General features: G+C 44.7%; 51 protein-coding genes and 1 rRNA gene (1 of these 52 running past the window's edge). 26 read left to right on the top strand and 26 right to left on the bottom strand.

Annotated features, from left to right (window positions below; genetic code table 11):
* The 6 genes from FHS57_RS15265 to FHS57_RS15240 all read left to right on the top strand — a co-directional run.
* Positions 1-2,787 carry the 3' portion of a TonB-dependent receptor gene (locus FHS57_RS15265; RefSeq protein ID WP_229601360.1) on the top strand. The gene continues 558 nt to the left of window position 1, outside the view, so the window shows 2,787 of its 3,345 coding nt (coding positions 559-3,345); its start codon lies off the left edge, out of view; its stop codon occupies positions 2,785-2,787.
* A gap of 44 nt (positions 2,788-2,831) precedes the next feature.
* Positions 2,832-4,298 (top strand): RagB/SusD family nutrient uptake outer membrane protein, encoded by a 1,467-nt coding sequence (locus FHS57_RS15260; RefSeq protein ID WP_183975099.1) that lies wholly within the window; start codon positions 2,832-2,834, stop codon positions 4,296-4,298.
* 39 nt (positions 4,299-4,337) lie between these two features.
* Positions 4,338-5,792, top strand: coding sequence for an FAD-dependent oxidoreductase (locus FHS57_RS15255; protein WP_229601359.1), 1,455 nt, complete (start codon positions 4,338-4,340; stop codon positions 5,790-5,792).
* A 135-nt stretch (positions 5,793-5,927) separates the two neighbouring features.
* Entirely contained in the window at positions 5,928-7,313 is a 1,386-nt protein-coding gene (locus FHS57_RS15250) for a sulfatase family protein (RefSeq protein WP_183975097.1), read from the top strand.
* An 87-nt stretch (positions 7,314-7,400) separates the two neighbouring features.
* A complete protein-coding gene (locus tag FHS57_RS15245; protein WP_183975095.1) occupies positions 7,401-10,244 on the top strand; it encodes a family 78 glycoside hydrolase catalytic domain in 2,844 nt (947 codons plus the stop codon).
* Positions 10,245-10,256: 12 nt separating this feature from the next.
* Positions 10,257-11,030: a glycoside hydrolase family 16 protein gene (locus FHS57_RS15240; RefSeq protein WP_183975093.1), complete on the top strand. Its 774-nt coding sequence runs from the start codon at positions 10,257-10,259 to the stop codon at positions 11,028-11,030.
* 12 nt (positions 11,031-11,042) lie between these two features.
* Here FHS57_RS15240 and FHS57_RS15235 read toward each other — a convergent pair whose 3' ends face one another.
* Positions 11,043-11,396 (bottom strand): hypothetical protein, encoded by a 354-nt coding sequence (locus FHS57_RS15235; RefSeq protein ID WP_183975091.1) that lies wholly within the window; start codon positions 11,394-11,396, stop codon positions 11,043-11,045.
* 40 nt (positions 11,397-11,436) lie between these two features.
* On the opposite strand from FHS57_RS15235, the gene FHS57_RS15230 reads away from it, so the two are divergent.
* The 5 genes from FHS57_RS15230 to FHS57_RS15210 all read left to right on the top strand — a co-directional run bounded on the left by FHS57_RS15230 (position 11,437) and on the right by FHS57_RS15210 (position 14,015).
* Positions 11,437-11,910, top strand: coding sequence for a hypothetical protein (locus FHS57_RS15230; RefSeq protein ID WP_183975089.1), 474 nt, complete (start codon positions 11,437-11,439; stop codon positions 11,908-11,910).
* Positions 11,907-12,599, top strand: coding sequence for a hypothetical protein (locus tag FHS57_RS15225; protein WP_183975087.1), 693 nt, complete (start codon positions 11,907-11,909; stop codon positions 12,597-12,599). Before FHS57_RS15230 ends, FHS57_RS15225 begins: the two co-directional genes overlap by 4 nt.
* An 80-nt stretch (positions 12,600-12,679) precedes the next feature.
* Positions 12,680-12,868 (top strand): hypothetical protein, encoded by a 189-nt coding sequence (locus tag FHS57_RS15220; protein ID WP_183975085.1) that lies wholly within the window; start codon positions 12,680-12,682, stop codon positions 12,866-12,868.
* Positions 12,868-13,638: a TIGR02757 family protein gene (locus tag FHS57_RS15215; RefSeq protein ID WP_183975083.1), complete on the top strand. Its 771-nt coding sequence runs from the start codon at positions 12,868-12,870 to the stop codon at positions 13,636-13,638. The genes FHS57_RS15220 and FHS57_RS15215 overlap by 1 nt, the downstream gene beginning before the upstream one ends.
* A gap of 170 nt (positions 13,639-13,808) precedes the next feature.
* Complete coding sequence (locus FHS57_RS15210) at positions 13,809-14,015, top strand: hypothetical protein (protein WP_122933961.1); 207 nt, start codon at positions 13,809-13,811, stop codon at positions 14,013-14,015.
* Between the two features lie 5 nt (positions 14,016-14,020).
* On the opposite strand, the gene FHS57_RS15205 is transcribed toward FHS57_RS15210, so the two are convergent.
* On the bottom strand, positions 14,021-14,521 hold the full coding sequence (locus FHS57_RS15205; protein WP_183975082.1) for a GNAT family N-acetyltransferase: 501 nt from the start codon (positions 14,519-14,521) through the stop codon (positions 14,021-14,023).
* A 363-nt stretch (positions 14,522-14,884) separates the two neighbouring features.
* On the opposite strand from FHS57_RS15205, the gene FHS57_RS15200 reads away from it, so the two are divergent.
* Positions 14,885-15,952 carry a hypothetical protein gene (locus FHS57_RS15200; protein WP_183975080.1) on the top strand — a complete coding sequence of 356 codons (1,068 nt, stop codon included), beginning with the start codon at positions 14,885-14,887 and terminating at the stop codon, positions 15,950-15,952.
* Positions 15,953-15,971: 19 nt separating this feature from the next.
* On the opposite strand, the gene FHS57_RS15195 is transcribed toward FHS57_RS15200, so the two are convergent.
* Complete coding sequence (locus FHS57_RS15195; RefSeq protein ID WP_183975078.1) at positions 15,972-16,901, bottom strand: AraC family transcriptional regulator; 930 nt, start codon at positions 16,899-16,901, stop codon at positions 15,972-15,974.
* A 216-nt stretch (positions 16,902-17,117) separates the two neighbouring features.
* Between FHS57_RS15195 and FHS57_RS15190 the strand changes: the two genes are divergently transcribed.
* Positions 17,118-18,641, top strand: coding sequence for an aldehyde dehydrogenase family protein (locus FHS57_RS15190; protein WP_183975076.1), 1,524 nt, complete (start codon positions 17,118-17,120; stop codon positions 18,639-18,641).
* A 2-nt stretch (positions 18,642-18,643) separates the two neighbouring features.
* Positions 18,644-18,988 carry a DUF779 domain-containing protein gene (locus FHS57_RS15185; RefSeq protein ID WP_183975074.1) on the top strand — a complete coding sequence of 115 codons (345 nt, stop codon included), beginning with the start codon at positions 18,644-18,646 and terminating at the stop codon, positions 18,986-18,988.
* 92 nt (positions 18,989-19,080) lie between these two features.
* Here FHS57_RS15185 and FHS57_RS15180 read toward each other — a convergent pair whose 3' ends face one another.
* The 19 genes from FHS57_RS15180 to ilvD form a co-directional block, all read right to left on the bottom strand.
* Entirely contained in the window at positions 19,081-19,443 is a 363-nt protein-coding gene (locus FHS57_RS15180; protein WP_183975072.1) for a VanZ family protein, read from the bottom strand.
* 5 nt (positions 19,444-19,448) lie between these two features.
* Positions 19,449-20,522: a 3-isopropylmalate dehydrogenase gene (gene leuB, locus FHS57_RS15175; protein WP_028522076.1), complete on the bottom strand. Its 1,074-nt coding sequence runs from the start codon at positions 20,520-20,522 to the stop codon at positions 19,449-19,451.
* Between the two features lie 53 nt (positions 20,523-20,575).
* Positions 20,576-20,962, bottom strand: coding sequence for a GxxExxY protein (locus tag FHS57_RS15170; protein WP_183975070.1), 387 nt, complete (start codon positions 20,960-20,962; stop codon positions 20,576-20,578).
* 32 nt (positions 20,963-20,994) lie between these two features.
* Positions 20,995-22,494: a hydroxymethylglutaryl-CoA lyase-like TIM-barrel protein gene (locus FHS57_RS15165; RefSeq protein WP_229601358.1), complete on the bottom strand. Its 1,500-nt coding sequence runs from the start codon at positions 22,492-22,494 to the stop codon at positions 20,995-20,997.
* Positions 22,495-22,517: 23 nt separating this feature from the next.
* The gene (gene leuD, locus FHS57_RS15160; RefSeq protein WP_183975068.1) at positions 22,518-23,114 is read right to left on the bottom strand and encodes a 3-isopropylmalate dehydratase small subunit; all 597 of its coding nucleotides are present in this window, start codon (positions 23,112-23,114) and stop codon (positions 22,518-22,520) included.
* 65 nt (positions 23,115-23,179) lie between these two features.
* Positions 23,180-24,583 (bottom strand): 3-isopropylmalate dehydratase large subunit, encoded by a 1,404-nt coding sequence (gene leuC / locus FHS57_RS15155; protein ID WP_183975066.1) that lies wholly within the window; start codon positions 24,581-24,583, stop codon positions 23,180-23,182.
* Between the two features lie 104 nt (positions 24,584-24,687).
* Positions 24,688-25,530 carry a helix-turn-helix transcriptional regulator gene (locus FHS57_RS15150; RefSeq protein ID WP_183975064.1) on the bottom strand — a complete coding sequence of 281 codons (843 nt, stop codon included), beginning with the start codon at positions 25,528-25,530 and terminating at the stop codon, positions 24,688-24,690.
* A 27-nt stretch (positions 25,531-25,557) separates the two neighbouring features.
* Positions 25,558-25,785 (bottom strand): hypothetical protein, encoded by a 228-nt coding sequence (locus FHS57_RS15145; RefSeq protein ID WP_183975062.1) that lies wholly within the window; start codon positions 25,783-25,785, stop codon positions 25,558-25,560.
* 120 nt (positions 25,786-25,905) lie between these two features.
* Positions 25,906-27,189: a threonine ammonia-lyase gene (gene ilvA, locus FHS57_RS15140; RefSeq protein WP_183975060.1), complete on the bottom strand. Its 1,284-nt coding sequence runs from the start codon at positions 27,187-27,189 to the stop codon at positions 25,906-25,908.
* Positions 27,190-27,274: 85 nt separating this feature from the next.
* The gene (locus FHS57_RS15135; RefSeq protein ID WP_183975058.1) at positions 27,275-27,520 is read right to left on the bottom strand and encodes a DUF4926 domain-containing protein; all 246 of its coding nucleotides are present in this window, start codon (positions 27,518-27,520) and stop codon (positions 27,275-27,277) included.
* The gene (locus FHS57_RS15130; RefSeq protein WP_183975057.1) at positions 27,517-27,858 is read right to left on the bottom strand and encodes a DUF6883 domain-containing protein; all 342 of its coding nucleotides are present in this window, start codon (positions 27,856-27,858) and stop codon (positions 27,517-27,519) included. Before FHS57_RS15130 ends, FHS57_RS15135 begins: the two co-directional genes overlap by 4 nt.
* 76 nt (positions 27,859-27,934) lie before the next feature.
* On the bottom strand, positions 27,935-28,978 hold the full coding sequence (gene ilvC / locus FHS57_RS15125) for a ketol-acid reductoisomerase (protein WP_183975055.1): 1,044 nt from the start codon (positions 28,976-28,978) through the stop codon (positions 27,935-27,937).
* A 41-nt stretch (positions 28,979-29,019) separates the two neighbouring features.
* Positions 29,020-29,772 (bottom strand): class I SAM-dependent methyltransferase, encoded by a 753-nt coding sequence (locus FHS57_RS15120; protein WP_183975053.1) that lies wholly within the window; start codon positions 29,770-29,772, stop codon positions 29,020-29,022.
* Positions 29,773-29,779: 7 nt separating this feature from the next.
* Positions 29,780-30,919 carry a hypothetical protein gene (locus tag FHS57_RS15115; protein WP_183975051.1) on the bottom strand — a complete coding sequence of 380 codons (1,140 nt, stop codon included), beginning with the start codon at positions 30,917-30,919 and terminating at the stop codon, positions 29,780-29,782.
* A gap of 35 nt (positions 30,920-30,954) precedes the next feature.
* The gene (gene ilvN, locus FHS57_RS15110) at positions 30,955-31,491 is read right to left on the bottom strand and encodes an acetolactate synthase small subunit (RefSeq protein WP_183975049.1); all 537 of its coding nucleotides are present in this window, start codon (positions 31,489-31,491) and stop codon (positions 30,955-30,957) included.
* A gap of 9 nt (positions 31,492-31,500) precedes the next feature.
* Entirely contained in the window at positions 31,501-33,273 is a 1,773-nt protein-coding gene (gene ilvB, locus FHS57_RS15105) for a biosynthetic-type acetolactate synthase large subunit (RefSeq protein ID WP_183975047.1), read from the bottom strand.
* 13 nt (positions 33,274-33,286) lie between these two features.
* On the bottom strand, positions 33,287-33,670 hold the full coding sequence (locus FHS57_RS15100) for a PIN domain-containing protein (RefSeq protein ID WP_183975045.1): 384 nt from the start codon (positions 33,668-33,670) through the stop codon (positions 33,287-33,289).
* Positions 33,652-33,897, bottom strand: a complete 246-nt coding sequence (locus tag FHS57_RS15095; RefSeq protein WP_183975036.1) for a hypothetical protein — start codon at positions 33,895-33,897, stop codon at positions 33,652-33,654. The genes FHS57_RS15100 and FHS57_RS15095 overlap by 19 nt, the downstream gene beginning before the upstream one ends.
* A gap of 127 nt (positions 33,898-34,024) precedes the next feature.
* Positions 34,025-35,710: a dihydroxy-acid dehydratase gene (ilvD, locus tag FHS57_RS15090; protein WP_183975034.1), complete on the bottom strand. Its 1,686-nt coding sequence runs from the start codon at positions 35,708-35,710 to the stop codon at positions 34,025-34,027.
* A 466-nt stretch (positions 35,711-36,176) separates the two neighbouring features.
* Here ilvD and FHS57_RS15085 point away from each other — a divergent pair, with 466 nt between their 5' ends.
* Positions 36,177-36,440: an SWEET family sugar transporter gene (locus FHS57_RS15085; RefSeq protein ID WP_028522059.1), complete on the top strand. Its 264-nt coding sequence runs from the start codon at positions 36,177-36,179 to the stop codon at positions 36,438-36,440.
* 72 nt (positions 36,441-36,512) lie between these two features.
* Here FHS57_RS15085 and pyk read toward each other — a convergent pair whose 3' ends face one another.
* Positions 36,513-37,970, bottom strand: coding sequence for a pyruvate kinase (gene pyk / locus FHS57_RS15080; RefSeq protein ID WP_183975032.1), 1,458 nt, complete (start codon positions 37,968-37,970; stop codon positions 36,513-36,515).
* A 24-nt stretch (positions 37,971-37,994) separates the two neighbouring features.
* A complete protein-coding gene (gene priA, locus FHS57_RS15075; protein WP_183975030.1) occupies positions 37,995-40,511 on the bottom strand; it encodes a replication restart helicase PriA in 2,517 nt (838 codons plus the stop codon).
* 119 nt (positions 40,512-40,630) lie between these two features.
* Here priA and FHS57_RS15070 point away from each other — a divergent pair, with 119 nt between their 5' ends.
* Entirely contained in the window at positions 40,631-41,044 is a 414-nt protein-coding gene (locus FHS57_RS15070; protein ID WP_183975028.1) for a helix-turn-helix domain-containing protein, read from the top strand.
* 512 nt (positions 41,045-41,556) lie between these two features.
* Positions 41,557-45,789: an SdrD B-like domain-containing protein gene (locus tag FHS57_RS15065; RefSeq protein WP_183975026.1), complete on the top strand. Its 4,233-nt coding sequence runs from the start codon at positions 41,557-41,559 to the stop codon at positions 45,787-45,789.
* 7 nt (positions 45,790-45,796) lie between these two features.
* Here FHS57_RS15065 and FHS57_RS15060 read toward each other — a convergent pair whose 3' ends face one another.
* Both FHS57_RS15060 and FHS57_RS15055 read right to left on the bottom strand, forming a co-directional pair.
* The gene (locus FHS57_RS15060) at positions 45,797-46,393 is read right to left on the bottom strand and encodes an aminotransferase class IV (RefSeq protein WP_183975024.1); all 597 of its coding nucleotides are present in this window, start codon (positions 46,391-46,393) and stop codon (positions 45,797-45,799) included.
* Positions 46,344-47,378: an aminodeoxychorismate synthase component I gene (locus tag FHS57_RS15055; protein ID WP_183975022.1), complete on the bottom strand. Its 1,035-nt coding sequence runs from the start codon at positions 47,376-47,378 to the stop codon at positions 46,344-46,346. Before FHS57_RS15055 ends, FHS57_RS15060 begins: the two co-directional genes overlap by 50 nt.
* Positions 47,379-47,521: 143 nt before the next feature.
* On the opposite strand from FHS57_RS15055, the gene FHS57_RS15050 reads away from it, so the two are divergent.
* The 9 genes from FHS57_RS15050 to FHS57_RS15010 form a co-directional block, all read left to right on the top strand.
* Positions 47,522-48,226, top strand: coding sequence for a TIGR04283 family arsenosugar biosynthesis glycosyltransferase (locus tag FHS57_RS15050; RefSeq protein WP_183975020.1), 705 nt, complete (start codon positions 47,522-47,524; stop codon positions 48,224-48,226).
* A gap of 134 nt (positions 48,227-48,360) precedes the next feature.
* A complete protein-coding gene (locus tag FHS57_RS15045) occupies positions 48,361-49,368 on the top strand; it encodes a transaldolase family protein (RefSeq protein WP_183975019.1) in 1,008 nt (335 codons plus the stop codon).
* Between the two features lie 93 nt (positions 49,369-49,461).
* On the top strand, positions 49,462-50,073 hold the full coding sequence (locus FHS57_RS15040; RefSeq protein WP_229601357.1) for a 7-carboxy-7-deazaguanine synthase QueE: 612 nt from the start codon (positions 49,462-49,464) through the stop codon (positions 50,071-50,073).
* A complete protein-coding gene (locus tag FHS57_RS15035) occupies positions 50,028-52,016 on the top strand; it encodes an OmpA family protein (RefSeq protein WP_183975011.1) in 1,989 nt (662 codons plus the stop codon). Before FHS57_RS15040 ends, FHS57_RS15035 begins: the two co-directional genes overlap by 46 nt.
* Positions 52,017-52,053: 37 nt before the next feature.
* Entirely contained in the window at positions 52,054-54,015 is a 1,962-nt protein-coding gene (locus FHS57_RS15030) for an OmpA family protein (protein ID WP_183975009.1), read from the top strand.
* Between the two features lie 201 nt (positions 54,016-54,216).
* The gene (gene trxB / locus FHS57_RS15025) at positions 54,217-55,158 is read left to right on the top strand and encodes a thioredoxin-disulfide reductase (RefSeq protein ID WP_028522050.1); all 942 of its coding nucleotides are present in this window, start codon (positions 54,217-54,219) and stop codon (positions 55,156-55,158) included.
* 145 nt (positions 55,159-55,303) lie between these two features.
* On the top strand, positions 55,304-56,374 hold the full coding sequence (locus tag FHS57_RS15020; RefSeq protein WP_229601356.1) for a M23 family metallopeptidase: 1,071 nt from the start codon (positions 55,304-55,306) through the stop codon (positions 56,372-56,374).
* A gap of 10 nt (positions 56,375-56,384) precedes the next feature.
* Complete coding sequence (gene bshB1 / locus FHS57_RS15015) at positions 56,385-57,104, top strand: bacillithiol biosynthesis deacetylase BshB1 (RefSeq protein WP_183975005.1); 720 nt, start codon at positions 56,385-56,387, stop codon at positions 57,102-57,104.
* A 476-nt stretch (positions 57,105-57,580) separates the two neighbouring features.
* Positions 57,581-57,671 (top strand): 16S ribosomal RNA (locus tag FHS57_RS15010); the annotation flags it as partial.

Below are 57,671 nucleotides of genomic sequence, written 5' to 3'. Positions count from 1 at the left end.
GGCGATGCCGTATTGGTATTTAGTTTTGTTGGATACGAGCCACAAGAGCAGGTAGTGGGCAACCGTACCCAAATCAACATCAAACTCAAAGTAGATACCAAAGCACTTGAGGAAGTGGTGGTAGTGGGGTATGGTGTGGTGAAAAAAAGCGATTTGACGGGGTCGGTAGCCCAGGTCAAATCCAAAGAATTAAATTCATTTCCGACGGCCAACGTATTGCAAGCGTTGTCGGGGCGGGCAGCGGGTGTGCAAGTAACCCAAAACACAGGAGCGCCAGGAGGGGGCGTCAGTGTACGGATTCGGGGGACAAATTCTATTCAAGGAAGCAATGAACCACTTTATGTGGTGGACGGCTTTCCGATTGCGGGAAGCAATCCTACGGTACTCAACAACGCTGATATCGAAAACATCGAAATCCTAAAAGATGCTTCTGCAACGGCTATTTATGGTTCGAGAGGTGCCAATGGCGTCGTCATTATTACCACCAAACGTGGCAAATCTGGACAAACCAACGTGGATTTTGAAACAAGTTTTAGTGCACAAACACTCCGAAAAAAACTAGACTTGATGAATGCTCGCGAGTATGCAACGTTTTATAACGAGCAAGCTACCAACGACGGGATTCGACCCTATTTCACACAGGCACAAATTGATGCTTTTGGTGAAGGTTTTGATTGGCAAGACTTTGTGTTTCAGAAGGCTCCTATGAAAACTATGTCACTCAACATCAATGGGGGAAATGAAAAAACACAATTTGCGGTGTCAGGAAGTGCTTTTGGACAGGAGGGTATTATTCGAGGCAGTGATTATAACCGTTATTCGCTGCGGACTAATATCAATCATATCATCAGTAAAAAATTTACTTTTAATCTAGCCAGTACCCTAACTCGGATTATGACCCAAGCCCAAAATAGTCAGGGTGGTAATCGTGGGGGATCGTTGATTTCGGCAGCGGTGTCTTCTCCACCTATTCTTTCGCCTTACAATGATGATGGTACGTATCGCGTTTTTGGTACTGCTTATTCCTTTATTAGTGCTCTGCTCATAAATCCTATGAACCCTCTTAATGAGCAAAGTAATCAAACCAAAGGAAACAGGATATTGACCAACGCAGCTTTTATTTATAATCCTATTCCCGAATTGACCATTAAGGTTTCGGGTGGAATTGAAAATATGGACGATCGTACCGATTCTTACACGACCAATAACTACATTAATTCGCAGGGGAGTGCAGGAATTAGCACGAGTCAGTTTACCAGTCTTTTGAGCGAAAATACCGTCAGTTATCTCAAAACTATCGGCCAAAAACACAGTATCTCGGCCGTAGCGGGTGTTACGTATCAGGATTTTTTGAGTACATCATTGGGAGGAAATGGAGTAGGGTTTTTAAGTAATACAAGTCAAACGTACGACTTGGCCGCCGCCAATACCCCTGGTATTCCTACTTCTAGTTATTCTAAATCCACGCTTTTGTCTTATTTGGGGCGATTCAATTATTCGTACGATAGCAAGTACTTAGCCACCTTGAGCTTTCGGGTAGATGGCTCTTCCAAATACAGCGAAGGTAACAAATGGGGATATTTTCCGTCAGCAGCTTTGGCGTGGCGTATTTCGAACGAAGAATTCTTGAAAAATAATAACTTTATCTCTGATCTAAAACTTCGTGCAAGTTGGGGCCTAACGGGTAGCCAAGCCATTGGCCCTTATGCCACACTCAATCAACTTTTCTCGGGAAAAACCGTTTTTGATGATGCCCTATTCACTACCTATGCCCCTGGCACAGTCCTTCCAGGCAATTTGAAATGGGAAACTACCGAACAAAAAGATCTTGGTTTAGACATTGGTCTCTTCAACAATCGCTTCCTAATTACGGCAGATTATTACATCAAAAATACCCGCGATTTACTCAATACTGTTCAGTTACCTTCTTCTTTGGGTTTTACAAGTACGATTCAAAATATTGGAGAAATACAAAATAAGGGGCTTGAGCTAGGACTGAACGCTAATGTTTTGACAGGCGCATTGAAGTGGAATATTAATACCAACATTGCGTTTAATCGCAACAAAATCATCAAACTCTACGGCGGTCAGGATATTTTAGGGGGATTTGTAGATATTTCGGCTATCACTGACAATCGCAACATCCTTCGTGAAGGCCAACCTTTAGGGCGTTTTTGGGGGTATATTGAAGATGGTTATGACGATAAAGGCAAAATCAAATACAAGGATATCAACGGTGATGGCACGGTCACTGTGTTAGATAAAACCTACATTGGTAATCCTAACCCTAATTTTATTTATGGTTTCAATTCCAATTGGTCGTTTAAGAATATTGAATTGAGTATCTTTTTACAAGGTATCCAAGGGAATGATATTTTTAATACCAGTTCTATCAACAACACGGTTGATTTTGGATATGGCCTCAACATGCCACGTGAAGTATATCTCAATCATTGGACAACTGCTACTCCCAATGCTAAGTATCCTATTGTGAGCAATACCACCCGTACTAATGTCTCCAATCGGTTTGTAGAAGATGGCTCTTACCTACGCCTGAAAAATATCCAAATTTCCTATAACCTTCCTCTCAAAAATTGGGGAATAAAATGGATGCGGTCGGCGCAGATTTATGCCAGCGCTCAAAACTTCCTTACCCTTACCAACTACTCATGGTGGGATCCTGAAGTAAACTCAAATGGGGGGGCTAATTCCACCGCCCAAGGTTTTGATCACAATAGTTATCCCACCTCCAAAGCCACGACGGTAGGGGTGAGGGTTGGTTTTTGAGTGAAGTCGTCTAGTTGATGTTGCATCCTAAAAAGATATTCAAAATGAAAAAAAGATACTTTGTTTTTTCGAAAATAGCCACCTTTTTGCTTGTACTGGTGTGCGTGCTATCTTCTTGTGAAAGTATTCTAAAAGAAGAACCGAAATCCCTCGCTGTCGAAACTTTCTACAACACAGCAGCCGAAGTAGAAGCCGCTGTCAATGCTATTTATACTCCGCTTCGTAGTAGTAATACCAGTGGTATGGGAGTTTATATCGCTGTTTTAGAAGCCCACAATGACTATGCTTACGGACGTGGTAGTTATGCAGTTTTGAACAATTTTCAAGGGCTCGATAACGTGAACATTAGCCGTACAGCAGGGGCATGGGAGGGCTTTTATTTGAGTATTCGCAATGCTAATTTAGTCATCAAAAACGCTCCTAACGGCAAGTCTATTTCCAAAGCTAATAGTGACAAATACCTAGCCGAAGCAAAGTTCTTGCGGGCTTTTAACTATTTTCACTTAGTCAGAAACTGGGGAGGCGTACCTATCAGAACTGAGGCTAACATGACAGATATCAACGCTAAACGTAATTCCGTAGCCGAAGTGTATGATCTTATTTTGGCGGACTTGAAAGTAGCAGAAGCAGGTCTCCCCGAACAACTATCTCAGTCAGGCCGCCCCTCTAAATGGGCGGCCAAAACGCTACTCGCCGACGTATATTTGGAACTCAAACGCTACAATGAAGCCCGCGATAAAGCAGAAGAAGTAATGCTTTCTAAGAAATTTTCGCTGGTGCCTGTCCAAGTACCTGAAGACTTCCAAAAGATTTTTGGCCCGACTGTCGTTACGACTGCCGAAGAAGTATTTTACCTCAAGTATTCGCGTCAATCAGGTCAGGGAAATCTTTGGCCTTGGCTCACTAATCATCCTGGTACGCGGCTTCATGGCGGAGGGGGTGTCTATGGACATCACAGCGACATTACCAATCCTGTTTATAAAAACTGGGACGACAAAGACCTCCGAAAAGGACTTTGGTATGTTTGGAACATTGGTCTGGGGGCTACGTCGATTTTGTCAAAAAAATTCATCGACCCTGACGCAATTGGTGGCTCAGGTGCGGGCAACGACGCGCCTTGGTACCGCTATGCCGATGTATTGCTCATTTATGCAGAAGCTGCCAGTCAAGCCGCCAACGGGCCTACTGCGGCTGCCTTGGAAGCGCTCAACCAAGTGCATCGTCGCGCTTACGGCTTGGTTCCTACCACTACTTCAGCGATTGACTTCAAGCTGGCTGACTACAATGCCAACTCCTTTTTGGACTTAGTGATCAAAGAACGCGGCTATGAGTTTCAATACGAAGGCAAACGTTGGCTAGAACTCAAGCGTACGGGCAAAGCACAACAAATCATCATGGCCACTAAAAGCAAAACCATTGCTGATAAAACTTATTTATGGCCTATTGCGGTATCCGAACTGGGTTATAACACGGCCATCGATCCCGTAAAAGACCAAAATCCAGGTTATTAGGTCATAAATTTAATCCCTCACACTCAAAGCATTGAAATCATGAATTCCAACGATAATTTTGAATCATTATCCTCCATGTTTAATCTCAATCGCCGTAAGTTTTTACGATCGGCTATTGTCAGTACAAGTGCCGCTACTTTACTTTCGCAGGAAACAGAGGCAGCATCCCCAGAAGCTAATACATTTAAAGAACCCGCACAAAACTTACCTATCAAAGATGAAGTAGATGTGATGGTTTGTGGGGCGGGGCCTGCGGGCGTATCAGCGGCTATCACTGCTGCAAGGGCGGGTGCCAAAACCCAGCTTATCGAAATTCACGGTTGTTTAGGCGGTGTATGGACGGCAGGGCTTCTTACTTATATCTTTGATTTTAATAAACCTGGCTTGACCAAAGAAATCAAGGCTAAACTCGACGAAAGAGATGCTCGCCGTAACAAAATCGCCGATCAGTTTGTGTATCATCCCGACGAAATGAAGCTGCTTTTGGAAGAAATGTGTCAAGAAGCGGGGGTGAAGTTTTTATTGCATACGCGAGTAGCGGCCGCTTATCGAGATAAAAAACGCCTCACCACCGCCATTACAGAATCAAAGTCGGGACGAGAGGCATGGAAGGCCAAAGTGTTTATTGATGCGACTGGAGACGGTGATCTTGGTGCGCAAGCGGGTAACGCTTGGGAAATTGGAAAAGGCGGTGATACTTGTCCCTGTCAGCCTCTGACTCTCAATGTCTTGGCAGTAGTAAAAGACCCCGCTGCACTCAAACAATACATTTCATTTTATACCAACGAAGGAGAACGGGCTAATTGGCACGTGCCTGCTGTCAATGCTTTCGCGAAAGAAATCAAACGGGCTGGTATCACACCTTCTTATGGAATGCCTACGTTGTTTCTGATTCGTGAAAATTTGGTAATGATTATGGTCAATCATGAGTATAATATCAAAGCATTTGACGCTACCGAAATCACCGACGCTACTGTACGCGCCCGCGCTGAGGTATATAATATCGTAAGAGGACTCAACAAACTAGGTGGCCCTTGGGAAGGAATGCAAATTGTGGCTACGCCCGAGCAAATAGGTATCCGTGACGGGCGTCGGATTCAGGGGCGTTATACTGTTACGAAAGAAGATTTGGTAGTGGGGGCTCGTCATACCGACGCTGTCACACGCCCTACTTTTGGGGTGGATATTCATGCTACTGATCGAAAAACCAATGAAGTAGAAACCATTTCGCGCGGAGGTATCAAGATGATTCCTTATGATATTCCATTACGAGCGCTCATTGCCAAAGATGTCGATGGGCTTATGATGGCGGGGCGCTGTATCAGCGGCGATTTTACCGCCCATGCCAGTTACCGTGTTACGGGCAATGCCGTTGCAATGGGTGAGGCAGCTGGGGCAGTAGCTGCCTTAGCTGCTAAAAGCAATAAGCTCCCCCACGAAATTGACTGGAGTGATGCGGCTCAGTTGCTGCATCAACTTGGAATGCGTAGTTAAGTAAAGGGCTAAAAAAAGTAAATGGTCTTTTAATCAATGACGCGTATGTTGAACAACAGTTAGTTGTCTTTGAAACCAAGCGAAAGTAAAATTCGGCATCTGCCTACTTCTAATGGAAAGTTACCTCGCGCTGCTATGAAATTATTCAATCGTTGGTTTATTCCTTTGGTAGTGAGCGTATTTGCTTTCTTTTCGTTTAAGCAGGGTTCTTCTACATCGCGACCCAACATCATCTTTCTCCTCACCGACGACCACCGATGGAACGCCTTGGGGGCGATGGGAAATCGAATGATTAAAACACCTCACTTAGATCAACTTGCCGCGCGCGGCGTTCTTTTCAAAAAGGCGTATGTGACGACGTCCATTTGCTGCGTGAGTCGGGCGAGTATTTTGAGTGGGCAATACATGTCGAGGCACAAAATTGAGGATTTTAATACCAGTTTTAAGCCCGCAGCCTTTGCCAATACTTACCCAATGTTGTTGAAAAAAGCAGGGTATCAAATCGGTTTTATTGGCAAATACGGCGTTGGAGAACCCAAAGCGCAGCCGAGCAATGTCTTCGATTTTTGGGCGGGTTCGGAAAAACCACAACCCGATTACGAAATGAAGGACGCGCAAGGCAATTTTATTCACCATACCGATAAAGTCAACAACGACATCCAGCAGTTTTTGGCACAAACCCAATCAGATGCGCCGTTTTGTTTGTCGGTGAGTTTTAAAGCGCCGCACATTCAAGACGGCGACCCGCGCCCGTTTATCGTTCAAGAACGTTATAAGCCGATGTACGCCAACGATTCGATTCCTGAACCCGAAAAAGCCGACCCGAAGTACTGGCAATCGTTCCCCGATTTTTTCCGAACCGATAAGAACATCGCCCGCGAGCGCTGGTATTTTCAGTTTGACGGCAACCGAATGTACCAAGAAAGCGTGCGGCAGTATTATCGTTTGATTAGCGGCGTGGACGAAGTCGTTGGAGATATGATGAAAACCTTGCAAGACAAAGGTTTGGCTTCTAATACCGTCATTATTTTTATGGGTGATAATGGCTATTATTTGGGTGAATACGGGATGTCGGGAAAATGGTTTGGCCACGAAGAGTCGATTCGGGTGCCGCTCATTATGTACGACCCGCGTACTCCTCAGCTTCGTAAAAAGACCTCCAACCAATTGGCGCTTAATATCGACATTGCCCCAACGATTTTACAATTGGCGGGAGTGAAGGTGCCTGCGGAAATGCAAGGTGTGAACTTGGCGGAACTTGTGAAAAAGCCAAAACAACTCGCCAGAAACGCATTTTTCTACGAGCACACGTTTCTGGGTTCGCCTCGTTTGCCCAAGGTGGAAGGCGTGGTACGCAACGACCTGAAATACATGAAGTACATTGAGCACAATTACGAAGAACTCTACGACCTCCGCAACGACCCCGACGAGAAAATCAATCGGGCCAAGGATGCCAACTACCTTTCTCAACTCGAAACCATGCGCACTCAGTACCAAACGTGGAAACAAAAAGTGCGTTGATAATCGATGGGTAGGGTAGTGAAGGATAGTTGTGGGTAGTATTTCTTTCAACTTTGCCCGTAGTAGTAGTGAAAACCCTTAACTGATATGTTTCAACGATTTCTTTCCTTGGCAGTTGCCCTGCTGTTGGGCGTTAGTGTGTATGCACAAAGCGACCTCAAGGCCGTTTATTTACGGTGTGAATACAAAATCAACCCCGTGACGGACGTCACTCAGCCTCGTTTGAGCTGGGAACTGACCTCGGCCGTCACTAGTCAATACCAAACGGGGTATCAAATTTTGGTGGCGACTTCGGTGGCGCTGTTGGAAGAAGGGAAAGCAGACTTGTGGGATAGTAAAAAAGTGACAGGAGAGACCACTTCCCAAATTGAATACGCGGGTAAACCGCTGGAATCGCGCCAAATCTGCTATTGGAAAGTAAGGAGTTGGGATAAAAAAAATGTACCCGGGTCGTGGAGCGAACCCGCTAGGTGGGAAATGGGTTTGCTGCAAAAAAACGACTGGAAAGCCAGTTTTATCGGGCTTAACCTGAACCATTTAGGAAAGGGAAAAGAATACCACCTACCGCCCGCTCCGTTTCTTCGTAAAGAGATTGATGTAAAAGGCCCCATCAAAAAAGCACGACTGTACGTGACGGCGCTTGGTTTGTACGAATTTCAAATCAACGGGCGTAAAATCGGGAATGATTACCTCACCCCAGGCTGGACCGACTACAACAAACGCCTTTATTACCAAACATTTGACGTAAGTAAAGACCTGAAACTTGGCAAAAATGCCTTGGGCTCTATCCTTTCTTACGGTTGGTATGCGGGCTACTTGGGGTATGCGTTGCTGGTGAGAAACCCCGTTGTCAAAAACTTTTATGGCGATGTACCCGCGCTGAAAGCACAGTTGGAAATTGAATACACCAACGGCCAAAAAGAAACGATTGCGACTGACAATACGTGGAAAGCCAACTATGGCCCCATCGTGGAGTCGGATATTCTGAACGGTGAAGTGTATGATGCCAACAAAGAGCTAACGGGCTGGAATCAAACGGGATACAATGAGACCGCTTGGAAAAAAGTCATTACCGTTTCGGAGAAAGCCGAGCGTCTATTTCAATCTTTCCCAGGCGACCCTGTGCGGGAAGTAGCCCGACTTACCCCCAAAAATATCAAACAGATTGGGGCAAAGGCGTATTTGATTGACATGGGGCAAAACTTTGCGGGCATCATCAAGGTGCGTTTCAAAGCTGCCAAAGGTGATTCTATTCTTTTTCGGTTTGGTGAAATGCTGTATCCCGATGGCAAACTCATGACCGAAAACCTCCGCAAGGCGCGCGGGACGGATTTGTACATTGCCAAAGGCGACCCCAACGGTGAAATCTACGAGCCCCGTTTTACGTACCATGGGTTTCAGTACGTGCAAGTCGAAGGGCTACAAAATGGCCTCGGAATGCAGGATATTTTGGGCCTTGTGCTGTCGTCGGCTACCCCAAAAGCAGGAACATTTGAAACGGATAATGCTTTTGTGAATCAATTGTACCATAATATTATTTGGACGCAGCAGTCTAATTATCTGGAAGTTCCGACCGATTGCCCGCAGCGTGATGAACGCCTCGGCTGGACGGGCGATGCCCAAGCGTACGTAAAAAGTGCTACGCTCAACAACGACATTGCGGCTTTTGGGACAAAATGGGTGGCGGATCTCAACGATGCCCAACTCCCCAACGGCGCCTATCCGCTGTACGCCCCTGCGCCGTCGGTTCGCAAAACCGATACCTATTCGCCTGGCTGGATGGAGGCGGGGATTGTGTATCCGTACCAAATTTTCCGCTCCTACGGCGACACCCGAATCATCAAAACGCACTGGTCAGAAATGAAGAAATTCATGCAGTTTTTGGAAACAAAAAGCAAAGGCGAGTACGTGTTTAAGGAAACGGCTTTTGCCGAAGTCGATCCCAAAGGTGGTTTTGGCGATTGGTTGAGTGTGGGCAAAAAAACGCCGCCAGATATGCTGGCTACGATGTATTACGCGTACTCCGCCCAATTGATGCAGGAAATGGCCTTGGCCATTGGCGACGAAAACGAAGCGAGCCATTTTAAAGAGATAAATGCGAAAGTGAAGGCGGCTTTTCTCAAACATTACACCAATGCCGAAGGGCGATTTATTTGTAACGCCGCAGCGTACGGCGACGGTCGGGGCTACGTTGACGGCGAGCAAGGGTTTGAGGGACATACCCAAACGGCCTATGCCAACGCGATTTTTATGAATCTTTTGGACAGTACCCACACCCTCAAAGCGGCCAAATGGCTGAATGAATTGGTGGTTAAAAACGGCAATAAACTCACCACGGGTTTTTTGGGCGTGCGGCCTATGTTGCCAGTGCTTTCAAACACAGGCTACAGCGAAACAGCCTACAAGTTGTTGTTCCAAAAAGAGTATCCTTCGTGGGGTTTTGAGATTCAAAACGGTGCCAATACGATTTGGGAACGTTGGAACAGTTTCACCAAAGAAGGTGGTTTCCCCGCAGGAATGAACTCATTTAATCACTACGCGTTCGGTTCTATTTGCGAATGGATGTTTGAAAACATGGCGGGGATTAAAGAGACGTCGCCTGGGTTTAAGACGTTCCTCATCCAACCCGAACCGATGAACGCCACTATCAATTCGCTGAAAGCTACGCACCGTTCGGTGTATGGTAGCATTACCTCGGCTTGGCAGAAAAAGGGCGACCTAATTACGATGACCATTGAAGTGCCTGTTAACACCACGGCGACGATTTGTTTGCCGCCAACGCCAACTAACAACATTACTTTCAACGGGAAAGCACTGGTGGCCTCTACTGTTAAGCCCAAGTGGATTAATCGCCGTGAGCGAAATACGGTGACGGTAGGCTCGGGGAAATACGTGTTGAGTTACAAAAAATCGGCTTTGTCAGGGTTTTAAACGCCTCCTCACATGAAAACGTTTGTCTGTGTTTTCCTTAGTTTTTTATGCGTTGAGGTTTGTTTTGCTCAGCGTCCTGCCCAGCCGCCGATGTCTCAGGAGCAGTTTACACCCGAAAAACTAGGCTACTCCCTGTTTTGGGAAGATAATTTTAATGGGAATCAACTCGACCCGAAAAAATGGGCGGTAAGGGGAGTGGGGCCGCGTGCCTTAGGCTACGTGTCGCCCGAAGCGGTGGAAGTGAAGGACGGTTTTCTGAAATTGCACGCTATCCAAAAAGGAGACAGCATTCTGATTGGGGCGGTGGGTACGCAAGGCAAACTGATGACCAAATACGGTTATTTTGAATGTCGGGCGCAGTTGCAAAAATCACCAGGCGTGTGGGCGGCGTTCTGGATTCAGTCGCCCGATATTTCCAAAGGCGAAGACCCCGCTGTTTATGGAGCTGAAATAGATATTTTTGAGTTTTTCAAAAAACTGGGGGTAGATATTGTCTCCCACAACGTGCATTGGGCGTATGGCCCCAACCAAAAAAGTACGCGCGGAATGCAAAGTTACCTCAAAGGAGTAAGCGAAGGATTCCACACTTTTGCGTTGGAATGGACGCCCGACAAATACGCCTTTTTTATTGATGGATACAAGTTTTATGAAGTCACCATCGGGATTTCACGGATGGAAGAATACCTGATTTTAAGTATGGAACTTCCCTCGGAAAAGAAAGATTTACAATACACTGTTTACCCCGACGTATTTTTGGTGGATTACGTGAGGGTGTATAAGAAATAGAGAGTCGGTTGGCTATTTGTCTTTCGAATCGACGTGCAAAACGTGTAAAAAACGGTGCACAAAAGGGGCGAATAAAACTGAAGTTGCTGATAAAAAAGTAATTCCGCTAAAAAGTGCGTAAAAAGAAGCAAAAACTTTGGCTACGTCCGAATGAAGCGTATCAACGGGGCCCATGCCTCCTAAAATCATCGCCGCATTATAAAACGAATCTACCCAGCCCATGTGCGGGTCGGTGAGGTAGCGGTAGCCCAGTGCGCCAATCAACCACGAAATTCCAATCATTCCGACTGCTACGGCAGCATATTTGATAACTCGACGTTGAAAACGAGGTTGAGAGATGACTTTTTGACTGTGGTGTTCAAACATAGTTTCATATTTTTGGGGTAATAATACTTCATAACACGACATGAAAATACAAGTATTCATTATTCTTTTTGGGGTCTTATCCTGTTTGAGCTGTACCGAAGAATGCGGTGTGACGTCGGAACCTACGCTGTCTATTCAATTTAATTGGCGGAGTCCCAAGCCGATCTTTACTAAAATTAGGGTAGTTGGCGCTACAAAAGAAATTTCTCCCCAAGGCATAAAGCCCTCCACAGAATCAGCTTATGGCGATTTGCATTTGCCACTAAACCTAAACGAATCGCAAACAACCTATATTTTTGAACAACAAGGGCGTACTGACACGCTCACGGTGTTTTATACAACCAATATACAGAATTTTAGACGATGCGGTTACGTATTGGAAATAGCCAAACCAACGACTGGGCGCACCATTTTATCGAGTTTCAAACGCGCAGAAGTACAGTATAATGGGTATTATGCAAGCTACCAAAGCGGTACAGGAGGGGGAATAAACGTTCAAATTGCAGAACTATGAAACAGCTAATGACTTATTTCTTGCTAAGCTTTTCATTGTTGGCAGGAGCCCAAAAGCAGCCGTTACGAATTCAGGCTATTGGGATAGATGGCTTCAAAAATCTCCCTTTTATGGCTTTTTCTCAAAGCGAAACAGTAATAAGTGGTTTGGTGACGAACGAAAAGGCGCGCCTTTATAATCCTAGAATTGGAGAAGTGTATGTGCAGTTGGGGCGCGCAAATACTTCTAAATTGATAACGCTGGGGCTAGGATACGCTTCGTTAGAACATCTACAAGCCCAACGCCTTCAACAACGGATAACGGGGATTTATCTTAAACTTGGCAGAGAACATCATAGTGCTACTAGACATGGGGCCGTAAGTTTCTTTTGGGGATATTACCTTACCCTGTCTCGCACCAAAGCAGAAGGAAACATCGTACTTGACGGCGAGTATTTTCCAAGTTATACCACGGCTGTTCCCTCAAAAGCTGGGGGGGAAGCAGGGGTAGATTTTACTTTAGGAGCGCAATTCTTACTATTTAAACGCCTACAAACACGATTATTGGCACGCAATGCGATGGCTATTTCAGCGTTTGGGAATCGAAATTATCCCTACCTGCCAGGCCAAGGATTGCGGTTGTCTAATGGTTTAGTAACGGGCACGGGCGGGGCAACAGTCCAATTGTTCTATCTCCTTGGGTCGCGATAAAATAAAGTGCTCACAAATTGATTTTTTGTTTTCGATTCAAAAACCGAAATTTGTACTAATTACCATTAACATAAATAAAAATGCTTTCTCGCCGCCAAGAACGCGAACAAATCAAAAAATCCCTCGGCTTTCGTATTTGGAGCGTTGCTTTTACCATTTTTTACCCATTTATTTCGCTTTTTACGTGGATATTTACGGGGATTGTTCTGCTATTTTCGGGGCTTTCTCGCGGGTTAGTGTGGGTGTTGAAGGGAGGTCGTAGCATCTAATGACCAACTATGTGGTGGAGCTGCTGGAAGCAAAAGTAGCTCAGTACAACCAGCCCAATTTTATCCCCAACGACCCCATTAGTATTCCGCATCAGTTTTCGAAGTTACAAGACATCGAAATCATGGGTTTTTGGGCGGCAGTTTTGGCGTGGGGACAGCGTAAAACGATTATCAACAAATGCCAAGAGTTGATTCAACTCATGGACGGTGCTCCTTACGATTTTGTTCGTAATCATACCGAATCAGACCTAAAACGGTTTCTCAACTTCAAACATCGGACGTTCAACGCCACCGATACGCTCTATTTTCTTCATTTTTTTAAGCACTTTTACCAACATCATCACTCGCTAGAAGAAGCGTTTGTTCAGGCCCTTCCCGTAGAGGCGCCGCACGTAGAAAAGGGCCTTGCAGGCTTCCATGAGTTGTTTTTTAGCCTCGAAGATTTTCCAGAACGTACCCGTAAACACATTGCTACACCCGTACGAAAATCATCGTGTAAGCGGCTCAATATGTTTTTGCGCTGGATGGTGCGCAAAGACGACAAAGGAGTTGATTTTGGCCTTTGGAATGCCCTGAAACCTTCGCAATTGATATGCCCGTGCGATGTACACGTAGATCGGGTAGCGCGTAAGTTGGGGCTTATTCAGCGTCCCACCACCGACTGGCAAACAGCCCTAGAACTCACCGAAAACCTCAAACAACTCGATTCCAACGACCCCGTTAAGTACGATTTTGCCCTGTTTGGACTCGGCGTAGAGGGGGAAATGTGAGAAGTTGCTTTGGGAGACATTAATAAAATGTACGCAATTAATCATCCCCAATATCATTTTTCACAATTGGATGTTTTAGATTGGTACCATTTCTTAATTAGAGACCGCAAAAGACGGGCAAAAGGCATTGTCAAAATTCAAGTTGTAGATTATATTACCCTGTAGTATTTATGAAACCTTACGAATCACTCCAAGATGAAATTCAATATACTCTTGAATCTATTGGGCGCGTGAATGCTTCTTTGGTACGACATGAAGCGCAAGCAATTCCTGATTTGTTAGCTATTGAACAGTATAAAGAATTAAAAATAAATTTGACGAAGCAATTGTTGGAATTGCTGGCAGAAATGGATGTTAATGTAGCCATAGCTGCTTGATAGTGTTAGCTAATAAACTCAAACACAACCGCCTCTTCATGCCCTTCAAAGATGGTTGGTACTTGCTTCATGCCCGCTTTTTCTAATACGTGCCGTGAACTATGATGATTAGGATGGATGAAGGCGATGATGGGGCGTCCAGCAAAATTCGTTTGGAGGTGTTCGATAGATGTGCGAGTCACTTCGGTGGCGTAGCCTTTACCCCAAGCTTCGGGCACAAACCCGTATCCTACTTCGATGGCATCGGTATTTTCTACGTGTTTGATTTTGACAAGTCCTACAAACGTTCCACTTTCTTTTTCGTAACAAGCACATAATCCTAGTCCTTCGTTTTCCGAGGCATAAACGAGTTCATTGGCGATGCGTTGGTGGCTATGCGAAATGTCAGCCGCAGGGGTACGGATGAATCGCATAACATCGGCATCCCCTTCGATTCGGAATAAGTCAGCGGCGTCTTCGGGTCGGAAAATACGGAAATACAGGCGTGGAGTTTCGAGGTAAAGCATAATGAGCGTATTTTGGAGCAAAATTATGCTTATGACGGTAATTTCACAGTAAATAGCTCATTTGTTTTCTTTTAAACATACTATTTTGCTAGTAAATAAAGACTGACTTGGTTGAAATTAAATACCTTGTTTGAAAAGTAGTATGATATTTTTTATCCCGCAGATAAACGCAGATTAAAATTCAACGCGGATTGGCGCAGATAAGCTCATTAGCCGAATTAATCACCCAAAATCTGCGGTTATCTGTGGTGTTAGAATCAGCGTAAATCTGCGGGTAAATTATAAAGAAACTTAATAAACAACCTATTAAAAGCAAACCAACTAAAAATCAATCGACTATTTGCGCACTAAGACTCCACACGCATGAACAAGCCATCAGTTGTAAATGAAATCACAAAAGAGGAAGTAGGTTCTTCAAAAGTAGATGTTGCTATTGCTTTTTATGGAAAGCCGCACCACACAATCATTGCCATAAAAAGCCTGATAGAGCACTGTGGTAAGCATATTGATACAATATATCTTGCCCGGGAGCGAGTTCAGCCTCATAATGACTACATTGGTATTTATAAAGTGATTGATTACTTCCGAAACACAGGGGTAAACTTATCCGTGTACTATCCGCGTTATTTTATTCCCGTTGGCTTGAGCGATTATGAGCGAACAAAATCTGATTCGCGGTTTCGGCACAGTATCATGTTTCAGTACCCACTTGAAATAACAGATAAAGAGTATTTAGTTGTGATGCACAACGATATGTTATTTCATAAAAATATTGTGGGGGAGATGATTAAGCTAATAAAAGAATCGCCACAACATACTATCGGAGTAGGTTCGGTTGGCCAATGTTGGAGCTGTCCAGCAGGGCCTAATTGGGGAAATAAATGCAACAGCAATCGCTATGAAGACTATGTGCCTTCGCTAGAGGAAGCCATTGAGCTCACCGAAAAGTACGAAACACCACGCCGTGACATACAGTTGAAAGTTTTGAAAGAAGGAAGGGTTCACTTGCTCCCAGAATGCCGACTTAATGAGTATTGTGCGTTGATTGACGTTCAAAAATACCGCAAAGAAACACTTCCTCACGGGGATTTAGGTTGTTATGGAGGGTCATGGGGAGGCGTTGATTTAGGGACTGTTTGGAGCCACGAAATTTACAAAAGAGGGTACAAATTCATCGCTTTCCCCATTGACGATTATGCAAAACATTCGCCCTTTGATAGCTCAGGAAGCGGGACTAAATCCAAAACGCATTTGGAGGTTTACCAAGATGCGGAGCAAAATGCAAAAAAATACCTCGAAGAAAATTATGGGCCACTTCAAAAAAGTCTCTACATCACTTGGGCATTTGGTCTAGATACCGTAAAGCGGGCTGCTTGGCGGTTGGCGATTGCTGTATATGTATTTATAAAGAAGTTTACGAAGAAAAACTAGCCCATCGACGTGTACCAACCTACGCCATGGGCCGATTTTTGAGTTGATTCGATTTCTCTTTAAACTCAGTAGGCGAGAGGTTTTTCTTTTTCTTAAAAATACGGCAGAAGTACGAAAAGCTATTGAAACCACTGGCCATAAAAGCTTCTTTGACGCTCATTTTAGGGTCACGAAGCAGACTTTCTGCCAATTTTAGACGCTCTTCGATGATAAAATCAATGGGAGTAGAACCCGTCTCGTGCTTAAACGTACGGTAAAAATTTGACTCACTCATGTAGGCTTTTTCACTCAGCAACTCAATGGTGAGGTCTTCGGTGATATTTTCCCGAATAAAATTGAGCACAAACGAAATACGGTCGTTGTTGGGTTGGGTGTAAGACTTTTTAAGGTAAATACTCTTCGATTCAGTTTGTAAAATGCGGATGATAAGCTCTTGCAGCAGCATATCGGCAAAAATATCTTTAGAGGGGTGGTTTTCGGTGAAAATAAAAATAAGTCGTTGCAGGATTTGATTGATGGCAATGTCGTTTGTAAAATGATAATTATAATCGGTCATGCTCCATTCCTTCCCATTTTGTTTCAGCCCACGTTCATTGAGCAAATTCACGGCCTGTTGGAGTTTGGCTTCGTTGAAGGCCAACGCTAGGCATTGCGTAGGATTTTGTTCGGAGGCTTCGGGAAAATCAATACACATCAATTCGTTAGAGGGTAAAATCACCGATTCGCCAGGTAAAAACCCGAACGAAGGCGTATTCTGAAGGTGCATAATTTTTTTGCCCCGTATCATACTTGCCAACACAGGCTCATGAAACTGCAACATCACTTGCGCGGCCTTTTGGTGCGTCTCAAAAATGTTGAGTTCGGCATTGTTAAGCGTATGCAGGGTACGATTTTCTACCAACGTTTCGAGGCGGCGGTTTTGGTAATGCAAAGGATTTAACTCAACCATGGGTATCTATTGCTAAAGAATTTATTGTATTAATTCTTAAAATCATACTAAAAGTACGTCAAAAACGCATACAATGGTAGTATCGTACAACAGTTGATAGAATAGTACAATCAGTTGATAGGATAGGGAAAATGGTAAGCAGGATAAGTCAATTAAATGTGATTTTTTGAAGGTTGTTTTGTGCAAAATCTTTTTGAAACACAAAGCCCTTAAACGATGTCAACTGTAATCACACAACAAAACAACTTGGTGGCAAAGCCCATCTTTAAAACGCACTACGATAACTTCATTGGCGGCCAGTGGGTAAGTCCTGTTAAAGGCGAATATTTTGAAACCACCTCGCCCGTTGACGGACAGGTATTTACCAAAGTAGCCCGTTCGACCGAAGAGGACATTAACCTTGCTTTGGATGCCGCTTGGGCTGCCGCTCCGCAGTGGAATAACAGCTCGGTGACGACGAGAAGCAACGTTTTGTTAAAAATTGCGGATGCGATGGAGGCAAACTTGGAACTGTTGGCAAGTGTAGAAACGTGGGACAACGGCAAGCCAATTCGCGAAACGAAAGCCGCTGATTTACCCTTGGCGATTGACCACTTCCGTTATTTTGCGGGCGTAATTCGGGCCGAAGAAGGCTCGGCTTCAGAATTGGATTCTAATACGTTATCACTGATTGTGCACGAACCGCTTGGCGTGGTTGGGCAAATCATTCCTTGGAATTTTCCGTTGTTGATGGCCGCTTGGAAAATTGCGCCTGCTTTGGCCGCAGGAAACTGCGTGGTGTTGAAGCCTGCCGAACAAACGCCCGTGGGAATCATGGTGTTGGCCGAATTGATTCAAGATTTGTTGCCAGCGGGTGTACTGAACATTGTCAACGGCTTTGGCATTGAAGCAGGTAAGCCATTGGCATCCAGCCCTCGTATCAATAAAATTGCGTTTACGGGCGAGACCACAACGGGGCAGCTGATTATGCAGTATGCTTCCAAAAATATCATTCCTGTTACGCTCGAATTGGGTGGAAAATCGCCCAATATTTTCTTCAAAAGCATCATGGATGCCGACGACGAGTTCTTCGATAAGTGCTTGGAAGGAGCAACGATGTTTGCCCTCAATCAAGGCGAAGTATGTACGTGTCCGTCGCGCATTTTGGTGGATGAATCTATCTATGATGCCTTTATTGAGCGCGTAGTTGAGCGCATTAACGCCATTAAACTGGGTCACCCACTCGACCCAAGTACGATGATGGGGGCACAGGCATCGAACGACCAATACCAAAAGATTTTGCACTACATCGACCTCGGTAAAGAAGAAGGTGCAGAGTTGTTGGCGGGTGGTGGCGCTGCTTACAACGAAGGACTTGAAGGTGGGTATTATATCAAGCCAACGTTGTTTAAAGGCAACAACAAAATGCGCATTTTCCAAGAAGAAATCTTTGGGCCAGTGGTGTGTGTAGCCACCTTCAAAACGGAAGAGGAAGCTATTGAAATTGCCAATGATACACTTTATGGCCTCGGTGCAGGGGTATGGACGCGCGACACGCATCAAGCGTACAAAGTTGCTCGTGCCGTACAAGCGGGTCGTGTGTGGGTCAACTGCTATCACGCATATCCAGCACATGCGCCATTTGGTGGCTACAAGAAATCAGGTATTGGCCGCGAGACGCACAAGATGATGTTGAACCATTATCGTCAGGCTAAAAATATGTTGATTTCGTACGATAAGAACAAGTTAGGGTTCTTTTAAGTATGTCTAGAATCGCAATAACGGAGGCGGCGGAGCGGGTCATTGACACGCTCCGCGCCAAGTACGGTGCTTTGATGTTTCACCAAAGTGGCGGTTGCTGCGATGGCTCAGCTCCGATGTGTTTTGAGGTGGGAGAGTTGATGTTGAACGAAACCGATATAAAACTAGGCGAAATTCACGGCTGCGATTTTTACATGTCGCGCGACCAGTTTGAGTACTGGAAACACACGCACTTAACCCTCGACGTAGTACTAGGACGAGGGGCTAGTTTTTCGTTGGAAATACCGATGGGGGTGCGTTTTATTATTAAATCGAGGTTATTACAACCCAACGAGGTAGGTTCTTGAAACCTATGAGGTTTGAATTCGGTTGCGTTCAAACCTCATAGGTTTTTTTGTTTAAGATTTCTGAAACCTGTGAGGTTTTAGTTCGGGTGTTTTCAAACCTCATAGGTTTTGAAGTATTTCCAAACCCAATGGGCAATAGGTACCGCAACGATGACGCCAACGGCATCGGCCAAGGCATCGTACAAATCGAAGGTGCGGCCAATGGGCATAATGTACTGCCAAACTTCAATAAATAAGCCATACAGACTTCCACCAATAATGACCCACCAAGGGTTAGGTTTGGCCCAATACCAAAGCGCACCTAATATTCCAAACGCTCCAAAATGGTGAAGTTTGTCAGAACCCATTCCATCGGGCATTTCTTGGCGTGGAATAGAGCAAAGCCCCAAAATAACCACCGTCCAAACGATGGCTATGTGGGGCTTTGATAGTATGTTTCGAATCGCTTGAATCATTGATTCTACAAATGCTTCAACAACTCTGCGCCCATGGCGTCGGTGCCGAGGATTTTGTCGGCAGGGGTTTCGCTGTTAGCGATGTCGCGCGTGCGGAAACCGTCTTTCAATACTTTGTCAACCGCGGCGATGATGGCATCTGCTTCGGCTTTTAGGCCAAACGAAATATCCAACAACAACGCTGCTGAAAGTACAGAAGCCAAAGGATTGGCTACGCCTTTGCCCGTAATGTCGTGTGCCGAACCGTGAATAGGCTCATAAACACCCGTGCTGTCGCCTACTGAGGCCGAGGCCAACATACCCATCGAACCTGCGATTTGGCTGGCTTCGTCGGTCAAAATATCCCCGAAAAGGTTACCCGTTACCACTACGTCAAAACGACGTGGGTCTTTGATGAGCAACATCGCAGCGGCGTCAATGAATTGGTGCTCTACTTCAACGTCAGGATATTCGGGAGCGATTTTTTGAATTACCTCGCGCCACAAACGGCTTGATTCCAGTACGTTGGCTTTATCAACCGACATCAATTTTTTGCTACGCGTACGAGCGGCTTCAAATGCCTTGCGGGCAATGCGCTCTACTTCGTACTTGCTATAAATCATGGTGTCGTAAGCCGTGTTGCCGTCGTCGAGACGCTCACGTTTTCCAAAATACACGTCGCCCGTCAATTCGCGGAAGAAAAGGATATCGCTGCCTTTAAGGATTTCAGGTTTGATACTTGAGGCTTCCAACAATTCGTCGAACAACTTGATAGGGCGAAGGTTGGCGTACAAGCCAAGTTCTTTCCGCATTTTCAACAAGCCCTGTTCAGGGCGTACTTTGGCCGAAGGGTCGTTGTCGTATTTTGGGTGACCTACGGCGCCAAACAAGATGGCATCCGAAGCCCGCATTTTTACAAGGGTTTCTTCGGGAAGCGGGTCGCCCGTAGCTTCGATGGCTACGTGGCCGATGAGGGCTTCGTCGTAGGTGAATTCGTGGCCGAATTTTTCGGCGATACGGTCTAGTACTTGTTTACCAACCGTGGTAACTTCTTGCCCGATTCCATCACCGGGTACGATAAGGATGTGTTTTTTTGCCATTTTATTCTTTAGGTCACGGAGTTACACGGAGTTCGACACAGAGTTTCTCAGGGTTATAAAATCAATCTTTTGATTCCTTCTTTTAAACTTTTTACGTTAAAGTTTAAAAGAAGGCCAAGCTTGTAACCGCCCAATTTTAGGTAAGTTAATACCTGTGCCGTGTGTAAGTCATTAAGTGATTCAACTGATTTTAACTCAACTACAATTTTATTCTCTACCAGCAAATCCAGCCGATAGCCTTGATCTAATCTAATTTCTTCAAAAACGAGGGGGATGGGCTTCTCTTTTTCTACCCATAATCCATTTTTTGTCAAACGGTACGCCAAACATTCTTTATAAGCACTCTCTAAAAGGCCAGGGCCAAGCGCAGAATGCACATCGAAGGCTTGCTTCAGAATAACCTGAGAAAGCGTATTTAACTCTGTGATACTCTGTGCCATAAACTCTGAGAAACTTTGTGTCCTATAAAAAATTAAAGCGAAATCAAGTTTAGCATTTTTTGAGTGGCTTTGATGGCCGAAACCGTTTGGTCAGAGTCTAAGCCTCGGGTCTTGAATTCTTTAGCGTTCCAGTTCCACGTAATGACCGTTTCGCAAAGCGCATCCGTCTTTCCACCCGTTGGGATACGGACGGCGTAGTCGGTCAGCAAAGGAAGTTCAAGGCTTTTCTTGGCATAAATTTTCTTCAACGCATTCATAAACGCATCGTACTGACCATCGCCTTGGGCACTTTCTTCAAACGTCTCGTCCTCAATTTTGAGTTTGAGCGTCGCCGAAGGACGGAGGTCTTTGGAGTGCGTCAGGACGTAATTGAGAATCTCAATCTTAAACTCAATCGCATTGGTGTCCAACACGTCCGAAATAATGTACGGAAGGTCTTCTTGCGTCACTACTTCTTTACGGTCGCCGAGTTCGATGATACGCTGCGTTACCTTTTTGAGGTCTTCGTCAGAAAGTTTGATGCCCAATTCGCGAAGGTTATTCTCGATATTGGCCTTGCCCGAGGTTTTGCCCAACGCATACGAACGCTTCCGCCCGAAACGCTCAGGCATCAACTCGTTGAAATAGAGGTTGTTTTTCTTGTCGCCGTCGGCATGAATACCCGCCGTTTGGGTAAACACGTTGTCACCAACAATGGGTTTATTGGCAGGAATCCGCAATCCTGAGAAGGTTTCAACGATTTTACTCACCGAAAACAACGACTCTTCCACGACGCCCGTTTCCACTTCTGGCATAAAGTCTTTCAATACCGCAATGGCACTGGCCAACGGAGCATTGCCCGCGCGCTCACCCATGCCGTTGACGGTCAAGTGCAACCCATGTGCCCCTGCCCGCACAGCCTCCATGACGTTGGCGATGCCGAGGTCATAGTCATTGTGCGCGTGGAAATCGAAGTGATGATCGGGATAACGTTCCACAATCGACTTGATGTACGAATACGATTCGGCAGGAGTAAGTACGCCTAACGTATCGGGGAGTAACACCCGTAGAATCGGCTGAGTAGTTAGAAAATCAAGAAATTGAAATACATATTCGGGTGAATTACGCATTCCATTGCTCCAATCTTCGAGGTAAACATTGGCCGAAATCCCTTTCGATTGTGCCAATTCGATTACTTTTTGGATGTCGGCAAAATGCGCTTCGGGTGTTTTTTTGAGTTGGTGCGTCAAGTGATTAAGCGACCCTTTGGTAAGAAGGTTCATCACTTTAGCGCCCGACTCCAGCATCCAATCAATAGAAGCTTCGCCATCGACAAACGTAAGTACCTCTACTTTGTCGATGAAGCCATTTTCTTGTGCCCACTTCGTAATTTTTTGTACTGCTTTTAGCTCCCCTGCAGATACTCTAGCCGAAGCAATTTCAATACGATCTACTTTGACTTCCGTAAGGAGCAACTGCGCCAAAGCCAATTTCTCCGAAGCCGAAAAAGACACCCCGCTGGTCTGTTCACCGTCGCGGAGTGTCGTATCCATTATTTCAATGTATCTCATAAAAATTAGTACGGCCGAGCGGCTTCAAATACACCGATTTCCTCTTTCATGGCTTGTAGATAGTCGATATCGTCGTAGCCATTGATGAGGTTGTGTTTTTTATATCCGTTGATGTCAAATGACTCCGAATCACCCGTCGAAACAATCGTGATGGTTTGCTCAGGAAGGTTGACCGTTAGCTCCGCGTTAGCATCTTTTTCGATGGCTTGGAAAATTTTATCCAAAAATTCAGGACTTACCGTTACTGGTAAAATCCCTACGTTGATGGCGTTGTTTTTGAAGATATCAGCAAAAAAGCTGGATACCACACAACGGAATCCGTAATCGTAGATAGCCCATGCCGCGTGCTCACGGCTCGAACCGCTTCCGAAGTTGCGGCCTCCTACCAAGATTTTACCGCTGTAAAGAGGATTGTTTAAAACGAAATCGGCCTTAGGCGTATCGTCGCCGTTGTAGCGCCAATCGCGGAAAAGGTTATCGCCGAATCCCTTGCGCTCAGTGGCTTTCAAGAAACGAGCAGGGATGATTTGGTCAGTGTCCACGTTTTCCAACGGAAGCGGCACTGCCGAACTGGTTAGTATGGTGAATTTATCGTATGCCATGATGAATGATTATTAGACCCTTTGCAGGGTGACAAATACAGGGTGATAATGTATGCGCAATAGAACTACAAAAACTCCCGTGGGTCAGTGACTTTACCCGTAATAGCGGCGGCAGCGGCTACCAATGGGCTGGCCAACAAGGTACGTGCTCCTGGGCCTTGGCGACCTTCGAAGTTACGGTTAGAGGTACTTACGGCATACTTGCCCGCAGGAATCTTGTCGTCGTTCATGGCCAAGCAAGCCGAGCACCCTGGTTGGCGCAATTGGAAGCCCGCGTCGGTCAAAATATCCAAAATACCTTCTTCTTGGATTTGGGCTTCTACAATGTGCGAACCTGGTACCAACCAAGCCGTTACATTGTCAGCTTTTTTACGACCTTTTACCACTGAGGCAAACGCGCGGAAGTCTTCAATACGGCCGTTGGTACAGCTTCCCAAGAAAACGAAATCAATGGCTTTGCCCAAAATACTTTCGTCTTCGGCAAATCCCATGTAGTTCAATGACTTAGCGTAAGAGGCAGCTCCGTCAAGTACATCGGCAGCTTTCGGGATGTGTTTGGTAATACCCGTACCTAAGCCAGGGTTTGTTCCGTAGGTGATTTGTGGCTCAATGTCAGCAGCATCGTAGGTATATTCCAAGTCGAACCCAGCACCTTCGTCAGTTTTGAGGGTTTGCCAGTACGCAACGGCGTTTTCCCATGCTTCGCCTTTTGGCGACTGCTCACGGCCGTTGAGGTAAGCAAACGTTTTTTCGTCGGGGGCAATCATACCACCGCGCGCACCCATTTCAATCGACATGTTACACACCGTCATACGGCCTTCCATGCTCATGTTTTCAAACACGTCACCTGCGTACTCTACGAAATAGCCCGTAGCACCACTGGCCGAAATTTGAGAAATGATGTACAATACCGCATCTTTTGGAAGGACACCTTTGCCCAATTGCCCATTGATGGTAATGCGCATTTTCTTTGGTTTTGGCTGCATGATACACTGAGACGCCAATACCATTTCTACTTCCGACGTACCAATACCGAACGCAATCGCTCCAAACGCTCCGTGGGTAGAAGTGTGCGAATCACCGCAAACAATCGTCATGCCAGGGAGAGTGATGCCGTTTTCTGGTCCAACCACGTGTACGATACCATTTTTTTGGTGGCCCAAGCCCCAGTGAGAAATACCGTATTTGGCAGTGTTGGTTTCCAACGCCTTGAGCTGATTGGCCGAAAGTGGGTCAGCAACTGGCAAGTGTTGGTTGATGGTAGGGGTGTTGTGGTCGGCCGTAGCAAATGTACGGTTAGGGAACAACACGCCAATGCCTCTGCTTTCCAAGCCCAAAAATGCTACGGGGCTGGTTACTTCGTGAATAAAGTGGCGGTCGATGAACAATACATCGGGGCCGTCTGCAATCTTGCGGACAACGTGCGCATCCCACACTTTGTCGAAGAGAGTTGTTGGTTGGTTTGACATATCTATTTTGAGATTAATGCAATGGGAGAATAATACGCTACAAAATTGCAGGAATCTTCCCAAAGTGACATGACGCCCTTCGCTCAAACAATAGCGATTTTGGCTCAATTGTATTTTTTTGGCGTAAAACCGTATTTCTCCTTGTAGGCTTTGATAAAATGAGAAACACTCTCATAGCCAATTTCCATACTGACTTCAGACACGTTTTTATTGGCGTTTTTGAGTAAAAAAGCGGCTTGTTCCAGGCGCTTTTGTTTAATCCAATGGGCAGGAGAGGCGTGAAATTGGGCTTCAAACTCGCGTTTAAACGCTGACAAACTTCGTCCCGAAAGATGGGCTAATTCGCTTATTGTCAGAGGTTTTAGGTAGTAGTTGTTGAGCAGGTATTCCAAGTCCGTTTTTTGCCCTTTGTAAATATTAAACAAAATGGTTTTGAGCTGATTGGAGCCGTCGATTTCCAACAAATGAAGCAGTAATTCCTGAAACTTGAGTCGTAAAAATTGATTCAAGTAGGGCGTTTGTGAGTTGAAGTAGGGAAAAAGGGAATCAATGAACTTCTCAAAAGCCGAAGAGGAGTGCAGCACTAAAATCGGTTGAGGGTTTTCGACGTCTGCTTTGTCGAACAACGTTTGGTTTTGGCTTACAAATTCTTTCAGTAGCTTTTCGTGAAAGAAAAAAACAAGGCTGCGGTAGTCGCTTCCGATGGATTCGTTCATGGAATAGCAGCCCCGTTGGAAAAATAAAATTTGCCCCTTGCGAACGTGCAGGTCTTGGTTGGGAGAGATAAACTTCTTTTCTCCTTCAAGCACGACAACGACGGCATGTTCCTCAAAAAAAATTTCGTTACGCTCGGGGTAAACGTCGCTTCGATAGGCCACAAAAGTCGTGTCCTGAATTTTCAGAGACTGAAACTGTTGGGCGCTGATGGAAGAAGGGACGCGAAGCATGGGGGGGCGGTTATCGATTAATGGTTATCAGTTATCCGACGGAAACGCTCCTCCGCTTTTTAGAGCTTGGTATTCGTCGCCGATGGCTTTGTATTGGGATACCAAAAACTTCTGTAATTCTTCATTGAACACTTTTTTGTCGGCTTCGGGAAGGGAGTCGTATAAGTCTTTCAATTCTTGGTTGATGGCCGCTTTTTCGGCTTCGTCGCGCGCATTGATGGCACGCACGTGGTATTTTCTGAAATCAAAGTTCATATCAAAAATTTAAATGAATCATTACTTACCCATAAGAATGGCAACCTTTAAAAGTAGGACAAGTCACGATATAAATATTGTCTTCATCCTGTTCGATGAGTATCGGAAAATGATGTGTTTTTATATCAAAAACTCAAACAAATCAGGTTTATTGTTGATGTATTCAAACTGAATATTGTGTTCGTTCATGCGTGTCAAAAGTGGCTCAAAATCTTCTTTGTGACGGAGTTCGATACCTACCAAAGCAGGACCTCGTTCGCGGGCGGTTTTTTTGGAATATTCAAAGTGGGCGATGTCGTCGTTGGGGCCAAGAACGTGGTTCAAAAACTCCTTAAAAGCCCCCGAGCGCTGCGGGAAGCGAATAATAAAGTAGTGTTTTAGTCCTTCGTAGAGGAGCGAACGTTCCTTGATTTCTTCAGTACGGGTGATGTCGTTGTTGCCACCCCCAATCAATAACACCACGTCTTTGCCTTTGATTTCGTCTTTGATTTGGTCAAGTGCTGCCACGGTAAGTGCTCCTGCGGGTTCAACGACGATGGCTTCTTCGTTGTACAGCTGTAAAATCGTGGAGCAAACTTTTCCCTCGGGAATGAGCAAAATATCGTCCAAATTTTTCCGACACACTTCAAAGGTATGTTCTCCTGCGCGCTTCACGGCGGCACCATCCACAAATTTATCAATGTTGTCGAGCGTGACGACATGCCCTTCTTTGATAGCCGTGTGCATCGTGGGAGAGCCTACGGGTTCGACGCCAATGAGCTTAGTGGCTGGGCTGAGTTGTTTAAAAACGGTGGTAACGCCTGAAGCCAAACCGCCGCCGCCGATGGCAAAAAGCAGGTAATCAATTTTAAAATCGGCATCGCGGAAAATTTCCAGTCCCACCGTCCCTTGGCCTTCCATGACCTGTACATCGTCAAACGGGTGAATGAACGTGGCGGCATGGGCTTCACAAAAATGCTTGGCAGCGTGGTAAGCGTCATCGTACGTATCGCCGTGCAGGACTACTTCAATCTGATTTTTACCAAATAGTTTTACCTGTTTTACCTTTTGAGCGGGTGTTGTGCTGGGCATAAAAATAGTACCACGGACTTGCATTTTGTTGCAAGCGTAGGCGACTCCTTGCGCGTGGTTTCCTGCGCTGGCGCACACGACTCCTTTTTCGAGGGCTTCGGCCGACAAACTGGCCATTTTGTTGTACGCTCCCCTGATTTTGTACGAACGTACCACTTGCAAATCTTCGCGTTTGAAGTAAATATTGGCTTCATAGCGCTCCGAAAAGTTGAGATTTAGCTCCAAGTCGGTGTGTTTTACCACTTTACGGATGCGCTCGGCGGCTTGGAGTATGTTGTCAAACGTAGGAAAATCTGCGTTTTTGGACTTATGTTTGTCAGATGCAAGGCTCATAGAAACAGATGAAGTTGGGATAATTGCAAAATCCCCCGAAGTTACACAACTCGGGGGATTTTTTGAGGTTTAAAAAGTCGTGATTTTAGGCAGCCTCCAAGGTTCTGACATGGAGAATTTCGTTTTTAGATAAAGCATACAGCTGGTTCTCTTTTACAGTACATACTGCAATGGTATCGCCAACTGCGTTAAAAACTTCGCATATATAAGCATTGGGGAGATTCTCATCTCCTTCCAAAAACTCGACCAGCGTCACAACATCACCTTCTCTAAGCCCATATTTTGGGATGGAAGTGGAAAGTGCCGCTTGGGTGTATAGTTCAAATTTCATATTTCTAAACTTTTATCGGGAAAAAGCGTTATAAATTTCGTTTGCACTTTTCTTGTATCGTACAGCCAAACTGTCTTTACTTTTAAAGTTTGACCATTAGGGCCAAATAGCAATCCGCTTATATTATACTTTATGCCATATTCATCATCATCTTCAAATATAGGCTCTCCCTTCATAAAAAGCAAACGTAAATCTGCGGCTAATATTTCCCAATTTTCTATCGTATAACCTGCTTGATTTAAAAATTTTGACTTGTCGTCGCGGTCTTTATGAATTAATAAATAGTTTGTTAGTTTTTCTTGTGCAATAATTACATTGTCGAATAGTAAGTGTTGCATAGGTATTTAGGTGTAAAAAAACAGAAAGTGCCTTGTAAAAAACGAACAAGACACTTTCTGTAGAAGTTGCTAAGACTTAGTTGCGCTCAGGACGCAAGCTGCGAACGGCAGCGCCTGCTTGCCACATTTCAGAATCGCGAAGCTCCGCCAATTCTACTTCGAGTTTCTCGCGGTAGTCTGGTTGTGAGTTACGAGTGATAGAGATGTTGGCTTGCTCGCCTGATTTTACTGAGTTGTATAACTGTTGGAACACAGGCTTAGTAGCTTCTTTGAAAGGCTTCCACCAGTCAAGCGCACCACGTTGAGCCGTAGTTGAGCAGTTAGCGTACATCCAGTCCATTCCGTTTTCAGCCACCAATGGCATCAACGACTGCGTCAATTCTTCTACTGTTTCGTTGAACGCTTCTGATGGAGAGTGGCCGTTTTCGCGCAATACTTCGTACTGAGCCGCAAAAATACCCTGGATAGCACCCATCAATGTTCCACGCTCCCCTGTTAGGTCAGACGTTACTTCGCGGTAGAAATCGGTTTCAAACAAATAACCTGAACCTACACCGATACCCATTGCGATACACTTCGTACGGGCTTCGCCAGTAGCATTTTGGAACACCGCAAACGATGAGTTAAGACCTTTTCCTTCTACGAACAAACGGCGAAGTGAAGTACCTGAGCCTTTAGGAGCTACCAAGAATACGTCCACATCCGCTGGAGGAACGATACCTGTTTGGTCATTGTAAGTTACCCCGAATCCGTGCGAGAAATACAACGACTTACCAGCAGTCAAATATTTTTTAACGGTTGGCCACAATTCGATTTGGGCTGCATCCGATAACAAGAAACAAATGATTGTACCTTTTTCCAAGGCTTCTTCGATTTCGAAAAGTGTTTCGCCTGGTACCCAACCATCAGCGATTGCCTTGTCGTATGTTTTGCCTTTACGCTGACCAACGATAACGTTGAAGCCGTTGTCGCGCATGTTAAGGCCTTGGCCTGGACCCTGAACACCGTAACCGATTACCGCGATAGTTTCGTTTGCCAATACTTCACGAGCTTTCTCTAAAGGAAATTCTTCGCGGGTTACTACTTCTTCTACGGTCCCGCCGAAATTGATTTGTGCCATTGAATTGATTTGTTTATTTGGGTAATACAATAACTGTGGTTTTATTTCTTTTGCCAACTAAGCAACAACGACACCCCTGCAGGTAGTTGAATGCCATTCTTAATAAAGATATTTTCACTGTTGAAAATACCGTAAAATACTTTTTGAAAAAGCGAACCGTTCATGACCGTAAAGTCAGAACCTGCTTCTTCGATTTTGCGATGGTGAAGCGGCAATAACCGCGACAACAACCTAAATCCCGCAATGGGAAAAAACAACCAAAAATTAAAATAGCTACTGAAAGTGATTTTGCCTGTGGATTGAAACAGACGCTCTAACAGCGGCCGAGTATATCGCCGAACGTGGTGATTTACGTCGTCGTGCTGGTTCCATAAAAAATTAAACGCAGGAACAGTGACACAGACAAAACCGTTTGGTTTACAAACTCGCTGCATTTCTTGTACTGCTAACTGATGCTCTTCGACGTGTTCAATGACATCGAGCGCACATACTAGGTCGTACGATTGATCTTCAAAAGGAAGTTCAAGAATCGAACCTTGGATGATATCGAGCGATGGTACTGTGGCTTTGGTAAACTCAAAACACGCGTGGTCGTATTCTACTGACTTGACCGAGCCAAACTCGGTAAGTAGTTCTGAGGTACGTCCTGTGGCAACTCCAATGTTAAGCACTTTGAGAGGTCGGTTATTGCTAAGTTGACCACGCAGGTGGTTCATAATGATTTGGTTGCGAACCAAAAACCACCAGTGCTTGCGTTCAATGTGATAATATTCTTTGTAGTATGCCTGATTCATACGACATTTAAGGAAAAGAGATAGGAAGCATAAGTGAAATGAGGCTACTTACTATCAACAAATAGGTGAGCTGGGAGACAGGAATGTGCTTTCGTAAGGTGGAAAGCATGAAAAAGAAAATCATGTAACCAAACGAAAGCGACCGTGTGCCATCGGCAACCATGATACTAATGGCTGCGGTAGCCATAAAGCACCCTAGCAACAACCCAAACGTGAGCCAATCTTTGAGCATAACCAAAACGGCCATGCCTGCAAAAATAATTAGCCAAAATCCTTCAAAGCCTCGCGTAAACTTATCTCCTAAAATACTCAAACTCCACCAAGTAGTACGGTGAGAAAGCGCATTGTCGTGGCCTACTTTTAAGCCATAGGTGCTCGATAGCCACTGCCTAACAACCAAATACAAACCTGCACTTACCACCAACGCTACTGCCTCAAGAGGAATTTGTTTTAGGCGAAACTGTTTGGTTTCAATCACTTCTTTTAGCATGGGTAGCACAAACCACAACCCCAGGTAGGAGGAGTTGATGATGGCTCGTTCGTCGCACCAAAAGGCCAATTGGGTAAACAACAGTACCCATAATGGATTCCGTAAATAAAACGCAAGCGCTAAGAAGCAAAACGGAAACACATCGGCATGACCAAGGTAATTGATGTAAAAATTAGCACCTGCATAAATGGCCGTAAAGCCTGTCAGGAAATAAAACACCAATAACCGATTTTGGAGAATTTGGTAGGTGATTTGAATAACTAACCACAAAAACCCCAATCCTACAATGACATGAAGCAAGTATAAACCTGCGACATTGAGGTGCAAGGCATACGCAATGAGTGGTACGGTAAGTCGAAATGTTTGATTGGCTTCGTGTGAACCTGCTTCGTAATCTTTGGGTGTAAATGGGTCAGCACCTTGCTTGACGATGTCGTCCCAAAAAAAACCACCTATCGACCCAGGGTGACGCATTTCTTGGTATAAATCGCGAAAGCCACGGTCAACAAAGATAAAATTGAATACCAACAAAGTACTCACTGAAATAGCCAAGGATAAAAATAATACCTTGAATTGCCAGAATCTACTGTCAAAGAACGTTTTAAGTCGGGCTTCTAATCCCTTAAAAGGAGTAGTGAGAGATTGCAGTTGTTCCATGTATTGAGGTGAAATGAACTGCAAATAACGCACTTTTATACATAATACTCCCAATGTACTTCTTCGGGTAGGTATTCGACCAAGCCAGCGGGGGTTTTCCCGACGGCTACTCTACCCGATTTTACGAATTCCAAAATACCGTACGATTTGATATAGCGGAAGAAATCCAAGATTTCGTTTTCATTGCCCGCTTTCTCAATCACTACGTAGTCAAGTCCCCAATAGACCACCCACGCCTTGTAAATTTTGTTGATGGTTTCGATGTCAATCGGTTTGCCACCGACGGGCGTAGCGACTTTAAAGAGGGCAATTTCGTTATAGACGATTTCGTCATCCAAATAACCAAACACGGCAAGCACTTCGACGACTTTCCGAATCTGACGAACAAGTTTTTCGACTTCCTCGCGTTTGTCGTGTTTGATGGTGATTGTATAACGCGACACGCCTTGGCGCTCGGTTTCGGAGACCGTTAGGCTTTCAATATTGATACGACGACGGGTAAAGATGACCGTAATCTTATTCAATAACCCAAAGGTGTTTTCTGTGAATATACAAATTGTGTAAGTGGTCATAGCCCTCGTTTAGTCTAAGCGGATATCGGCAACGGCCGCACCCGCAGGCACCATTGGGAAAACGTTTTCTTCTTTTTCAACTATCACTTCCAACAAATAAGGTTTATCTGACTGGAGAAGGCGGTCGAGTGATTCGCCCAAATTCTCGCGGTCGGAACAGGTATGTCCAGCAATTCCAAAACCTTTCGCAATGGTGACAAAATCAGGGTTTTGAAGCTCTACAAACGAGTAGCGTTTTTCAAAAAATAGTTGTTGCCATTGGCGTACCATTCCTAAGTAATTATTGTTGAGGATAATCAACTTCACAGGAAGTCCACTTTGGGCAATGGTGCCAAGTTCTTGGATGGTCATTTGGAAACAACCGTCACCGATGAATGCTACCACTTCACGCTCGGGGGCGCCTTTCTTAGCACCAAAAGCGGCAGGAATGGCAAAGCCCATGGTACCGAGCCCGCCCGACGCTATGTAAGAACGTGGGTTTTTAAACTTGTAATAGCGCGCCGCAATCATTTGGTGTTGACCCACGTCAGCAATTACGCAGGCTTCTCCTTTTGTTTTTTCAGAGAGCATGTTTACCACCTCCGCCATTTTGATTTGGCCTTCAGGGGTAAGCTCACGTTGCGTAATTTTTTGGTCTTCGATAAGGTCGTATTTCTTGAACTCATTACGCCAAGCAGCATGGTTATTTTGCTTGACTAATGGCAAAAGGCGCTGCAAAGTTTCCTTGGCATCTCCTACTACAGGTGCATCGGCTTTAATAATCTTGTCGATTTCAGCGGGGTCGATTTCGATATGAATCACCTTGGCTTGACGAATGTACTTAGTTGCGTCTCCCGTCACGCGGTCGTCAAAACGCATTCCGATGGCAATCACCACGTCGGCTTGGGTTGTCAATACGTTCGGGCCGTAGTTGCCGTGCATTCCGAGCCAACCCACGTAATTAGGGTGGTCAATTGGCAGGGCCGAAAGCCCGAGAAGGGTACTCGCACACGGGATGTCGGTTTTTTCAGCAAAGGCTTTCAGTTCTTCTTCGGCTCCCGAAATTAGCACCCCTTGACCAAACAAAACATAGGGTCGTTGGGCGTTATTGATGAGCTGTGCTGCCCTTTCGAGGTGCTCATCTTTCGGGATGACGCGGGGTTTATAGCTGGCCAGCGTCTCTACTTTTTTGTATTCGTAGGGTTTGGTCATCGGGCTCACTTGCGCATCACGTGTGAAGTCGATGACTACTGGGCCAGGTTTGCCAGATTTAGCAATGTAAAAAGCTTTGGCGATGATGGCAGGCACTTCGTCGGCGTTGGTGATTTGATAGTTCCACTTGCAGACGGGGGTAGTTACGCCAATAATGTCCGTTTCTTGAAATGCATCGGTACCTAACAGCGTTGACTTTACTTGTCCGATAATGCAGACCAACGGCGTGCAGTCGATGATAGCATCGGCAATAGGGGTCACTAAGTTGGTACCCCCTGGGCCAGACGTTACCAAGCAGACCCCTGGCTTGCCACTGGTACGGGCGTACCCTTGTGCCGCATGACCAGCTCCCTGCTCGTGACGCACCAAGATGTGGTCAAGGCGGTCGGTGTAGTCAAAAAGGGCGTCGTAGGTAGGCATGATAGCTCCCCCTGGGTAGCCAAAAATCACCTCTGTCCCTTCGGCAATAAGCGACTCCATGAGGGCTTGCGCTCCCGACAAAATACGTGGAGTTTCAGTCTGTGCTGGTGTTTGTACTTCTTCGAGGGCAGCGGCATCTTGCGCAGCTACCATAGTCATGTAATTTCCCATGGTTTTGGGGATTTTATGTGTTCAATGACTTGTATTTCAATTTAGGCACTTTCAAAAAATCACTATCATTGGTAGATAGTAAAGTTAAGTTATGGATAATCGCTGTGGCGGCAATGATAGCGTCTGGGAGTTTAATTTTGGCTTTTTTGCGTAGCTCAATGGTTTTTTCAATGACATCATCGGTGAGTTCAATTATCCTAGAACTATTAACCAAATCAGCAATTGTATGCTCCCTATCTACATCACCTTGAAAAGAACGCAATTCTATTTTGACTACAAAACACATAGCAGGCGCATCTTCCAATACACTATCCATGAATTCGCTGCTTTCTACGGATAACCGATCATCTAAATAACGGCTGTAACCAGATGTATCAATTAGATATCTCGCTCCCATTCGTTACGAATATTTTTAAAAAATTCGTCCATTTCTTTTTTCTCTTTTTCTGGCAAATGAGCAAGTGCCCCACGAAAACGCCTCAAGTCATTTTTCGTTTTTTTAACGAACGGCTCGTTGAGAGGGAGAATAATTACCTCAACTTGGTCACCAAGAACAAACTCTTCTGGTAACTCTAAACTTATGGTTCGCCCTATAGGCTTTACTATTTCTCTGTGTGCGTTCATAACTTATCAAGCGTTTATTTCTCCAAAGTTTCGGTTCGCTAATGGTTTCATTAGTAGTACTACTTTTAGAGTTATTTGGTGCAGTTATAAGTTTTTTTGGGGACAAAAATTATAACTGGCGAGTTTTTTACGCTTCATCCGTTACGCAACCCTCGCTGGCTGATTTTACGTTGCGGATGTACTTGCCTAATGTGCCTCTCGTAAACGGAGGCTCTGGTTGTTTCCAAAGCTTACGGCGCTCAGCCAATTCTTCGTCTGATACGTGCAATTGGAGTACGTTGTTGACGGCATCAATCGTAATTTTATCACCGTCTTGTACCAAAGCGATGTTTCCGCCAAGGTATGCTTCAGGGGTGACGTGACCTACCACGAAACCGTGCGTTCCTCCTGAGAAGCGGCCGTCGGTAATCATCGCGATTTTATCACCAAGTCCAGCGCCCATTACTGCCGAAGTAGGTTTAAGCATTTCGGGCATTCCTGGGCCGCCTTTCGGGCCTTCGTTGCGAATCACAAGCACGTGGCCTGCCTTCACTTCGCCTTTAGAAATGAATTCAATCACTTCTTCTTCGCGCTCACATACTTTGGCAATTCCCTCAAAACGCTCACCTTCTTTGCCCGTAATTTTTGCTACTGCACCGCCCGTTGCCAGGTTGCCGTACAAAATTTGCAAGTGCCCCGTTGGTTTGAGCGGTGTTTCGATAGGGAAGATAATCTTCTGGCTATCAAAGCTTAACTCAGGGACATCTGCTAGGTTTTCGGCAATGGTTTTGCCCGTTACGGTCAAGCAATCGCCGTGAAGAAGCCCTTTTTGAAGGAGGTATTTCATGATGGCAGGTACACCACCAATCGCCAATACATCTTCCATATAATACTTACCTGATGGCTTGAGGTCAGCAATCAATGGCGTACGATCCGAAATATCTTGAATGTCTTTCAACGTAAATTCCACTTCGGCCGCGCGGGCAATGGCCAAATAGTGCAATACGGCGTTGGTGGAGCCACCAAGCGCCATTACTACCGTAAGGGCATTTTCAAACGCTTTACGCGTCATGATGTCGCGTGGACAGATATTTTTTTCGAGCAATTGCTTCATGGCTGCGCCGATGGCAATACACTCTGCTTTTTTACCTTCGTGCGTAGCAGGGTAAGTAGAAGAGTTGGGAAGGGTAAGTCCCATGGCTTCCATCGAGCTTGCCATGGTATTGGCTGTGTACATCCCGCCGCAAGCTCCCGCGCCTGGGATGGCGTTTTGAATCACACCTTCGTAATCTTCGTCCGAGATAGTTCCCGCAAATTTCTTTCCAAGGGCTTCAAACGCCGAGATGATGTCAAGCTTTTGGCCTTTGTATTCACCCGTACGGATGGTTCCTCCGTACACGAGCATTCCTGGGCGGTTGAGGCGAGCCAAGGCCATCATGGCGCCTGGCATATTTTTGTCACAACCTACGACCGCGATCACGCCGTCGTACCATTGTGCACCTACTACGTTTTCGATAGAGTCAGCAATCAAGTCACGCGAGGGGAGTGAGTAGCTCATTCCAGCGTTTCCGTTGGTCATTCCGTCAGATACCCCTATGGTATGGAAGATAAGTCCCACCATGCCGTTTTCTTGAATTCCTTTTTTAACGTGCACCGACAGTCCGTTAAGGTGCATGTTACAAGTATTTCCTTCATAACCCGTACTTGCAATCCCGATTTGGGCTTTTTGCATATCTTCTTGGGTTAGACCTACTCCGTAAAGCATGGCTTTAGCGGCGGGGTTGGTCACTTCTTGGGTAAGTGTGCGGCTGAATTTGTTTAGTTGCTCTGACATGATAGAAAGGTTTTTTTACAAAAAAGCCTCACTCGTTGTTGGTGTGAGTGAGGCTTCTGAGGGCAATCGGGTTTCACTCACACCATTTGGGTGCTAATAATGAGGACCACGACCACGCCTGTTATAGTGAACATTTTAAAGCAAATTTTTTCTATGAGCGAAATTACGCTAATTGCGTAATTGCGTTACAAATAAATAGGGTCAGTTTTTATTTTCCAAACAAAAAACGGTTTTTTTGCTTATGGGCAACAAAAAAGCCCCTTATCGGTGTGAGAAGGGGCTTTTTTGTTTGGTGGACATACGCGCCTTGCTCACACTGTGGAGGGTGTAATAATTGAGACGAGAATGACACTATTTTTTGTTCTGATAATCATTTGTTGTATTATTTAAAGAACTTTGCGTTGATAAGAAACTTTTTCTATAACTTTTCCGATAAATAGTAAAAAGGACTCAAATACACAACGCCATGTTAGAGACATTAGGGTACATCGCAGGAATTTTGACGACGGTTGCCTTCGTTCCACAAGTGATGCAAATATATCGAACAAAATCGGCAAAGGACGTTTCTTTGGCCATGTTTTTACTTTTTACCGTGGGGGTAGCGCTTTGGTTAGCCTACGGACTGATGACGCATTCATTTCCCGTCATCGCAGCCAATACCGTTACTTTGATGCTTTCCTTCGTGATTCTGTATTTTAAATGGAAATACAGCAAAACCTCAAACACCTAGAAAAGAAAGAAGGGCAACAACGCTGCTGCGTCATTGCCCTTTTTACTTTTTATCTTAATCAGGTCTTTCTGATTATTCAACAATACTTAGCTTCACTGCATTTGTTTTGCGGTGCTTCGTTACTGGCATACTCAAGGTATTGACAAAAATATCACCTGATTTAAGCTCACCTTTTTCAACCAATACTTTTTTGATGTCTTCGATGAGGTCGTCGCTTGAAAGACCCTCACGGTCATAATAAATAGCTTTTACTCCCCAATACAATGAAAGTGTGTCAATCAATCGTTGGTTTGAAGTAAAGACGTACAAATTGGCCTCTGGGCGGTGGTGCGACAAGCGGAACGCAGTATAACCCGAACGAGTTACGCCAATGATTGCTTTTGCTTGGGTATCACGTGCCAAACGGCAAGCACTCATTACGACGTTGTCATTGAGGACATTAGGGCTGCTATGGTCATTAACTGCCGCGTGGTGCTTGAAATAAATTTTGGTTTCTTTAGCATCTTTCGCTGCTTCAGTTTCTTCCACTCGCTTGATGGTCTGGGCCATGCTTGTAACAGACTCTACTGGGTATTTTCCAGAGGCAGTTTCTGCACTTAGCATCACGGCATCGGCGCCATCGAGTACGGAGTTGGCAATGTCGTTGATTTCGGCACGCGTCGGGCGTGGAGCATCAATCATACTTTCCAACATCTGCGTAGCCACGATGACAGGCTTGGCGGCACGGTTACATTTCTCTACAATCATCTTCTGAATCATAGGTACTTCTTCGGCAGGAAGCTCAACCCCCAAGTCGCCGCGAGCTACCATGATAGCATCCGTAATGGCGATGATTTCGTCGATATTATCAATCGCTTCTGGCTTTTCGATTTTAGCCACTACGCGGCAATTTTTACCTTTCGACTTGATATAGTCTTTTACTTCTTGAATATCAGAAGCGTAGCGCACAAATGAAAGTGCAATCCATTCTACGTCGTTTTGAAGACCAAATTCTAAGTCCTCGTAGTCTTTTTCCGTCACCGATGGCATCGAAACCTTGGTATTAGGAAGGTTTACACCTTTTTTCGATTTCAAAATCCCGTCGTAAATAACTTCGGTCACCACGTCTGTTCCGTCAATACCAACTACTTTTACTTCGAGTTTTCCGTCGTCCATCAAAATTCGCTCACCCATGCGCACGTCGCGGTACATACCTTTATAAGGTGTACTCACGCGCTCAGAGGTACCGATGATTTCTTCGTTGGTAAAAACTAATTTTTGTCCTGCCGTAATTTTCACACCGTCTTTGTGTTCTACGTTACCGATGCGAATTTTAGGGCCTTGCAAATCTTGTAAAATTCCGACGCTAAAACCGTATTTTGCATTGTTCTCACGAATGCGGTTGATACGTTCTTGGTGGTCGGCATGAGTGCCGTGAGAGAAATTGAGACGAAATACGTTTACTCCTGCTTGTACTAATGCTTGGAGCATTTCAGACGTTTCGGAAGCAGGACCTACGGTAGCAACAATTTTAGCTTTTTTGTCAATCATCGTGTTAGGTTTTGATGGGTACAATCACAGGCAATCTACATCTATAGTCACGTCGGTACCTTTTAAGGTCTTGTCCGTCAGAATATCCGTAACTTTTTCGAGTATAAAAGCCTTTGCGGCCCTAAAATTAACTTTTTCGCGTTCGAGTTTTATAAGAATGTCAAACAAAAACCTATTTCGTATGCGTTCGACCAGTGGTGGCTGGGGGCCTAAAACCCTATCTTCGCCCATTTTCTCGAGTAAAAGTTGGGTCAATTTTTGGGCTGATTGCAAGGCGGTTGTTTGGTCAAAGTGCTTGACTGTCAGTTTGATAAGTCGGGTAAAGGGGGGGTACTTGAAGTTCTCTCTTTCCTTGATTTCTTCCTCGTACATCCCGATATAATCGTTCGTAATAATTTTTTGTAAAATCTTTTGTGAAGGGTTCCCTGTTTGAATCAAAACCCGTCCTTTTCGGTCGGCGCGGCGTCCAGCGCGCCCACTTACCTGAGTGATGAGTTGAAAGGCGCGTTCGGCCGAGCGAAGGTCAGGAAAATGAATCATTCGGTCGGCATCAAATACGCCTACTGTACTGACGTTTTCAAAGTCCAGCCCTTTGCTGATCATTTGGGTGCCTACCAAAATATCCACGTTGCCCTGTTCGATGTCTTCAATCATCTCTTTGTACGCATTTTTGGCGCGGGTAGTGTCCAAATCCATGCGGGCAATGCGGGCCGTTGGAAAGAAAATCTTGAGTTGGTCTTCCAACTTTTCAGTGCCAAAGCCCACTGTTCGTACTTTGGTAGAACTACAGCCTGGGCACAGCTTGGGTACTTTCTCTTTGTGGCCACAATAATGGCAACGCAGTTCGGCGTCTTTTTGGTGATACGTAAGGCTGACCGCGCAGTTTTCACATTCGCCAATCCACCCACATTCTTCACACTGTAAATAGGAAGAATAACCGCGTCGGTTCTGAAAAACAATACTCTGTTCGTTACGATTGAGCGCTTCTTGAAGTTCGTTGATTAAAACTGAAGAAAACTCAAACTTCATTTTTTTACTCTTTCGCTCTTTTTTGGTGTCAATGAGCACAAACTCGGGCAAGTTAGCTTTGCCGTAGCGTTCGAGCAATTGCACAAAACCATAGCGTCCATTGAGGGCTTGGTAATAGGATTCGAGCGCTGGCGTGGCCGAACCTAGCAGCACCTTGGCTTGTTGGCGTTGGGCGGCGACAATGGCGACGTCGCGGGCGTGGTAGCGCGGGGCGGGGTCGTATTGTTTGTAAGAACTTTCGTGTTCTTCATCGACGATAATCAATCCAAGGCTATCGAAAGGCAAGAAAATGGCCGAACGTACGCCCACTACCAACTGAAACTGGCCAGAAACTACCCCTTTCCAGACTTCTACGCGCTCGTTGTCGGAGAACTTAGAATGGTAAATACCGAGTTTATCCCCAAAGACTTTTTTGAGCCGAACCACAATTTGGGTCGTAAGGGCAATCTCGGGCAATAGAAACAGTACCTGCGAGCCGCTTGCCAGTACTTGCTGGGCTAAATTAATATATACTTCTGTTTTTCCACTTCCTGTGACACCATGTAGCAAAACAGTGTCTTTGGATTGAAATTGGGTAATGATTTCGTCAAAAGCGCGCTGTTGGGCGGTGGTGAGGTGGATGTTGGTACCTTCCGAAAAATCGGGAGCTACATCAGCAAAGCGTGAAACGGTTACTTCAAACTCTTCGAGCGTCCCTTTTTTTATCAGCGTACTTAATGCCGAATCGGAGAAAGCTTCGTTTTGGGTGAAAAAACTCTTTTCAAGCCCCGCGCGATTAGAATAAGGTACATTTTGAATCGGAACTTGGCTGACATAGCTCATGATAATTTCCTGTTGTTTGGGAAATTTATCAAGCTGGGCAATGAGCTCCATCAAGTTTTCGCGTGTCTCAAAACGCCCATTTAGCTTGACTTTTTTGAGTACTTTGGGCTTGTATTTTTCTTTAACTTCTTCAAAAAGAATAATGGCCCGCTTACCAATAAGCGATTTAATGATGTGGTTGATGTTTGTGGCACCTACGCGCTTCTCGACCTCTTCGTAGGTGAGCGATTGGTACTTTTTGATTTCCTCCAGAAGATTGGCTTCTTCTTCTGTCAATAAATCGTAATACTCAAAATCAGGGTTGTACTGAATTTTGGATTGGCTGGTAATTTTCAAACCCGAGGGAAGGGCCACGTTTAGTACTTCCCCCACCGTACACAAGTAGTAGTCGGCAATCCAATGAAAGAGTTCGATTTGGTAAGGTGTTACTAATGGCTCATCGTCAAGGAGTTCGGCGATGTACCTTGCTTGGTATTTTGTAGGAGGAGTCTGGTGGATTTTTGCCACAACGCCCGTCACTACTCTATTTTTGCCAAAAGGTACTACTACTCTGGCACCATTTTTGATGAATGGATTTATCACCCTTGGAACCCGATAGGTGAATAACTGGGCTACAGGCACGGGCAAAATTAGGTCGGCAAACAGAGTTATCTCTTCTGAGCCAAAATCGTCGTTTTCTGCAATCTGCACGTTGTTTTCAACCGAATGTACGATGCAAGATAGCGCTTTCCCCGCAAAAACTTCAAGCTGGCAAGATATTTGACATAATGGGTTATGTCTAATATCACTTTTACCCCTCTACGAAAATTATGAACTTGGAAATGATTCAACGGTACCATGACCTGGAGGCCGACGACCCAAAGCTACGGCGTCTTACAGGACTTAAACGCTCAGAATTTGAGCTTCTTCACGGGTATTTTCGAGATGCTTGGAACGCCTATTTTGCGGAGTACACCCTCGACGGTGTGGCGAGACTTAGGCAGGCGTCGGTGCGGAAAAATAGCATTTTTGGAGATACCCATGACGCGCTTCTTTTTGGCCTTATTTATCTAAACGGAAATTTGAGACAAGACCAACTGGCGACTTTCTTTGGAATTGACCAACCCAAAGCGAGTAAATACTTGAGCCTTATTCAGCGGATTTTACTTCAAGTGGTTGAGGCAACGCCCCGAGCAGTGCCTAAGAGAAAGTTGGATAAATTCTTGGATATGCTTTCCAAATGAAATGAATATACCCCGTCTCAAAAAGTGTACCGATAGGTAGCAAAATGAGAACGGGGTTTATGTTTTTCTTTGAGCTAACTAATTGATTGGCATTGTTTTTGTGGCGAGGTTAATTTCTAAAGTTAGCTCATTTGTAGAGTGTATTTTACCTAAATAACAGATAGTTGATTTTGAGTAAATGGTCATAAGTGTCTATAAATAAAAGCGTTAGCTTGTGGGGGAGAGCTGGGAAATTTTTATGGATATTTTTTTAGTGACATGCCAGAGAGTGGCAAGGTAATTGAAATATCGTTATGTCGAATAGAGATGTTAAAAAACATAAACAGGTTCTCTAATTTCTTTATATACAAAATAGATAAAATAGGATGTATATGAATGGGATATAATTAGTTGAGGCTCGTTTTAGGACATCTCGAAAAGTAATTTTCTAACCCAGCCAGATGGACAAATTAGACCAAAACCGTTCAGGGTACTTGGTGAAAGTGCTTTGATTACCCCAAATTTTTTTAAAAATGAAAAGGATTTTACACCTTATTACGAAGGCAAACCACTTTTCTTACTTTTTAGTGAGTACACTATTAATGATAGCCAATCTCGCCCATGCTCAGGTGAGGGGGGTAGTGTATATCGACTACGATTTGAATGGAAAACGAACTGCCGTTAGTCCTACAGAACCTGGCGTCGCGGGCGTTCGGGTACAATTATTTGTAGGAAACAATCCCACACCCTTTACAACCACTACCAATGCCTTAGGAGAGTATGCTTTCACCCAAGGCCAAGTGCCGGTTGATAGCATGGCAAGGGTCGAGTTTAGCGATTTTCCTGAGACGTTCTCGCCAAGTATGGTAGGCTTACAAAATGCGACAGATGTTCAGTTTGTAAAAGCCCCATCCTTGCAAACAAACCTCGGAATTGCCAACGACGATGAGTTTTGCCTTGCAGCAAAAGAATTACGGGTTACCACGGCTTGTTATGTGATGGGGGATCCGCTCGCTGGAGGCTCGGCGGCCGATGACCCAGCCCTTATTTTGTTTGACCATAAAGCAAGTGGATTGGCGGGGGTAGATGACTTTTCTATGGTGAAACTAGCCACTGCGGCGCAGATTGGCTCTACTTGGATTGCTTCCTTTCAACGAGACTCACGTCGAATGTTGGTAGGAGCCATTGTACGACGCCACGTAGGTTTGGGGCCTTTGGGAACGGGTGGGTTCTATTATATTGATTTGGCAAATGGTAATCAGGTAAAAGAGTTCATGGACGTAAAAACGATTGGTATTGATACGGGGCCAGACCCTCACCTTGATCCTATTACGGGACTCAATATCTTGCCCGCATCCAAAACCGCTCGAAGCCGCGATTCGCTTTCGTTCCACATGGCGGGAAAAGTAGGTATGGGTGGGGTGCAGTTAACGCGCTATCAAGATACCTTGTATATGGTCAATTTATATGATAAGAAATTATACAGTTTCGGCGTAGGAAAGCCACTTGCAGCTCCCCAATCCGCGGCAAATGCCAATGTAAAAAGCTTTGTTATACCTAATCCCAATTGTTCTAACGGAGATTTTGCTCCGTGGGCGCTAAAATACTATCGTAACAAAATGTACCTTGGCGTGGTATGTACCGCCGAAACTTCACAGAAAAAAGAAGACTTAAAAGGAGCGATCTATGAGTTTAACCCTAAAATCGCTCAGTTTAAAAATATTTTTGAATTTCCACTCGGATACAAGCGCGACGCACTTGACGGAACGCAAGGGTGCGATACCATCAATAGTTGGAAGCCGTGGTCAGGAATTTTCCCTAAACAATGTAACTATCCACTAGGCGCTCCCGATCCACTAAGTGCGTTTTTGGTAAACCCCCAACCAATTATTTCGGACATTGACTTCGATGATGATGGTTCGATGTTTATTGGGATGCTAGATAGGGGAGGTTTACAAACAGGGCAAAACCAGCCAGGTATTGCGGCTGACGATACACTCAACTACTACGGATTTATGAGTGGTGATTTGCTCCGTGCACAGCGTAACCCTGATGGCTCATACAGCATGGAAAGCAATGGTGTTTCTGGACCGTATGTAGCTGATGGCCCAAGTGGCCCAGGGGTTGCAAGTGCTCATGATAAAGATGCAGGCCCAGGTGGAGGCGAGTTTTTCTTTGAAGATTACTGGATTAATGGGCAAGGTGAAATTGGCCACGCCGAACTTACCAACGGAGGTATTTTTAAAATCCCAGGAGAAAACGAAATCTTTACTTCTGCTTTTGACCCACTTCATCAGGTATATTTAGCAACAGGATTTTTGGTTTTTGATACCAAAACAGGAAAGCGTAAAAGAGGCTATGCGGTGTATTCTATCCGTGAGGGGTCGCTTGGAAAATCAGGAGGGGTGGGAGACTTAACCGCCGCTTGTGAGCCTTCGCCACTTTCTGTTGGGAATCGTATTTGGTTTGATGCCGATCGGGATGGTATTCAAGATCCGAATGAACCTGGGGTGGATGGCCTTGTATTGACACTCCATGATATGCAAAACGGTGGAACGGAAGTAGGCCGCGATACCACAGCCAACGGCGGGCAGTTTTATTTCTCTGATTTTAATGTAACGGGCGGTTTGAAGAGAAATCACCTGTACGAAATACATCAAAGTACGCTTCAAAGTTTGGGAGCACCTGCAGCTAATGTGATTCAAGCCGCGCAAGCAGCAGGTATCAAAGTTTCCAATCTACCAGTAAATGCGAAGGTCCTTGTTGCTGCAAACATTGCCACCGCAAATACGGATGACAATACAGTGGCTAATTTGATGCGACTTGTGCCAATTGATAGTCTAATACCAACAAGCAACGTACGTAACTCAGATGCGGTTTATAATGCCGACTCTTCGGCAGCGATAATTGCGTTTAAAACAGGTAACAACAGCGAGAATAATTATACTTTCGATATTGGTTGGATGCTCAATTTACCGCCTGCTTCGATGGGAGACTATGCTTGGTATGATTTGAACCGAAATGGTATTCAAGATCTTAGAAAAGACCCTTTTGGAAACATATTAGGGCCAGAGCTTCCTGCTAAGGGGGTAATCATGGAATTGTACGATGCCAACGATACTTTTATCAAATCAGATACAACGGGCGTGGATGGTAAATACCACATCGGTGAAGTCCCCGCAGGTGATTACTATGTGAAGTTTAATCCTGTGTCGTATCCTGCTACAGATTTTGTCGTTACAGATTTAAACAAAGGGACAAATGATTCTTTGGATAACGACATCGAACGAGCAGTGTATAAATCTTCGACTTTTACTTTAGCCCCTAATCAGCATGATCCACGTTGGGATATTGGATTCTTCCGAACAACTTCGCCTGAGATTTCTGACCCATGTGCTTGTGATTCAACGATTTTATATTTGCCAGGAGACGACATATATACAAAGTATGTATATCGAGAAAAAGTGACCATTAAGGCAACACCAGGAGGAAAGTGGGCGATTATTCCGTTTGACGCCAAGAAAAATGTATATACCTATGGCCTTTATGAAGACGACGGTGAAGGTTACATCGACTCTATTGATTTGAGTAAAAAGAATTATTTCTTTACCGAAGTACCAGGGTCATTGGGAGAATATGAATTTAAGTTTGCGCACAAATCTCAAGATGGCTACGCTTTGGCTGCGACGGATGGGGTTGATACGCTGAGTATTGGGGCGATTTGTTATGAGGTCAAGGAACAATACGATATGCGACTGGATACGCTGTGTGCCAACGGAGATAAGATACAACTGCAACGAAATTTTCCCAATGGAAAAGCGACCTATTACTTTATTGCAGATTCGGCCTTTGTATTTAGGGATGGATTTAATGAATTTACGTTGATTGAGGATGCCGTGGCTAGAGGATCAATTACCGAACTTGACCCCAAAGTGTACCGTCCTAACTCCGTCATTAGTTTGTACATGAAGTGGGAACCCAATGGCATAGCAGACAAGAAAGGAGCGTGTCAAAAATCAATGATTCTGAATATCACCATAAGCAATAGTGGTATTTGTGCTCCATTTAAAGACCTTGAACTTACCAAAACACTGGTAGGTGACTGCCGACGAGAGGTGGGAAATACGGTACAGTTTAAGATAGCCGTCACCAATAAAAGTGTAAGTGGAACCCCTGCCGCCGACAGTGTTTATGTACAGGATTATTTGCCCGCCAATTTTACGTTTGTCAGTGCAACGTCAACAAGTGGAGTATTTAATCAGCAAACGTTGAAGTGGGGGCCGTTGAAGCTCAACCCAGGCCAAACGGATACCCTGACGGTTTCGGTCAAAATCAACAATGCGGGAGGCTTTATTGGTGGGTCGATTTGTAACGAAGCCGAAATTGTATCAATGGTAGGTTTAGACAGCGACTCTCAGCCTGGAAACAAAGTAATTACTGAAGACGATTACGGCATTGCTTGTGTAAGTGTGCCACTGAAAATATGCCCTGAAAGACGGGATACGGTGATTATCTCTGCCCCAGCGGGTTATCAGACGTACCAATGGTTTAAAAATGGCACTAAAATTGACGGTGCTACTTCGCAGACCTTAGAAGTGGGCGACGTAGGTTCTTATACCGTTGAGGTATCCGACGGGCAATGTCCAACCAAAAACTGCTGCCCTGCGATTGTGGAAGCAGAGTGTATTTGCCCAGAAGATATTTGCATCCCTGTGATTATTAAGAAGACGAAAGCTAAAAATAAGGCGCTCGTACCGCCCAAATAATGAACAACTAGAAAATACTCCTCAGCGGGATGTGGGGAGTAGTTTCAAAATCTAACATCGAATTGATGATTCGGGCAGAAACGTACTTTGGTAGGTCTTCTGTCCGAATTTTTTTTTCTACAATTTTTCCCTGTTCTAACAAAAACGCACGTTGCGTACCCGCGAGTAAAAAAGTAGTAGGAGTAACCCACTGCCGTTCATCCCAAAAAACGATATTGGCGTACGACGTATCGGTAAGGTGGCCGTTTTTGACAATAAGTACATCGTCGGCCGTGCCTTTTTGAGCGGCAAGTGCATTCAAACTGCTGCGGTCTTGGTACTTAAATGAATACGAAATGTCGTTGGCTTCCACAACTCGAAGCGATTGGATAGTGCGTGGGTGGTAAGGTTCAAATTCAATTTTCTCAATCGAAAACCCATACGTGACACGGCACTTAAATAAACCCAACTGAAGGTTTTGGGGGATACGAATCTCTTGGGCCAACTCTTTGACCTGAACGCCTTCAAAATGATGAAGCTGGGTGCGGTACATGCGCTCATTGTGAAAGCGGATGTTAGACAACTGCCCGTTGAAAAGCCGAAGGGTTTCGATGAATAGTGGCATTAGAAATAGGTAAATAGATTTTGTCAATCATTTCTTGGTATTCGATGTGGACTTGGCTGCGGGCTGTGATGCCTCCACCACTTTTAAAGATGAGCTGCTCTCCTGATTGTTCAATAAAACGGATGAGTACGCCGCTGTCAAAATTTTCACCATCAAATATTCCCGTAATTCCTGTGTAATAACCGCGCTCATAGCCTTCGGCACGTCGAATAATATCGAGGGTACTTGGTTTGGGAGCGCCGCTGATGGAACCTGCTGGCAAAAGCTGAAAAAGCCAGTTGCCGATGAAATTGCGCCAATTAGATGGCATAAGTCCCGCAATCTCAGAACTTACTTGCAGCAACGACTTTTGGTTGGTGGTCAGGGTATCAAGATAGCGATAACGCTCCACCCATACCTTTTGGGCAATCATACTCAGATCGTTTCGAATCAAATCTACGATGGTCGCGTGTTCGGCTGCTTCCTTTTTATCGCTTAAAATACGTTCTTCTGCATTGGGCAATTGAGCATCAATCGTTCCTTTCATGGGAAAAGAAGCAATTCGATTGCCGCGAATTTGTACAAAAATTTCAGGCGAAAAACAGACAAACTGATGCTGCCACCACAACCGGTATTTGGCTTTACTGTGATAAAAAATCGTTTTTAAATCAAGCTCCGTATGTATTGGCGTAGGAATTGATAAATTTGTCAAAAAAGAATCCCCTCGCTTGAGGTGCCCCACCACCAGCTCAAATTTGGGCGTGTAGTCTTCCAAAGAAAGCGGCGATTTTGAAAAAGTAAAAGGCGCAAGATGGGGCGTCGGGTGTGTTGTACGATTATGAACCCCATTAAAATCAAATAAAATAGCCGTTGGGTCGAGTTGAGAAAGAGGTATGACAACGGGACGTTGGGCTAAAAAATCAATAATGAACAAAAAGGGCGTTCGCTCACGTCCTAACTGATTCATTTTTTGAATAGCCTCAAGCGTAGAAAGGGTATTTATCATAGTTAATTAAACGCCTACAGTAAGAACAATTTTCTAGTCTCAACTAAGCCTTGAAATGGTGTTTCCCCAAGACAAACAATCGCTCCACTACTTACCGTTCCAATTGTAGCCTCAAAATGGCAACTATTACTTCTATGGAGAGGATGAATACTAAATTTATTTCGGTCATTATCCCCACACTAAACGAGGAAACCAACGTCGGTCGTTTGGTGAAATTCCTTTATAAATACGGTCGGCGCTATGTGTTAGACGTCATTGTTGTCGATGGTGGAAGCGCCGATAATACCGTGCAAGTAGCCGAAGCGGCAGGCGCTGCGGTAGTTGCATCGCCGAAGGGAAGAGCACAACAAATGAATGCAGGAGCAGCGAGAGCGGCGGGGGAGGTGCTCTATTTTGTGCATGCCGATACGCAAGTAGCCGAAAGTTTTGCGGACGACATCGCCCAAGCTGTTCAAGAAGGCTACCAAGCGGGTGGGTATCGTTTTCGGTTTGATTCTGATCGCTGGTTATTGAGAATCAATAGCTATTGTACGCGGTTCGACGCGCTTTTTGTCCGTGGAGGTGACCAAACTTTATTCGTAACCCGAGTTTTGTTCAATAGTTTGGGAGGCTTTGATGAACGTTACGTGATTATGGAAGAATATGATTTTTTGCGTAAAATGTGGAAATCGCATCGTAAACTATTTAAACTAATCCCGAAAGAGGTGGTGGTATCGGCGCGGAAATACGAAACAAATAGCTGGTTGAGCGTACAGTTGGCAAACTTGGTCGCCGTTCTTCAGTTTAAAATGGGACGAAATCCGCAATACATTGCCCATTTGTACAAAAAGATGTTGAACAATCGCTAACCTCTAGTGCCATAGCTTCATATTTTCACAACCATCTTTTGCGAAAACTCTCTTTTTCCTCCATTTTTTTTGCGACCTTTGCCGAAATTTTGTTCCGAAAACGGATAACTAAACAACGGACAAACCGACCAAAAATGGAATTATATCTTGATTCTGCCGATTTTAAAGAAATAGAAACTGCCTTCCAACTTGGGTTTTTAGCAGGTCTTACTACGACACCAACGTTTATGCACCGCGAGGGGGTTACTGACCTCGATGGCATGATTGTTAAATTGTCGAAAATCGTACCTGTTCTTCAGATTGAGGCGTTGGGTGATACCGCCGAAGACATTGTAAAAGATGCCGAACGGCAATTGGAATTGGGCCTTGACCCAGCTAAAACCGTGTTTAAAGTGCCTGTTTCTCTTGAAGGAGTTCGTGCTTGTAAAATGCTCCGTGACCGTGGCATGATGGTAAATGTTCACTTGGTTTACACAATTCAGCAAGCCTACATGGCCATGACTGCGGGAGCAAGCTACATTTGCGTATTGGCAGGCCGTATGCAAGATCAAGGCTATGATGCCATTAAATTGATTGGCGAATGCGTCGAAATGGTTAACTTTTATGGCTCTTCGTCAAAGGTAATGTTCTCGTCGGTACGTAATGCCGAGCATGTTCGTAATGCACTTGACTTAGGTTGCCACACCATTACGGTGCCTTGGAAAATCATGAAAGTGTTGACCGAAAATAGCTTTACGGCCATTGGTACGCAGCAGTTTGTGGAACACACGCGTCTAATCACAGTGACAGTAGGAGAGGCAATCAATGGCGTAAATCCATTGGTATCAGCAGATACTACATTGGCCGACGCGATTGTAAAAATGACCGAATTCGGTTTTGGCTCTGTAACGGTGACAAATGCCGACGGAAGCGTGAAAGGCGTATTTACGGACGGCGATTTGCGTCGTAAATTGTCGAGCGAAGGACGTGATGTATTGAGCAAAGCCATCGGTGAGTTTGAATACAAAATGCCTGTTTCTATCGAAGCAACGGCGCTGTTGGATGCTGCCGCTGCACTTTTCAAGAAAACAAGCGTGGATACGATTTTAGTAACCGAAGGTGGCAAGCCTGTAGGAATGCTTGATATTCAAGATTTGAAATAATTACCTTGGCTATTTTGGCCAACATAGTACTATTTTACGAAACGGTTCGCCAATTTGGCGAACCGTTTACCATTCACAGAAAATCCCAAAAATATGGACTCGCAATCACTTCAACTGCCCGTCATGGAAGCCTTTTATACGCTACAAGGCGAAGGGTATCATAGTGGAAAAGCGGCCTATTTTATTCGTTTGGGTGGCTGCGACGTAGGGTGCGTGTGGTGCGATGTGAAAGAGTCGTGGGACGCCGATATTCACCCCAAGCATACGCTAACACAAATAGTAAACGAAGCATTGCAGTATCCTGCACGCATGGCCGTAGTGACGGGAGGCGAGCCGTTGATGTATGATTTGGGGGCGTTGACCACCGAACTGCACAACGCTGGATTTGAGACCAATATCGAAACTTCGGGAGCACATCCATTTTCGGGTACGTGGGATTGGGTTTGCTTTTCTCCCAAAAAATTCAAAAACCCTCACGAGAGCATTTATGCGCAAGCCAACGAACTGAAAGTCGTTGTTTACCATAAATCCGATTTTGAGTTTGCCGAATACCACGCTGCTCGTGTCAACAAAGACTGTGTGCTGCTGCTCCAACCTGAGTGGAGTCGAATGCAAGAAATGACGCCTTTAATCGTTGAGTATGTAAAACAGCATCCCCAATGGCGCGTCTCCTTGCAAACGCACAAATACATGGATATACCGTAGGAATTGGTGGCGACTTGTCGGTCGTGGGGGTAAAGGTTAGTACTTTTTATTTCTTCTTCTATTCTTTATTAGTATCGCCAAGTGTTTTGGCTCAAAACGGGCGTATAAGCGCCAGCGCCCGAAAACTGTACGATTCGGCAGAGAGGCTGCTCCCTTTTGACAGAGAGCAAGCCTTGAAACTCTACAAAAAAACGATTGAAACGGATAGTTTTTTTGCCGCTCCTTACATGCGGATAGGTCAACTACTCTTTGACTCAAAAGAGACCAAAGAAGATGCGTATCCGTACTTTGAAAAAGCGATAAAACACGATTCAAACGAAAGAGCCTTTCTTATAATTTATGAAATTTTAGGAAAGCGGTACCTTCAAAAAGGAGACTATTCCAAAGCAGAGACGTATTTTAAAGGATATTTAAGACTCAGCCCTCAACCCAAATCGAGCGCTCATCGAAGCGTACTACGTTATTTAAAACAGTGCGAATACGCCCAATACCATCTTCCTAGCACAAAACAGGGCAAACACCAACGTCTTTCTTCTCCCATTAATAAAGCCTTGGCACAGTCTTATCCTGTCCTAACGGCTGATTTGCAGACGCTTATTTATACGCACAACAATGGCGATGAGGATATATTCGTCAGTAAACGAACAGCTCAAGGTTGGACAAACCCCAAAAGTATATCGGGGCAAATTAATAAAGCGACCAATGAAGGGACTTGTTCTATCTCATCAGATGGTAATGTGCTGGTTTTTACGGCTTGTCATCGAAAAACGAACATTGGAAAATGTGATTTATATATATCCTATAAAACGGGCAACGTTTGGAGCGAACCAATTAATTTGGGGCCAATGGTCAATTCGCAGGGTTGGCAGTCTCAACCTGCTCTTTCGGCAGATGGTACAGTTTTGTACTTTTCGTCAGACCGTCAAGGTGGATTAGGCGGAAAAGATATTTGGTGTACATCACTCAATACATTTGGCGAGTGGCGTGTGCCTGTTAATTTGGGAGCTCAAATAAATACTGAATTTGATGAAATTTCCCCATTCATACATTCAAATAACCAGACGTTGTTTTTCGCTTCCGATGGTTGGCCAAGTGTGGGAGGATTTGATATTTTTATTTCAAAAAAAGAATATGCAGGATGGACTACCCCTCAAAATTTGGGTTTTCCATTAAATGATTTTGCTGACCAGATGGGGTTTTATATTACCCCCGATTGCCAAGAAGCGTTTTATTCGTATCATGACAGAAGTGTACCTAGTGAAAATGGGGCAGTTGTTAGTAGTTTGTGTCATTATTCTTTACCCGATTCGCTCAAGCAACTTTGCCCTGCTATGACCTTTGTAAAAGGGAGAGTGGTAGATTCAGAAACAAAACGACCCTTAAAAGCCACGATAGGGGTGTTAGAAAAAGAAGAGCAAATCGCCACTTTTCATTCAGATGACTCGACGGGAGTATTTCTATTTGTGGTATCCCCACAGACAAAAACTCAAGTGGAGGTGAAACGTAAAAACTACCTTTCTCAACATTTCAACCTTAGGTTAGCCGCCGATTCGTCTTTTCAAAACGGAACTTGGGAAATTCTATTGACGCCGATTAAGGTGGATTCAAATGTTGTTTTGCAGCACACATTATTTACAAAGAATAGCTCGGTGCTAGTTGTTGCACCCTATTCGGCACTAGAACATTTAGCGGAGTATCTAAAACAAAATGTCGCAACCCAACTCGTGATTGAAGGGCACACGGATGATGTGGGAACAGCGGAGGCAAATTATACATTGTCAGTACAAAGGGCAGAATCGGTCAAAAGATATTTACTTGAAAAAGGGATTGAAGAACAACGGCTACGCGTTAAGGGCTACGGAAAAAGCAGACCATTGGTACAGCATGGTTCTGAGCAAGCAAGGCAGCAAAACCGCAGAGTTGAGTGTAAAATCGTACAATAGTTAGCAAGAGAGGAGGGTTATTGTGATTTTATTAAAGATGAGGGAAACCATTTGTTTTTGGAAGTTTAATGGGCTGTGTACAAGAGTGGCAGCCTGTTGGGTATTGGGTACATTATTTTCGTGTACGCTTTTTGCGCAAGCACCAGCCTCCTACTTGCCAACTACCAACAAAAAAGCGGCGGAGGCTTTGGAGAGAAGTACAAAGTTTTACAATGAAAAAAACTTTGAAAAAGCGTCGCAGTTTGCTGATGAAGCGCTCCGCTATGATTCTACTTTGGCAGAAGCGTATTTTCGTAAGGGGCAATTGTATGAAGTTTTTACCCAGCCTGACTTGGCCCTACAGGCATACCGTAAAACAGTCCAACTAAAGCCCGATGCGCCTCAATTTGCCCTGGCGTACCAGCGCCTCATTGAGCACCAGTTGCGTGAAGGTGACTATGCGCAATCGAAAAGCGATTTAGAACATTACATCACCTTTCTTAAACCTAATAGCATTGCGCAAAAAAGAGCGCAACGGCAGCTTCAAACTTGTATTTACGGAGCAAAGGCCATTCTCAATCCCCTCGTGATTCATCCCGAAGAGCTTTCTGATACGGTCAATCAATTCATTTTGCAATATTTTCCTGCTTTGACAGGAGATGGAGAAACTTTGCTCTTTACGGGGCGAAAACCCGAAAACGACGAAGACTTATTTATCTGTACCTACAAAAATGGGCGCTGGAGTTCGCCCGTGTCAGTCTCGGATAAAATTAATACGGCTGATAACGAAGGTACAGGAACGCTGTCGGCCGACGGAAGAACGCTTGTTTTTACTGCCTGCAATCGCCGAGAGGGCTATGGGAGTTGCGATCTTTACATTAGCCATAAAGTAGGGGAAGAGTGGGAAAAACCAAAAAACCTGGGGATAGTCGTTAACTCTCCTTATTGGGAGTCGCAACCAGCATTGTCGCCCGACGGGCAGCTACTTTACTTTATTTCTGACCGTCCAGGAGGTGTAGGTGGGCGAGATATTTGGTACACTACCTTACAACCAAATGGTGAATGGGAAAAGGCAAAAAATTTGGATAAAACCATCAATACCCCCTTTGACGAAGCATCTCCTTTTTTATATGCCAATGGGCGGACGTTATTTTTTGCATCGGAAGGCCACGAAGGGTTGGGCGGATACGATCTGTTTTTTGCGGATAGTACGGCTACTGGCTGGCAGAATCCCCAAAATATTGGCTACCCCATCAATACCTCCGACAATCAAGTGGCGCTCGTCATAACCGCCGACGGTAAGTATGGTTACTATTCATTGGATGCAAAGCGAGTCGGAAATCAGCGGGTATCGAGACTGTACCGTTTTCGTTTGCCCGATGAATTGACCAAACGGTTTAATACGGCCAATTACTTGCGAGGAGTTGTCACCGACGTTCGTACCAAAAAACCAATTCAAGCCAACATCGAATTGATGAATTTGACAACGGGCAAACGCGTACAATTGCTGTCGTCTGATGCTACTACGGGCACTTACCTCACCACCTTGCCTAATGGCAGTGAGTGGGGCTTGTACGTAAGCGCCAAAGGATATTTTTACAAAAGTTTGTCGTTCGATTATAGTCAAAAGAACAATGCGGAAGGGTATCAATTGGACATCGCTTTGGAGCCTCTTCAGAGAGAGTCGTATGGCGTGTTGAGTAATATTTATTTTGAAACGGGAAAAGCCGAGTTGCAAGAAAAATCCCGAACAGAACTAAACAAACTGATTGAGCAGCTTCGTTCACAGCCAACCCTTCGGATTGAGATTACGGGGCATACCGATGATGTGGGTGATGCAAAGCAAAATCAACTTCTTTCCCAAAAAAGGGCACAAAGCGTGGTGGACTACTTGGTGGAATCGGGGGTAGCCAAAGAAAGAATAAAAGCCGTTGGGATGGGAGAAGCCAAACCTATCGTTCCGAATACCTCAGACGAAAACCGACAGCTTAACCGCCGCATAGAGTGGAGAATATGGTAAACCGTGCGGTATTAAAATATACCAGAGTAACTAGGGCTACTTTGTCTTCTCAGCCTTTTTTGCTTAATTTTGCAACCGCCTTGCAAAAACTTGCAAAAAGACGATGAACGATTTTGGAAGTTAGATTGTAAATTTAATGAATAGATTCGTCGTTCTTAAAGACAAATCTACCATCGTCAATTTTATCAAACGCTTTTACTAATGTCTTCTGAAAAAGTATCTTGTTTAATCATAGGTTCGGGCCCAGCGGGTTATACTGCGGCCATTTATGCTTCTCGTGCGGGCCTTTCACCTGTTTTATATACAGGAGGTCAGCCAGGAGGTCAGCTTACAATTACGACGGAGGTTGAAAACTACCCAGGTTATCCAGAGGGAGTACAAGGTCCTCAAATGATGATTGATTTTGAAAACCAAGCGCGCCGCTTTGGGGCTGATATTCGTTATGGATTGGCTACAAAAGTTGATTTTTCTGATCCAACCCTTCATAAAGTTTGGATTGATGATACAACGCTTATTGAAAGCCCAGCGGTTATTATCGCAACAGGAGCTTCCGCCAAGTGGTTGGGGCTAGAATCAGAACAGCGTCTCAATGGCTACGGAGTATCTGCTTGCGCCGTTTGTGATGGGTTTTTCTTCCGTAACCAAGAAGTAGCCATCGTAGGTGGAGGCGACACGGCTTGCGAAGAAGCAAGTTATTTGGCCAAATTATGTAAGAAGGTATATATGATTGTACGCCGTGATGAGCTTCGGGCGTCTCAAGTAATGCAGAACCGCGTCAAGTCAACGCCGAACATTGAGATTCTTTGGAACTCCGAAACCGAGGAAGTCCTCGGCGACCAAGGTGTAACGGGAGTTAGACTAAAGAATATTCAAACGGAAGAATCATATACGATTGATGTAACAGGTTTTTTTGTGGCCATCGGACACCAACCAAACACCGAAATTTTCAAAGAGTATATAGATATGGATAATGCTGGGTACATCCAAACAATAAAAGGAAGTGCCAAAACCAATGTAGAAGGCGTGTTTGCTTGTGGTGATGCCCAAGACAATATTTATCGCCAAGCAATCACCGCAGCAGGTTCAGGCTGTATGGCAGCATTGGATGCAGAGCGTTATTTAACTGAGAAAGGCATTCATTAATTTGGAATTGGTAACAGTAGGCAAATGGGGCTTACTGTTACTTTTTTTTAATGGCTCACCGAATTTAATTATAAGTTTTACTCCCATTCCTTGAGTGGGCATGGATATGTTCCCCCCTCTCAAAGAATGGCTAAACCAACGACGGATGAAAGCCCAATTACTTTTAGTACTAATGTTTGCTCTTTTTTTAGGAGTAAATCTTCAAGCCCAAGAACGAGGGTTGTTCAAAAAAAACCCAAAGATTAAACCCAACAAAACAGAAGCGCCAAGTACGCCTGTCATCAAGCCCCAGAAAGACGAGTTTGAAGAATTTGAGGTAGAAAAACCCCAAATGCGTTTTTCAAACACGTTTGAGCCTGTCAAACAAGTGAACCCAACGGTAGCAGATGACACAACGGGGACAATTGATGAGGGAGAAACCTCCGTGGCCGAAATTATTGATTCGGTACAAGTAGGAGACGATTGGGTGCAAGTCGCCGATTATTTCGCGATTTGGGATTCACGTACCATCGATCCCTACAACCTTAATCCATTAGAGTTTGAAGAAAACATTTCGCTGCGTTTATTTGATCCAGGCAAAGGTCGTTTCTGGAACCTGCCTACGAGTGAAGTAAAGGTGACCTCTCAGTTTGGCCCGCGCTGGGGGCGTTGGCACGAAGGGATGGATTTGGACTTAAATACGGGAGATCCAGTTTACAGTACTTACGATGGCATCGTTCGGGTGACGGCTTATGATGGAAACGGATACGGTCGATTTGTTTTAGTAAGGCATTATAATGGACTTGAAACCTTGTATGGTCACTTGTCTAAAATTACGGTAGAGGTTGGCCAACTAATCAAGGCAGGAGACATGTTGGGTCTAGGTGGAAACACGGGAAGAAGTTTTGGCGACCACCTCCACTACGAAAACCGATATGAAGGAAACCCTTTCAGCCCGGCATGGATTTGGGATTTTCCAGGACAGACGATTCGTAACGAACGTTTTGTACTTACTTCAAAGGTATGGGATCACCTCCGAGGGGGGCGCTCAATAGATAGCGAGTTTGATATTAGCAAAGCAAAAGTAAAACGTACTGTGCTTCATAAAGTTCGCCGTGGAGAAACATTGGATACAATTGCGAGCAAATATGGAATGTCCACTTCAGAGTTAGCCCAAAAGAACCATCTTCGGTTGACAGCACGCTTAAAAATAGGCCAACGACTTCGAGTAAAATAATACATTAAGGATGAAATTAGACTTATTGGCAATCTCAGCGCACCCCGACGACGTCGAATTAGGGTGCGCTGGTACTATATTAGCTACTTTACAAAGTGGCAAAACGGTCGGCATTTTAGACCTTACCAAAGGGGAGTTAGGAACCCGTGGTACGCCTGAGATAAGAAAACAAGAAGCAGATGCGGCCGCTGCTATATTAGGCGTGAGTGTTCGGGACAATGCAGGAATACCTGATGGCTTTTTTCAAAACACGCGGGAGCATCAAATGGCGATTGTTCCTTTTATAAGGAAATACCAACCAGAGATAGTATTGGCTAATGCGATTGATGATCGCCACCCAGACCATGGGCGCGGGGCAAAGCTTATTTATGATGCTTGTTTCTTAGCAGGCTTACGCCAAATCGCTACGTTTGATGAAAATGGGGAGCCCCAGTCGGCTTGGCGTCCTAAATATATATATCACTTTATACAGGATAGGTACATTAAACCAGATTTTGTGGTTGATATAACTCCGCATTGGCCTAAAAAGGAAGAAGCCATTCGTGCTTTTAGAAGCCAATTCTTTGATCCAACCAGCCCAGAACCTAATAGTTATATCTCTTCTCCAGAATTTTTAGAGTTTATAGAAGCCCGTGCCAAGGAGTATGGACACGCAATTGGAGTGAAATATGGCGAAGGTTTTACTTCTCAACGGTTTCTTGGAATAAAAGATTTGTGGACTTTATCCTAAGTGAATCGCCTTAAATAGGATTATGAAGGGGGTAGTATTTTACGATTTAAAGAACTTTTAGAAAAGAGCTCTTTTTTTTTAGAAAAAGCTTGGATAGTCATCTTACTCCTACTACTTTTGCAACCCCAAACAACGAGAGAGGGAAGGAAAAGCAAAGAGATTTCAAGTAAAATTTCAGCAAATAAAAAAAAGTTGAAAAAATATTTGGAAGTAAGATTTAAAAGTCAGACCTTTGCAACCCCAAACAACGAGAGAGGGTAAAAGCAAAGAGATTTCAAGTAAGATTTCAGCAAATAAAAAAAGTTGAAAAAATATTTGGAAGTAAGATTTAAAAGTCAGACCTTTGCAATCCCAAATCAAACAGAGCTTAAAAAGTTAAGCCCGAAAATTTGGGTCTGGTTCTTTGAAATAATGAGTAAGTTAAGGTTAATAGTGAGTCTTTACGGATTCAGTCAAATTGAATTTTTATAATATTTACGATGGAGAGTTTGATCCTGGCTCAGGATGAACGCTAGCGGCAGGCCTAATACATGCAAGACTAGGGGGCAGCAATGTCACCGTCGCACG

Source organism: Runella defluvii, assembly GCF_014195535.1.
In the GTDB taxonomy this organism is placed as follows: domain Bacteria; phylum Bacteroidota; class Bacteroidia; order Cytophagales; family Spirosomataceae; genus Runella; species Runella defluvii.
This window is presented reverse-complemented; position numbering and strand designations above follow the sequence as displayed.

Excerpts from the sequence above, each read along its gene's own strand:
- FHS57_RS15120 (WP_183975053.1), bottom strand. The coding sequence starts at position 29,772 with ATGAATCAGGCATACTACAAAGAATATTATCACATTGAACGCAAGCAC.
- FHS57_RS15245 (WP_183975095.1), top strand. The coding sequence starts at position 7,401 with ATGTTTCAACGATTTCTTTCCTTGGCAGTTGCCCTGCTGTTGGGCGTT.
- FHS57_RS15230 (WP_183975089.1), top strand. The coding sequence starts at position 11,437 with ATGAAAATACAAGTATTCATTATTCTTTTTGGGGTCTTATCCTGTTTG.
- ilvN (WP_183975049.1), bottom strand. The coding sequence starts at position 31,491 with ATGACCACTTACACAATTTGTATATTCACAGAAAACACCTTTGGGTTA.
- FHS57_RS15085 (WP_028522059.1), top strand. The coding sequence starts at position 36,177 with ATGTTAGAGACATTAGGGTACATCGCAGGAATTTTGACGACGGTTGCC.
- trxB (WP_028522050.1), top strand. The coding sequence starts at position 54,217 with ATGTCTTCTGAAAAAGTATCTTGTTTAATCATAGGTTCGGGCCCAGCG.
- FHS57_RS15190 (WP_183975076.1), top strand. The coding sequence starts at position 17,118 with ATGTCAACTGTAATCACACAACAAAACAACTTGGTGGCAAAGCCCATC.
- leuB (WP_028522076.1), bottom strand. The coding sequence starts at position 20,522 with ATGGCAAAAAAACACATCCTTATCGTACCCGGTGATGGAATCGGGCAA.
- FHS57_RS15165 (WP_229601358.1), bottom strand. The coding sequence starts at position 22,494 with ATGGATACGACACTCCGCGACGGTGAACAGACCAGCGGGGTGTCTTTT.
- FHS57_RS15060 (WP_183975024.1), bottom strand. The coding sequence starts at position 46,393 with ATGCCACTATTCATCGAAACCCTTCGGCTTTTCAACGGGCAGTTGTCT.
- FHS57_RS15050 (WP_183975020.1), top strand. The coding sequence starts at position 47,522 with ATGAATACTAAATTTATTTCGGTCATTATCCCCACACTAAACGAGGAA.
- leuD (WP_183975068.1), bottom strand. The coding sequence starts at position 23,114 with ATGGCATACGATAAATTCACCATACTAACCAGTTCGGCAGTGCCGCTT.
- ilvD (WP_183975034.1), bottom strand. The coding sequence starts at position 35,710 with ATGTCAGAGCAACTAAACAAATTCAGCCGCACACTTACCCAAGAAGTG.
- pyk (WP_183975032.1), bottom strand. The coding sequence starts at position 37,970 with ATGATTGACAAAAAAGCTAAAATTGTTGCTACCGTAGGTCCTGCTTCC.
- FHS57_RS15220 (WP_183975085.1), top strand. The coding sequence starts at position 12,680 with ATGCTTTCTCGCCGCCAAGAACGCGAACAAATCAAAAAATCCCTCGGC.
- FHS57_RS15030 (WP_183975009.1), top strand. The coding sequence starts at position 52,054 with ATGAGGGAAACCATTTGTTTTTGGAAGTTTAATGGGCTGTGTACAAGA.
- FHS57_RS15215 (WP_183975083.1), top strand. The coding sequence starts at position 12,868 with ATGACCAACTATGTGGTGGAGCTGCTGGAAGCAAAAGTAGCTCAGTAC.
- FHS57_RS15250 (WP_183975097.1), top strand. The coding sequence starts at position 5,928 with ATGAAATTATTCAATCGTTGGTTTATTCCTTTGGTAGTGAGCGTATTT.
- FHS57_RS15055 (WP_183975022.1), bottom strand. The coding sequence starts at position 47,378 with ATGATAAATACCCTTTCTACGCTTGAGGCTATTCAAAAAATGAATCAG.
- FHS57_RS15200 (WP_183975080.1), top strand. The coding sequence starts at position 14,885 with ATGAACAAGCCATCAGTTGTAAATGAAATCACAAAAGAGGAAGTAGGT.
- ilvA (WP_183975060.1), bottom strand. The coding sequence starts at position 27,189 with ATGAGCCTTGCATCTGACAAACATAAGTCCAAAAACGCAGATTTTCCT.
- FHS57_RS15195 (WP_183975078.1), bottom strand. The coding sequence starts at position 16,901 with ATGGTTGAGTTAAATCCTTTGCATTACCAAAACCGCCGCCTCGAAACG.
- FHS57_RS15150 (WP_183975064.1), bottom strand. The coding sequence starts at position 25,530 with ATGCTTCGCGTCCCTTCTTCCATCAGCGCCCAACAGTTTCAGTCTCTG.
- FHS57_RS15170 (WP_183975070.1), bottom strand. The coding sequence starts at position 20,962 with ATGGCACAGAGTATCACAGAGTTAAATACGCTTTCTCAGGTTATTCTG.
- FHS57_RS15260 (WP_183975099.1), top strand. The coding sequence starts at position 2,832 with ATGAAAAAAAGATACTTTGTTTTTTCGAAAATAGCCACCTTTTTGCTT.
- ilvC (WP_183975055.1), bottom strand. The coding sequence starts at position 28,978 with ATGGCACAAATCAATTTCGGCGGGACCGTAGAAGAAGTAGTAACCCGC.
- FHS57_RS15135 (WP_183975058.1), bottom strand. The coding sequence starts at position 27,520 with ATGAAATTTGAACTATACACCCAAGCGGCACTTTCCACTTCCATCCCA.
- FHS57_RS15205 (WP_183975082.1), bottom strand. The coding sequence starts at position 14,521 with ATGCTTTACCTCGAAACTCCACGCCTGTATTTCCGTATTTTCCGACCC.
- ilvB (WP_183975047.1), bottom strand. The coding sequence starts at position 33,273 with ATGGGAAATTACATGACTATGGTAGCTGCGCAAGATGCCGCTGCCCTC.
- FHS57_RS15235 (WP_183975091.1), bottom strand. The coding sequence starts at position 11,396 with ATGTTTGAACACCACAGTCAAAAAGTCATCTCTCAACCTCGTTTTCAA.
- FHS57_RS15255 (WP_229601359.1), top strand. The coding sequence starts at position 4,338 with ATGAATTCCAACGATAATTTTGAATCATTATCCTCCATGTTTAATCTC.
- FHS57_RS15065 (WP_183975026.1), top strand. The coding sequence starts at position 41,557 with ATGAAAAGGATTTTACACCTTATTACGAAGGCAAACCACTTTTCTTAC.
- FHS57_RS15180 (WP_183975072.1), bottom strand. The coding sequence starts at position 19,443 with ATGATTCAAGCGATTCGAAACATACTATCAAAGCCCCACATAGCCATC.
- FHS57_RS15100 (WP_183975045.1), bottom strand. The coding sequence starts at position 33,670 with ATGGGAGCGAGATATCTAATTGATACATCTGGTTACAGCCGTTATTTA.
- FHS57_RS15095 (WP_183975036.1), bottom strand. The coding sequence starts at position 33,897 with ATGAACGCACACAGAGAAATAGTAAAGCCTATAGGGCGAACCATAAGT.
- bshB1 (WP_183975005.1), top strand. The coding sequence starts at position 56,385 with ATGAAATTAGACTTATTGGCAATCTCAGCGCACCCCGACGACGTCGAA.
- FHS57_RS15115 (WP_183975051.1), bottom strand. The coding sequence starts at position 30,919 with ATGGAACAACTGCAATCTCTCACTACTCCTTTTAAGGGATTAGAAGCC.
- FHS57_RS15040 (WP_229601357.1), top strand. The coding sequence starts at position 49,462 with ATGGACTCGCAATCACTTCAACTGCCCGTCATGGAAGCCTTTTATACG.
- FHS57_RS15035 (WP_183975011.1), top strand. The coding sequence starts at position 50,028 with ATGGCGCGTCTCCTTGCAAACGCACAAATACATGGATATACCGTAGGA.
- FHS57_RS15225 (WP_183975087.1), top strand. The coding sequence starts at position 11,907 with ATGAAACAGCTAATGACTTATTTCTTGCTAAGCTTTTCATTGTTGGCA.
- FHS57_RS15130 (WP_183975057.1), bottom strand. The coding sequence starts at position 27,858 with ATGCAACACTTACTATTCGACAATGTAATTATTGCACAAGAAAAACTA.
- FHS57_RS15045 (WP_183975019.1), top strand. The coding sequence starts at position 48,361 with ATGGAATTATATCTTGATTCTGCCGATTTTAAAGAAATAGAAACTGCC.
- FHS57_RS15210 (WP_122933961.1), top strand. The coding sequence starts at position 13,809 with ATGAAACCTTACGAATCACTCCAAGATGAAATTCAATATACTCTTGAA.
- FHS57_RS15145 (WP_183975062.1), bottom strand. The coding sequence starts at position 25,785 with ATGAACTTTGATTTCAGAAAATACCACGTGCGTGCCATCAATGCGCGC.
- FHS57_RS15185 (WP_183975074.1), top strand. The coding sequence starts at position 18,644 with ATGTCTAGAATCGCAATAACGGAGGCGGCGGAGCGGGTCATTGACACG.
- FHS57_RS15020 (WP_229601356.1), top strand. The coding sequence starts at position 55,304 with ATGAAAGCCCAATTACTTTTAGTACTAATGTTTGCTCTTTTTTTAGGA.
- FHS57_RS15070 (WP_183975028.1), top strand. The coding sequence starts at position 40,631 with ATGAACTTGGAAATGATTCAACGGTACCATGACCTGGAGGCCGACGAC.
- leuC (WP_183975066.1), bottom strand. The coding sequence starts at position 24,583 with ATGTCAAACCAACCAACAACTCTCTTCGACAAAGTGTGGGATGCGCAC.
- FHS57_RS15240 (WP_183975093.1), top strand. The coding sequence starts at position 10,257 with ATGAAAACGTTTGTCTGTGTTTTCCTTAGTTTTTTATGCGTTGAGGTT.